Raw genomic sequence first — 57,671 nt, 5'->3', positions numbered from 1 at the left:
TTATGATCTGTACTCATTGTTTCTGCGTATGTTTTAATGAAAAAATTGTTTCATATTTTAAAGTTAGACACTGTTATGCAAGAGTAAATAAGGTGTTTGTACACGTTTAGTTGTAATGGCTTAAACTAAGTTAACAAAAGAAAGTGAACCAGAAGATGATCTGCTTTAATTTATATAAATTGAGATTTAACGTTTTTGTATATTTGTAGCTGTTGTTTAATCTTTAGACCTATAAAGTATGGCTTTCTACAGTAAGTTAAAATGGATACTCGGAATCCTAATGGTTTTTGTTTTAATCATTGCTACAAATTTAATTGATAAAGATAATTTTGTAAGAGTACGCGACTCTGTTGTTACAATTTATGAAGACAGGTTAATAGCTAACGATTTAATTTTTGAGATGCTTAAATCTGTTCAGCAAAAAGAATTAGCGGTTGCTACATTAGATTCTACTTTTTTTAAAACTGAAAATTTAAAGGTTAATGATAATTTACAATCTTTAGTTTCTAGATATGAGCAAACAAAACTAACAGTAGAAGAGTCTAATGTATTTAATGACTTAAAGAATAATGTTCAGGCTTTATTAGATTCTGAAAAGCATTTTTTAAATTCTGATTATAGAGATAATTCTCTGGTAGTAAATAACATTAAAAATCTAAAAATAAATCTTAGTAGTTTATCAAAAATTCAGCTTAACGAAGGAAGTAGGCAAATGTCAATTAGTAAACAAGCTTTAGATACAGTAGAATTATTTACCCAAATTGAGATTTATATATTGGTTTTATTAGCCATTATAATTCAGATTATAGTAATGTATAATCCTAAAGCGAAGTCCTAGGTAAACCTCCTAAGTTTATCCAGATAATAATTAAATTATTGTTCAAAAATAATATTCCTCTCCGTGTTCTTCTTATACATGTTCTTAGGAGTAATTGTTTTGTTTGCAGTAGAACAATAGTTTTTACTATTTGGATTAAGCATATATTCTAGTTGATGCTCAATCATTTTTTCAAAAGGAATAAGAAAATCCTTCGTCTCACATTTTTCTAACTCAGCTTCCTTAAGTAAATTTAAGACTGTATAAACAGACTCAATTGTACTAAGACAAAGAGACTCTGGCTGCTGTTTTATTATAAATTTTGATTTTATTTTATTGTCAAAACTCACTCTTTGTAATTTTTGCAAGTTTTTACTTAGTTTCAGTATTTTACGTGCGCAGGGCCACGTACCATCAATAAGAAAAATGTAGGGAGTATTCCCCATAAAAGAATTTATTTCTTCACTTTTCCGTACCGATAAGTTAAAGTTGTCTTTTCCTGGATAAAGTAAAAAAGAAGAGCTATTTTCTTTAGCTAGTATATTATTTACACGACTATTATTGGTAAAATCTACACCAACTATAATTTCTGAATTTTTAAGTTGAAGGTTAGTTATATGTCCCGTTCCGTTTTTTTCTTTTTTGTACTCCTTTGGGTGCATAAGAATAATAAAACGAGTCTTAGTCTTTAGTGGACTAATGTATTTGCAAATACATGTGCTTATTGGCCGCATACATTTGTAACAATTAATCCTTGTGTTTTTTATTTCTACTTGCAAGTTGAATTTCTTTTGTTTTTAGCAACAGTATTTATTCCGCAATCTTTATGTCTTCTCCTTTTGAGATGAAAACTAAGACATCATAATGATTAAACCAATTTGTTTTTATCTTCTTCTCATCAACGACAAACATTCCTTCATATTCGTTTTGTTGATATTGCTTATTTTCATTAATAACTTGACGTGCGTCAATCAAGTAATTTTTTTCTGTTGAAGGTAAAAAATGCAATAAGTTCTCTTCGTCTTTACTGTATTTTTCAATCCATCTAGATTTTCTAAAGGGCATATTTACAGAAGAAATTGCTATATGATATGAATTATTAAGGTTTTTTTCTGCGAATTGAAATCCCATTGTTTGTCCACTTCGAGTCCCGTAATTATCTTTTATCATATGTGCATTATGTAACCAAACAATGAACTTTTTTTCTGGCATTTTATTAACAATAAAATCTAAGTTTTTGGCCATTTGGTTATCTCTTATAACTGTTGCTTGTTCATTGCTATTAAGAGCTGAATTCATAATAATATTACTTCTGTAGCTTTCTATAAATTTAAACCAAAGTTTATTTTGAATTACATCTTGGTTTTCTAAAAGTTTTTCTAGTTCCTTGTTTAAGATTTCTAAATTTGATTTACCGACAACTTTGCCAGCATTATTTCTGTTTTTGATAAAAGTTTCCGTTAATTCTAAAAAATTCGCGTTAACTTCTATGGAATTGTCATTTAAAAATTCAGTAAATTTTTCGGTAAAGTTTTTTATAGAATAATAAGAAGTCATTTGATTATCTAAACCCCAAATGGTAACGTTATGTTTCTCTATAAATTCGAATAATTCTTTACCTTGAACTGAACGAGACCAAAAGGGATAAAGATTATTTTCGATATTTTTATTATGGTCAAAATAAAGGCCAAAAAAATCGCTCTCAAAGACTATATTTTTATAACCTTGTTCTAAAACTAAATACTTTACAAATTCTGTTTTAGCCAATAAGTCAGCTCCGAAATAATGATTTGATTCTCCAAGAAACACAACTTTTTTATCCACTAAATTGTCATCCATAATTTTCTTAACATCGTCGGTTAAAAGGTTTTCTATAGAATTTAATTCGTATATGTTTTTTTCTACTTGAGCAAATATTGAATTGATTCCAAACAACGCAAAAAGTATGATTGTCGTTTTATTCATTTTTTTTAATATTGTTGCTAACGATTTATTTATGGTTAGTTGCGTGGTTTAAGCAACTAGTTTAACAAAAGGAAACCGAACGTTAGGAAAACCCAAAGGATTTTCCGAGGACACACATCCCCAAGCAATTAATTATACATTTTGTTGTGTGTAGTTTATTATACATCAAGTAATTTCACAATCACATAAAAAACCACTTTACTTTTATCCAACTCTAAATAGTTTTCTCCTTTTAGATTTTCTTTTTCTGCATTTGCGTACATTGAAATTTCTAAAATATAGTTAGGATTAATTTTTAATAATTCTGCATTTTTTATGTAACCGTTAGTAGATTCCCAGCCACAACACGTAAATTTTAGTTTCCCAATACCATACTTTTTTATTAGAAAATTTTCTATTTCTTCAGAATTACTACCTAATACTTTGTATTTAGCTTGAAGAACTGTTTGACCTTTTCCTTTTTCGCAATCTATGAATTCAATTTTTTGGGTTTTTTCGCCGTATCTCCGTAGCAAATCTCCACATTCTATAGACTTATTTGTACAAGAGTAGAGAATAAATAAAGTTAAAAATAAAAAAATATGCTTCATATGTTTTCTTTTTTTCTTGAATAGAGAACATGTTTGTAAAAATTCAACGGTCTCCCAAATATACCTTAACTTTTAATTAAGCACAACCTCTCATATTGCTTATATACATTTTAATTTTTATTCATTAACGGCTTGTTCTTTATATTTCTCCACAAACTCTTTTGCATCTCTCATATTTTCTGGATAAGTCGCATAATTTTCTAAAACTGTTAGTCCTCTGACTTGGTAAATTCGCTTATAGACGTGTTCATATAAAAATCCTTTTTCCATTAAAAATTTAGCCACATTCCATTTCTTAATTTCATTTTGTTTTGGTGGTCTAAATCTATGGGTGACTTGGGTCATTAAAATTCCACATTCAGGACATTTAGATTCACGAATATTGATCAAATCAGTCCCTTGATTAAATGCCTTTCTACAATCGAAACAAACGTTTTTATATCCCATTTTCAATTCGATTTATTAGTTTGTCAATTTTCATCTGCTAAAAGGTTGTAATTTTTATCAGGAAACCTCCATTTCAAACAAAAATCAGTTAAGTCAATTAAATTGTTATTTATATTATCAAATCCAATCACTTTTCCTGAAAATATTCATAAGCATAACCTCCTATATCTCCGTCATTTAATTGATTTCCATTCTCGTCTTTTAAGTTATACCTTTCTTGAATTCCACCAATAGAAGCACTTCCTTCTATACCTAAAAGAATACTATAAAAAATATCCGTAAATGATGAATCTAAGACTTTTTTCATTATTTCCGTCTGTTGTTCAGTCAGATTAAGTGACTTAATTAATTGTCCAACTTCTGTTTCAGTTTTTTCAGCTAGATATTCTTTTAGAAAGTCTTGTTTTTCGGTGTAAAATGCTTTTACAAATTCTTCTGTTGTCATTTTTTAGTGCTTGCAGGTAACTTGTTTATATGCGTAACTTTAGGTTACTTATACCACCAATATGGCAGGATATGCGGAAGTTTTGTTCCGTTTATCATTCTGTATATTTTTTATAATAAAAACTCTTGTCCCTAATTTTCTTACAATTTATGTATGTTTTATAAATTATCAAACGGAAAAATAACTTTTAGTCTTTAAAGAAGTAATGTGTAGTAAGTTATCTTTTTATATAAAAACAATAGTTTTATTATTAAAAACCATCGTTTTTCGTTCTATATGTAGTTTAATACCTCTTGCAAGTACTATTTTCTCTAGATCTCGGCCTTTAGCAATTAAATCGTTAATACTGTGTGTATGAGACACAGTTGCAACATCTTGCTCTATAATAGGGCCTTCGTCTAAATCTGCAGTAACATAATGGCTAGTAGCGCCAATAATTTTAACGCCTCTTTTATAAGCTGCGTGGTATGGTTTAGCACCAGCAAATGCAGGTAAAAAAGAGTGGTGTATGTTTATAATTTTATTTGGGTATTGGTCTATAACTGTTTGGCTAACAATTTGCATATACCTAGCTAAGACAATAAAATCTACCTTATATTCTGCTAGTAAAGCCAGCTGCTTTTCTTCAGCTTCTTTTTTGGTTGTTTTAGTTACAGGTATATGGTAAAACGGAATCTTAAACTGGGTAGCAATACTTTCTGCTTTCTCGTGGTTGCTTATAATTAAAGGTATTTCTACGTCTAGTTCTCCAGAGCTATATCTGCTTAATAAATCATACAAACAATGATCGTATTTACTAACAAAAATGGCCATTTTGGGTACTGTAATTTCTTTGTGTACCTCCCATTGCATTTGGTATAATGCAGCTAAACTTGTTTTAAATTCATCTGTAAACTCAGTAAGTGTAAGTGTATTGCTAAATTCACTCTCTAATCGCATAAAAAAAGTAGCACTTTCTTTATCTACATATTGGTCTATATACACAATATTGCCACCTCTTGTATGTATAAAATTTGTTACACTGCTTATAATACCAGCTTGGTCGGGACAATTAATAAGTATAGTTAGCTTCATAAATAGTAAAATTAAGCTAACTAATTTAGGGTATTATCAATTAAGCCTTCTTAGTTTTTGCTATTTTTATAATATTAGATGTTTTAGGTGATATTTTTTGCAATTTTCGTAAATTGCAAGTCTAAAATTAGCTATTTAACAGGAATGGAACAACAGAAACCATATACACCAAAAAATAAAATAAGAATTGTAACAGCAGCGGCTTTGTTTGATGGCCACGATGCAGCAATAAATATAATGCGCCGTATTATACAATCTACAGGCGTAGAAGTAATTCACTTAGGGCACGACCGTAGTGTTGCAGAAGTTGTAGACTGTGCCATACAAGAAGATGTAAATGCAATTGCAATAACGTCTTACCAAGGTGGGCACAACGAGTATTTTAAATATATGTACGATCTGTTGCAAGAGCGTGGAGCAACACATATTAAAATATTTGGTGGCGGTGGCGGTGTAATACTACCAGAAGAGATTAAAGACTTAATGGATCATGGTATTACTAAAATTTATGCTCCAGATGATGGTCGTAAATTAGGATTGCAAGGTATGATTAATGATTTGGTAGAGCAGAGCGATTTTCCTGTACCTGCATTAAAACTACCTGAGAATACCTCTATTTCTAAGTCGATAAAAAATAAAGACATAAATACAATTGCAAGATTAATTAGTCTTGCAGAAAACAGACATGAGGAGTTTGTAGAGTATTTTTCTAAGGTTGAAAAATCGGATAAAAATGTACCCGTACTTGGTATAACTGGTACTGGTGGTGCTGGTAAATCTAGTTTGGTAGATGAGCTTGTAAGACGATTTTTATTAGATTTTCCTGATAAAAAAATAGGATTAATATCTGTAGATCCGTCTAAAAGAAAAACCGGTGGTGCACTTTTAGGAGATCGTATACGTATGAATGCTATTAATAATGAACGTGTATATATGCGTTCTTTAGCAACAAGACAGTCTAACCTTGCATTATCTAAATATGTAGAAGAAGCAGTAGAAGTATTAAAAGCTGCTGAGTACGATTTAATTGTACTAGAAACTTCTGGTATTGGACAGTCTGATACCGAAATTATAGAACACAGTAATGTATCTCTTTATGTAATGACACCAGAATTTGGTGCTGCTACGCAATTAGAGAAGATAGATATGTTAGACTTTGCAGATTTAGTTGCCATTAATAAGTTTGATAAGCGTGGTGCACTAGATGCAATTAGAGACGTAAAAAAACAATACATGCGTAACCATAATTTATGGGACACGCCACAAGAAGATATGCCAATATTTGGTACTATGGCTAGCCAGTTTAACGACCCAGGGATGAACAGGCTGTACACCAAAATAATGGAAACATTAGCAACTAGAGCAAATGCAGATTTGCAATCTACTTTTAAATTTGCAAACGAGGTAGAAGATAAGGTATTTGTTATACCACCTGCTCGTACACGTTATTTATCAGAAATTGCAGAAAATAATAGGGGTTATGATGCTAATGTAGATACACAAGCAAAGGTAGCACAACGTTTATACGGGGTATATCAAACTATATTATCAGTATCTAGTACAGGTAAAGATGAGGCTGCTTTATTAATTAAAAGCGGATTAGATACAGAAGCAATTTTAGAAACCATAAAAGAAGAAGTAGATAAAGACTTTTTAGATTTACTTTTTAAAGAGTTTGATAGGGTTAAGATGGATTTAGATCCGTACAACTGGGAAGTTATTACTACTTGGGATACTAAGGTTAACAAATACAAAGAACCTATTTACAGCTTTAAAGTAAGAGGTAAAGAAATTAAAATAGAAACACATACAGAGTCATTATCGCATTCGCAAATACCTAAAGTAGCCTTGCCAAAGTACCAAGCTTGGGGAGATATTTTACGTTGGTGTTTACAAGAAAATGTGCCAGGAGAATTTCCGTATGCATCAGGTTTGTACCCGTTTAAAAGAACAGGTGAAGATCCAACCCGTATGTTTGCTGGTGAAGGCGGACCAGAACGTACAAACAGACGTTTTCATTACGTAAGTTTAGGTATGCCAGCCAAAAGACTTTCTACTGCTTTTGATTCGGTTACTTTATATGGTAACGATCCAGATCATAGACCAGATATTTATGGTAAAATTGGTAACGCAGGGGTTTCAATCTGCTGTTTAGACGATGCTAAAAAATTATATTCTGGTTTCGATTTAAGTCACGCAATGACATCGGTTTCTATGACTATTAATGGTCCGGCTCCTATGTTGTTAGGTTTCTTTATGAATGCGGCTATAGATCAAAATTGCGAAAAGTACATTACAGAAAATGGTTTAGAAGTACAAGTTGAAGCTAAATTTAAAGAGGTTTACGATAGCAAAGGTTTAGACAGACCAACGTACCAAGGTGGTTTACCAGAAGGTAATGACGGTTTAGGTCTTATGTTACTAGGTTTAACGGGTGATATGGTTTTACCTGCAGATGTATACGCAGAAATTAAAGCAAGTACATTAGCACAAGTGCGTGGTACAGTACAAGCAGATATTCTAAAAGAAGATCAGGCACAAAATACCTGCATCTTTTCAACAGAATTTGCATTGCGTTTAATGGGCGATGTACAAGAGTATTTTATAGAAAAAGAGATTCGTAATTTTTACTCGGTTTCTATATCGGGTTACCATATAGCAGAAGCTGGTGCCAACCCAATAACACAATTGGCATTTACATTGGCTAATGGTTTTACATATGTAGAGTATTACCTAAGTAGAGGTATGGACATTAATAAGTTTGGACCAAACTTATCGTTCTTTTTCTCTAATGGTATAGATCCAGAATATGCAGTAATTGGTAGAGTTGCACGTAAAATATGGGCAAAAGCTTTAAAATTAAAGTATGGTGCAGACCCAAGAGCACAAATGCTTAAATACCATATACAAACATCTGGGCGTAGTTTACACGCACAGGAGATAGATTTTAACGATATTAGAACAACATTACAAGCGTTATATGCTATTAACGATAACTGTAACTCTTTGCATACAAACGCGTATGATGAGGCTATTACAACGCCAACAGAAGAATCTGTTAGGCGTGCAATGGCAATACAGTTAATTATAAACAAAGAATTAGGACTTACTAAAAACGAAAATCCAATACAGGGTTCTTTTATAATAGAAGAATTAACAGACCTTGTAGAAGAAGCTGTTTTATTAGAGTTTGATAGAATTACCGAACGTGGTGGTGTTTTAGGTGCAATGGAAACAATGTACCAACGATCTAAAATACAAGAAGAAAGTTTGTATTACGAAACATTAAAACACACAGGTGAGTTTCCTATAATTGGTGTTAATACGTTTTTAAGTTCTAAAGGATCTCCAACAGTATTGCCTGCAGAGGTTATACGTGCTACCGAAGAAGAAAAACAAGCACAGATTGAAACTTTAAAAAGTGTACAAAGTAGAGCAGAAAATGCAGAAGAACTATTAGAAGACTTACAGAGAGCAGCAGTAAAGAATGAAAATATTTTTGAAAAGCTAATGGAGGTTTCTAAAGTTTGTACGTTAGGACAAATAACAAAGTCACTGTTCCAAGTAGGGGGGCAGTACCGTAGAAATATGTAGTCTAAAACTACAGTAAATAAAAAAACACCTAATATGTATTAGGTGTTTTTTTGTTTTAATAAGTGTGTGTGTTTAGCGTAAAGACTTGCGCCAATTTTTATATGTTTTTCTAAAGCTTGTAATTTCTGTACGTAAAATATTTAAGTATTCTTTTTCTTTAACACCGTGGTGCTCTAGACCATTGCAGTAAGATAAGATGTTCCTTGTAATAATATTAATAAACCGAATACTATTAAGCTTAGCGTGCTTACAGTCACTACGCTCTGCTTGCTCTATTTGTATAGGCAACAAGATAGCGTCTGTTAGTATAGAGTTAGCCATAATATCTGTTAGGCTACTAGACTTGTATAAATGTAACAAATCTTTATTGTAGCTAAAATAAGATGCTAGTTCTCTACTAGTGTGGCAAAGCGCAAGCGCTTTTTTGTAAACCGGTACTGTACTAAGATTTCTGTATGGCATTACTGTGTCTATTATACTATAAAATTACATCCTTATTTCTATTGTTATGATTATGAATGTAAAGTGATTTTTTATATTTACTTTTGATTCTAAATATTTTAAATACAAAAAGCTTTGAATAATAAGATAGATACAATTGGATGGAAAATCATTACCTATCTACAGAAAAACGCAAGAGAATCTTTTGCGCATATTGGTAGGGAAGTAGGTTTGTCGGCTCCTGCAGTAGCAGAACGTGTAAAAAAGATGGAAGACCTGGGTGTTATTACAGGCTACAAGGCAATGGTGTCTCATACAGAAACTGGTTATCAGCTTAAAGCAATTATTACATTGCGTGCTTTTATGGGGAAACTAAAACCGTTTTTAGAATTGGTAACTACTTTTGATGAGGTTATAAATTGTTATAGAATTACGGGTAACGAAAATATTATAATGGAAGTAGTGCTTAGAAATCAGTTTCATTTAGAACAGTTTATAGATAGATTAATACAATACGGAGAAGCACGTACCCATATTATATTATCTGATGTAGTTTCTAACGGACCTATTAAAAAAATAGAAGCGTTAAACAGAGAATAGACAGTAAATTTGTAATTTGCGGCTTTAAAATAAATACATCTTTTTAGTACAATAGAAATGCAAGCAGAAGAATTAGATATTTTTGGTAAATACCTACAAATAGCAACAGATAAAGCGGTGTTTTTTTTACCTCGTATTATTGGTGCTGGTTTAGTTGTTTGGATCGGCTTTAAAATAATAAAGAAGGTATTAAAAATGGTTGGTGTTGCCTTAGAAAAAACAGGCATATCTAAAACACTACGTCCATTTGTATCTTCATTGGTAGGCGTAGTATTAAAAGGTACTGCCTTATTTATAGCTGCATCTATTGTTGGTGCAGATTTAACAGGTCTAATGGCTATTTTAGCAGCAGTTGGTTTTGCTGTAGGTATGGCTTTGCAAGGCAGTTTAGGTAATTTTGCCTCAGGTATTTTAATACTTACATTAAAACCATACAAGATTGATGATTGGATACAGCTTGAGGATAAATTTGGACGTGTTTCTGAAATAGGAATTTTTAGTACAGATATTATCACACCAGGGAACAAAGTATTAATTATACCAAATTCTAAAATTACAGATTCTGTAGTAACAAATTACTCAGAAAAGGGAATGATTAGACTAGAGTTGTTGGTAACAATGCCGTATTCAGAGAGTTTTCCTAAAGTTGAAACAATTATTATTGATGCTTTATTGGAACTTCCAGGGGTATTAAAAGATCCAATTCCGGATATTGGTATTCAAACTTTTGATACGCATACCATACAATTATTAGTTAGACCTTTTGTAAACCCAGACGATTATTGGCCAGTTACTTTTGAGGCTAATAAAGCAATAAAAAATGCCTTTAGTAAACACGGTATACAAGTAGCATACTCAGAGGGTGTAGAAATGGGATCAATAGGAGATTAATTATTTTTGATCTATATTTTCTTTCTTTTGGCTAGATTTTTGATATTATCTTTTGTGTTAAATACAAAGAATAAATGTTTACTTTTAATTTTTAATAGTAACCAACTAACAAGAAAATACCGTAACCTGTGAAAAAATTAGTATTACTACTGTTTGTTATTATAAGCTTACAGATTTCTGCGCAAGAATTAAGATTAAAAAAAGGAGTAGTTGTAGATGGTATAAAAGTATCGGACTCATTACCACAAAGTTTTTCGCTTTTTCTTCCTTCAAATTTTAACAAGGCTAAAAAATGGCCTGTTATGTTTATTGTAGATTACAATGACAAAGAAAAACAAGTAATACGTTTATTAGCAAATACAGCAGAAAGAGAAGGGTATATCTTAGCTGCTTCTAATAATTTAAAAGATACACTATCAATCTCTAAAAATATATTAGCATTTACCAAAACATACAACGCTATTGTAGGTATGTTGCCAGTAAACGACAGTCAAGTATATATTTCTGGTTTTAACGCTGGCGGAAGATTAGCCACAACAATACCCGCTTTTATTTCTAATATAGATGGTGTGTTGTCTTATAATGCAGCTATTGGTAATATAGAGATTATAAATGTGGATAAGCCATACCAATATGTAGGTATTGTTAGTTCATCTAACTATAACTATATGGCAATGCTAAATAATAAAACAATATTAAATAGATTAAAATTTCCTAATCAATTGTTTATTGTAGATGATGCTAAAGAATGGCCTAATCAAAATAGTATAGACAAAGCTTTTTCTATATTCAAGTTATCTGCAATGGCAAAAGGTAATGTTACTAAGGACACTACTTATGTTACGGAGACTTTAACTGCAGTTACAAATGAGATAAATAACTTAGTTGCTGCTAATAAATTAAAAAAAGCAAAAGATTTAGTAGACCAGTCTATTGTAGTTTATAAGCCTTTTAAAAATATTGAAGCCTTAAAAGATAAAAGCAATGAACTACGTAAAAATAAAATTTACAAGTCTTTAAAGAGAGCAGAAAATAATGTGTTTTTTAAAGAACAATCTTTAAAGGACGATTTTAACTACTATATAGAAGAAGATGCATACACCTATAATTTTAATAATTTAGGTTGGTGGGCACATCAGATAGATGAAATAAATAAGTTTAAAAATAGTACCAATCAAGAACAGCAGAAAATGGGGCATAGGTTGCATAGCTACTTAGTTGCCTTAACCGATGATTTTACAGACGCTAATCTAGCAGAAAAGAATATAGATTACGATGCGCTTAGTTTTTTATATATGCTAAAGACCATAGTAGCTCCAGAAGCATATGAAGCTTATTTAACAATAATATCTCTTAGTGCTAAGAATGATGATTTTGGAACTTCAATTTTTTATTTAGAAGAATTACTTAAAAACGGATACACCAATGCAGATAAACTCTATGATCTAGAGTTTACCACATTATTAAAAATTACGCCAGAGTACAATCAACTAATTGAAAAATACTTAAAAAAAGGGCGTTATATTCTTAAGGAATAATAAGGTGGGGTACGTTATTAACATCCCAGTCTATAACTAAGCCGCCAGCTAAAGATTGTGCTACCTCTTTGCCGTATAAATACTCGCACAGGTAAAGTGCTGCTTCAAAACTTTTAGCGCCACCTGCAGAGGTTATGTACTTTTTATCGTGTACAAATAATGCATTGTCTGCTACTTTTAAGTGCGGAAAAGTCTTTTTGTACAATTCTATATCACTAGGAAATGTAGTTGAGGTTACACTGTCTAAAACACCGGCTTTGGCAAGTACAAAAGCACCGTCGCAATGAGATGTTATAAATAAAGCATCCTTGTTTACTTTTTTTACAAAATTAAGCATAGCAGCATCTTTTAAGTCAGAATCTAATTGGTGTTCTGCACTTGGTACAACTAGTATATCAATTTTTGGTAATACATCTTCAATATAATTGTAATCTGGTAAAATACGTACACCTTCAAAAGTGGTAATTGGCTCTAAGGTGTTTGCCACCGTAAAAACATTCATCGCTTTAATATTTTCTCTAAATTTTGTATGCTGAAAAATATCAAAAGGCGCAGTAAACTCAGTATTAAAAGTGCCATTCATTATTAAGAATGCTACATTATAACGTGTAGAGTCTAATTTAGGAAAGAACCTTTTTGCGTTAACCTCTTCTGGTTTTGTCTCTGTTACTATTGCTTCTTTCTTTTTGTTGGTGCAGGCAATAATTAGAGTTACTAGTAGGCCTAAAATTATATGGTTTAGTTTTTTCATTTGTTTGTAATTGATATTCGTTTTAAAAGTAAAAGTAGTAAAATACCTAAGACCGAGATTATAGTAATAACATTCCAGGTAAAAGTATAACCATTATTGGCAATAGAGTGCATACCATAATTGTGGGCAAAAATATGAGAAATTGAAAAAGCAATACTGTATAAAGCCATATATTCTCCTTGGTTTCCTCTTTTAGAACGTTCCATGGCAATAGCGTTAGAAAACGGAAAAGCAATCATTTCTCCTAGTGTCATTAGCAACATACCAATAACTAATATACCTGCCCAAGAAAACAAGTTAAAGAGTAAAAAGCTTAGTCCAACTAAAGCTAAACCAAAAATTACATAATTGGTTTTAGAGTAGTTTAATTTTTCTAAATATTTAATAAGCGGCATTTCAAAAGCAAATATTAAAAAGCCATTCATTGCCAATAATAATCCAATTTTAAATTCACTTAGTTCATATATATTACTATAGTAAATAGGAACGGTAGAGAAATATTGTACAAAACAGAAACCAAATAAAATCATTGCAGCTACAAATACCCAGTAGTAACCATCTCCGTAAGCCGATTTTGGATTTTCGTTTTTACTGCTGTCCATTACTCTAGCTTTTTTAGGGTTTAAAACCACTAAAAGTAAAATGCTTGCTAGTATACAAGTTAGGCCGTCTACCCAGAAAAGACCAACATAGCCTAAAGATGTTATTATAATTCCGCCTACTGCAGGTCCGGCAGAAAATCCAAGGTTAATAGCTAGTCTAATAAGTGTAACAGATCTTGTTTTGTTTTCTGGTTTACTATATGCAATAAGAGCTACAAAAGCAGCAGGTCTAAAACAATCTGCAACAATCATAAGTATAAAAATACCAGCACAGATAGATTCGTAAGTATGTAAAAATTGCAATGCAACAAATAAAACACCACTACTAAATAAACTAAATAACATTACTTTATAATATCCAAACTTATCTGTTAATGTACCTCCTAGCCAAGAACCAATTAAAGAACCTGCGCCAAAACAAGACATAACTATACCAACATTTTCTAACGTTAGGCCAACATCATTAATTAGATAGAGCGATAAAAAAGGTATTACCATTGTGCCAGCTCTGTTAATTAATGTAATTAAAGCTAGCCACCAGACCTCTTTAGATAGACCCTTAAAAGAGTCTATGTAATTTGCATAAAGATTTTTCATTTTTGGTTGGTATAAAAAAAGCCTGACGATTTTTTTTCGTCAGGCTTAGTAATTGTATTATAAATATGTTTCTCTCAATATTATATACAGCAGCGCTGACACCTTGTTAAGGTACAGTAGACAGATGATTTATAAATTGATAATTTTTGCATTTTGCTATTATTGATAAGCAAAGCTAATTAAAAAAAGTAATAAGTTGTATTTTTACAGTATTAATTTAAATTGATAAGATGAGGTATACTGTATTTTTATTTTTAGTGGTATTGTTAAGTTGTAATGGTCAAAAAAAGTACCACACCAACAAAGTTGAAGAAGAAATAGCATCAACTAAATCTGATAAACTTAAAGGTATTTTAGAGTATCATAAGAAATTGAATGATGATTATAAAGATCCTAAAACATCTCCATTGCCTAATAAATATAGAAAAGACTTTAATGGATTAGAGTTTTTTACGCCAGATACGGCTTACGTTGTAAAAGCTAAATTAGAGTTGGCTCTTGGAGCGCCAACATTTTTAATGCCAACAACAACGAATCAAAATCAGGAATATAAATTATATGGTACGTTGCACTTTACGTTAAATGGTAAGCAGTTGCAGTTAGAGGTGTATCAAAACCAGCAATTAATAAAACAAAAGAAATATATAGATCATCTGTTTTTGCCTTTTTTAGATAATACTAATGGTAAAGAAACGTATGGTGGAGGAAGGTATATAGAGCTTTCTATACCAGATGGAGATTATATAACTATAGACTTTAATAGGGCTTATAATCCTTATTGTGCATATAGTAAAAAGTATTCTTGTCCTGTTGTGCCAGCTGTTAATACTTTGGACACAGAAGTAAGAGCGGGGGTTAAGGCCTTTAAAAAAGAATAAAAAAGAGAAAGTCCAGCGCACATACTGGACTTTCTACAACAACCAAACTATAAACTAAACTTACTTTTTTTAAAAAGAATAAATTGCAGCAATTAAAAAGGTAGATAAACTTTTTGATGGATCTCCGTCATTATCTAAAAACGGTTCGTTATTACTCCAAGCATCTAACCTAACTTCTGGCTTAATTATTAAATCTTCAACAATAAAGCTTCCTGTAAGTGTTGTTGCAAAAACACTAGGATTATCGTCTAAACCATCAATAATTTGTGAAAAGTATTCACCTCTAAGACCAAAAGTAACTGTTTCAGATGTTTTTAATTGTGGGTATAAAGCAACGCCAGCAAAACCATTACCTTCATTATCTGCATATGCACCGTTAATACCTAGGTAAAAGCTATCAGATAAATCAAAGCCACCTGTATAGTCAACTTCAAAACCTAAGTTAGCCTTGTCGTCATAATATAAATTTAAATACTGTCCTGAGTAGCCTAACTGCGCTCCTAAAGAATATTGGCTCGTTAAGTTGTTGTCTACATCTGTAACATTCATTACGGCAAGCATTAAACTAAAATCATCAGATAATGTAAAGTCTGCTTTTAAACCAGTATGAGAAAATGGTCCGCTAGAAAATAGGTGAGACGTACTGTAGTTAAAGTTACCTACAGGAGAAATAACTTCGTATCCTAAAAATGTATTAAAACGTCCCATTGTTAATTTGGTACCTTCACTTACGTTCCAGTAAGCATACAATTGGTTAACATTTAAACCTGTAATTGCTTGTTCACCTCTAGGTCCAAATACAAGATCTGCTACAGCACCAGTTTTTTCACCTTCATAACTAGCAATAATATTAGCCATACCAAGTGCAAAACCAGTTTCATTTGCAAACGAAGTTAAAGGAGCTAGATACTCTCCGCCTATTGCTTTATCATCTGCGCTAATATTTGTTCTGTAATATGCGTCTACAGATCCGCTAATATTTAATTTTTTTTCCTCTTCTTCCTGGGCAAATATTACTGTTGAAGATAAAATCATTATTGAAAATGATATTTTTTTTAAGTACTTTGTGGTCGTATTCAATTTCATATTAAATAAATTATAGATCCTTAATTATTAAGGGTTTGTTAGTGAATCTTATTTTATGTTTTTGAAACTTTTTAGTTACGGAGCGTTCTGTCAAACGCTCCGTTTTTAGTTTCAGTAGTTTTTTATTTTTCTGTAGTTGTAAATTCTGGATAAACTTCTATGTCATGTTCATGAACATCTAAGCCATCTACTTCTTCTTCTTTAGTTACTCTTAGTCCTATAGTTTTCTTTAAAGCAAAAAGAACTATGAATGATGTAATACCTGCCCAGAAAATATATGCTAAAGAGCCATATGTTTGTACAAGTAATAGTTTGCCACCACCACCGTGTAGTAATCCGCCTTCTGATGCAAATACACCTACTAAGACAGTACCAAGAAAGCCACAAACTCCGTGTACAGAAACAGCTCCTACTGGGTCATCTATTTTTAATTTCTTATCAATAAACTCTATAGAAAGTACTACTACAATTCCGCATATAAGACCAATAGCTAAAGCACCCCAAGCGTTTACAGCACCACAGCCAGCAGTAATACCAACTAAACCAGCTAGTGCACCGTTAAGTGTCATAGAAATATCTGGTTTTCCATATTTTATCCAAGTAAAGAAAAGAGCAGATACAGCGCCAATTGCGGCAGCTAAGTTGGTGTTAATAATTACACTTCCTGCTGCAACAGTATCAGATCCTCCCCAAGCTAATTGAGATCCACCATTAAAGCCAAACCATCCTAGCCAAAGAATAAAAACACCTAAAGCACCAAGTACCATGTTGTGTCCAGGAATAACTTTTACTTTTCCATCTTCATATTTACCAATACGTGGGCCAACTAAAATTGCAGCTACTAATGCGGCAGAGCCACCAACAGCGTGTACTACAGAAGATCCTGCAAAATCTACAAAGCCAGCAACATCTAGCCAAGCATTTTTGTCAAAAGTCCAATACCAACTACCAGAGATAGGGTAAATTATTGTGGTTAATATTGCAGAAAATATAAGGTAAGTAGAGAATTTAGTACGTCCTGCTATTGCTCCAGACACAATTGTTGCGGCAGTTGCGCAAAAAACTGTCTGAAAAAATAGATTGTGCCAATCTGATGCAGAGAAAAAGAAATATCCTTGTTCTGTAGGGCTAGATCTAAAAAGACCTCCTAAAACAGTATCGCTACCATACATAATGCCGTAACCTACTGCCCAAAACATAATAGAACCTACGCAAAGGTCCATGATGTTCTTCATTATTATATTACCAGAATTTTTGCTACGTGTAAAGCCAACTTCTACTAGTGTAAAACCTGCCTGCATAAAAAATACCAAAATGGCAGCAATTATTATCCATAAAGCACTCATATCACCTGTGATAGATTCAACGGCTTTGTTTAATGCGTCTTGTTGTACGTCAGTCATAATATTAATTTTAAGTATATCTTGGTTTGGTTAGTTAATTCCGGCATTTCCGTTTTCTTTAGTTCTAATACGGTAAGCGTCGCTAATTTCTGACACAAATATTTTTCCGTCACCTACATTGCCAGTATAAGCCGCGTCTAAAATTGTATTAACAGTTTTTTCTAAAAACTCATCAGAAATAACTATAGATAAATACCTTCTTTGTATATCGCTTGTGCTATAAGATATACCTCTGTAAACGTGCCCTTGTTTCTCGTTGCCTACTCCAGTTACATCCCAGTAACTAAAAAAGTTTACTTCAATTTTATGTAACGCTTTCTTAACGTCGTCAAATTGAGATTTTCTAATAATTGCTTCAATTTTTTTCATATCGTATGGTTAATTACAGGATAAATGTATTTTATAATGTTTATATCCCTAAATTTTAAGGGGTATGTTTTTTTATTTTTACGATATAAATAAAATAACCCCTATTTTAAATAGGGTTGTGATAATAATAAATTAATATTTTGTTAAATTGATATTGTTAAAAAGTAAATTTTGAACAAAAAGGGGTGTTCTAATAGTTTATTTGTAACTATTAGTTAGTTTGTTTAGAAATAAAATAAATTTTTAAGAAATATTATAAGGATTTAGAAATCCAGAAGCCGCCTATAACGGCAAATATGCCAAAAGTAATACTAAGAACAGTGTATAGTGTAAAATGTAAAAAGTCTCCGTTCTTTAATAAAGATTGATTTTCTAATGCAAATGTGGAAAAGGTGGTAAAGCCACCGCAAAAACCTGTAGCTAAAAGTAGTGCTTGATTTTCTGTTAGGTAATTGCCTTTTAAAGTTAGACCAATAATAAGACCTATTAATAGGCTTCCTATTATATTAACTAAAAAAGTACCTAAGAATAAAGGTTGAAATGAGTTATTAAATGTTTTGCTAATAAGAAAGCGCAATACACTCCCAGCTCCTCCACCTAAAAAGACAAGTAACATTTGTTTCATACCTCAAAGGTAAAAAACTAAATTGCTTTTTTGTACTTCGTAGTAATAATATTAAGTGGATAAACTTTTGCTGAAGGTTGTTCTGCTGTTTTCTTCTCTTTAGACGTATTACGGTTAACGCTAAACACAAGTAGTACAGCGTTTATAATAACTAGAATAAATAAAATGTTAAGAAAAATAGTCATTTGACAGGTTTTATTATCAGTACAGCGCAAAAATACGTGTTTTCTTACATTAGAACGAAGAAAGTGTACTTTTTGTTGTGTGTTGCTTGATTTTTGTTGTGAAAGGCAGTAAAACGTTAATTTTTTAGAAAATGTTTAATAAAGAACAACGAGATTATGAAGATTATAAATGTTAATGCCACCCATTTAACACCAGTATAGTTTTTTAAATGTAATTTTTTGTCCTTTTTATATGTAATTACAATAAGTATTGTAAAAGCAATAAAAAAAAGAGCAGCAAATATATATTGTCCGGTGGTAAACATATTTTCTATTTTTGTGCAAAACTAACGTAAAATTATACAAATGAAAAATAAACTTAAGGCAGTAGAGTTATTTCATAAATCTTTTGGAGCAGGAGTTTCTCAGGAGTTAAAAGCAGATCTAGGTGCGCAAAAGAATTTGTTGCGCTTTAATCTTATGGATGAAGAGAATAAAGAATATCTAGAGGCGGCCAATAATAACGATATGGTAGAGGTTGCAGATGCCTTAGGTGATATGTTATATATATTGTGTGGTACTATTTTAGAACACGGTATGCAATATAAGATTGAAGAAGTTTTTAATGAGATACAACGTAGTAATATGAGTAAACTTGGAGCAGATGGCAAACCTGTTTATAGGGAAGATGGTAAAATATTAAAAGGTCCAAATTACTTTAAGCCTAGTATAGCTAATATTCTAGAAAAATAAAAAGAGTGCCTTAGTAAGGCACTCTTTTGTTTTATATAAGTTAGCGTCAAAGTTTACTCAACTTTAAATCGCCATCCAAATTTATCTTCAGCTTTGTTGTATTGTATGCTAGTGATGCGCTCTTTTAATAAAGTTGCATAACTATCCTCTACAGTAGGTAACATATAGTCTGTATCTCTAAAGCCAAAACCGGCAATAGGAGAAATTACTGCTGCCGTACCTGCACCAAACATTTCTTTTAAACTACCATCTTTAGCTGCATCTACTAATTCTTGTACTTTTATTTTACGAACCTCAGTTTTAATACCTTGGTCTTCTGCAATTTTTAAAATACTCTTACGTGTAATACCATCTAATATACGGTCACTAGTAGGGCAAGTTAATAGTGTATCGTTAATACGTACAAAAACATTCATTGCACCAGCTTCTTCAATATACTCGTGTGTGTTATCATCTGTCCATATTACTTGTTGGTATCCTTTGTCTTGCGCTAATTTTGTTGGATAAAATTGTCCAGCGTAATTACCACCAGCTTTGGCAAAACCAACACCGCCATTTGCAGATCTAGAATATTTTTCTTCAATAAGTACTTTTACTTCACCAGAAAAATAAGAACCAGAAGGAGCGCCACAAATAACAAATTTATATTCGTCTGCAGGTGATGCGTGAAAACCTAATCCTGTTGCAAAAATAAATGGTCTAATATATAAAGAGCTTCCTGCGGATTGTGGAATCCAATCGCTATCAGTTTTTAATAATGCTTTTAGACCTTCCATAAAATAGTTTTCAGGAATTTCTGGAATAGCTAATCTTTTTGCAGATAAGTTTAAACGTTTGTGATTGTCTAAAGGACGAAACATCCAAATGGTATCGCTGTCATCCTTATAAGCTTTCATTCCTTCAAAGATAGATTGCCCATAATGAAAAATCTTAGCAGAAGGATCTAAAGAGATAGGTTGGTAAGGAACAACTTTAGGTGCCTCCCAAGCGCCATTCTTGTAATCACAGACCAACATATGGTCCATATAAATACTTCCAAACGAAAGATTATCAAAATCGACATCGTTTATTTTAGTGTTTTTAGTCTTTTCTACACTAATTTGGTTTGTAGTAACATCCATAGTATTCAGAATTTAAGATCATAAAATTAATCAATTATCAGTACTAGTACTTCTTTTTTAGACTAAAAATGTTCAAATTTGCATTCTATCACTAAATTTTATCAGATATGAAAAGTTTTAACATTTTGCTTGTAGTAATTTTATTGTTTATGTCTTGCAAAGAGGCTAAAAAAGAAACGGTAACACCAAAAGAAGATACCAAAACAGAGGAATTAGCATCTTTTGGAGAAAAAATTACTGCAGACAACGCTATGGTTACTAAAGAAATAGCATCTGTCTATCATAATTTAGCAGTAGCAGATACTGTTGCTACAAAGTTCAGAGGTAAAGTGTTAGATGTTTGTCAGTCTAAAGGATGTTGGATGAAGTTAGACTTGGGTGACGGAGAAGAAGCAATGGTTAAGTTTAAAGACTACGGTTTTTTTATGCCTAAAGATATAGCAGGTAAAGAAGTTGTTGTAAATGGTAAGGCGTTTGTAGAACAAATGTCTGTAGATGAGCAACAACATTATGCAGAAGATGGTGGGGCAACTAAAGAAGAAATAGCACAAATTACGGCGCCGAAAAAAACGTATAGGTTTGAAGCAGACGGGGTGCTTTTAAAAGAATAGTTATTTGAAACGTAAAATAATTACAACTGGAGATGGTTCTAAAACCATACAGATAGAAGAATGGGACGAGCAGTACCATTCTAAACACGGAGCAGTACAAGAAGCTTATCATGTATTTATAAAACACGGCCTATCTTTATTTAAAGATAGTGCCGTTTCTATATTAGAAATAGGTTTTGGTACAGGGTTAAATGCTTTAATTACCACTTTAGAAGCTCCAAAAAGCAACTTAAAAATACAGTATACAGGTGTAGAAGCTTACCCTGTGGCTTTAGAAGAAGTAGAGCAGCTTAATTATGTAGAGCAGTTAAATGCTCCGGAATCTAAAGGTGTATTTACTAAAATGCATGCGTCTGCCTGGGAGGAAAAAGAATATATTCTGCCAGAATTTTCACTTGTAAAAAAACAGCAAGATTTTTTAGATATTAAGGATGAGGCTGCTTTTGATCTTGTTTATTTTGATGCTTTTGGAGCAAGGGTTCAGCCAGAATTGTGGACAGAAACTATTTTTACCATAATGTATAAAGCATTAAGAACTAAAGGTGTGCTTGTAACATATGCAGCTAAAGGTAGTGTAAGAAGAGCTATGTTGGCAGTAGGTTTTACAGTAGAACGTTTGCCTGGCCCTCCAGGAAAAAGAGAAATGCTTAGAGCAACTAAGTCATAATAGCATTTAAGTAGAAACTTTAATGACATTTTGACAATTTTGAAGAATTGGCAGTACTTTTGCCATCTTATAAAATCAAGATTATAAACGTTAGCATATAATGAGTAAAAAAGATAAAGCTGAAGAATTAGCACAAGAAGAAATAGTAAATAATGCTGCTGAAGAGGTTACGGAGAATACAGAGGCTCCTGCTGAAGAAGTAGTAGAGTTGTCTGTTGAAGAGCAATTACAACAAGATTTAGCAAAAGAAAAAGATAAGTTTTTACGTCTGTTTGCTGAGTTTGAAAACTATAAAAAGAGAACGTCTAAAGAACGTATGGATTTGTTTAAAACGGCAGGCCAGGAAATAATTGTTTCAATGCTTCCAGTTTTAGATGATTTTGATCGCGCTATGAAAGAAATTTCTAAATCTGAGGATAAGGAATTGGTAACTGGTGTAGAGTTAATACAAAATAAATTTACAGGAGCCTTAAAAACAAAAGGTTTACAAGAAATAGAAGTTGTACAAGGAGATGCATTTAATGCAGATGTACATGAAGCTATTACACAAATACCAGCTCCAGAAGAGAAGCTGAAAGGTAAAATTATAGACGTAATAGAGAAAGGATTTACATTAGGAGATAAAATTATTCGTCACCCTAAAGTAGTTGTTGGGAACTAAAAACAAGAAATGAAAGAGGATTTTTACAGCATATTAGGCATTACCAAAAATGCAACTGCGGCAGAAATAAAAAAAGCATATCGTAAAAAAGCTATAGAATATCACCCTGATAAAAACCCAGGAGATGCTAAAGCAGAGGAGATGTTTAAAACAGCAGCAGAAGCATATGAGGTTTTAAGTGATCCAGATAAAAAAGCAAGATACGATCAATACGGTCACGCAGCCTTTGAAGGTGGCGCTGGTGGTAGAGGCGGAGCTGGTGGCTTTGGCGGCATGAACATGGACGATATCTTTAGTCAGTTTGGAGATATTTTTGGTGGCGGCGGCTTTGGCGGTGGTTTCGGTGGTTTTGGTGGCGGAGGTCAACGTAGAGTTAAGGGGTCTAATCTTAGAATTAGAGTAAAACTTACGTTAGATGAAATTGCTAATGGCGTAGAGAAAAAAGTTAAAGTTAAACGTAAAGTACAGGCAGAAGGTGTTACATATAATACATGTAGTACGTGTCACGGTTCTGGACAGGTGACAAAAATTGCAAATACTATTTTAGGAAGAATGCAGACATCTGCAGCTTGTAGTACTTGTGGTGGTAGTGGCCAAATTATAGATAAAAAACCTGCGGGCGCAGATGCACAAGGTTTAATTGCTAAGGAAGAAACTGTATCTATTAAAATACCAGGTGGTGTAGAAGATGGTATGCAGTTAAAGGTTTCTGGGAAAGGAAACGGAGCTCCTGGTAACGGAATTAACGGTGATCTTATAGTACTAATAGAGACTGAAGAGCATAGTACACTTAAAAGAGAAGGTGATAACCTACATTACGATTTATACATTAGTATTTCTGAAGCTGTTTTAGGTACTTCTAAAGAGATTGATGCTGTTGGTGGTAAAGTAAGAATTAAGTTAGAAGAGGGTATACAATCTGGAAAAATACTACGCTTAAGAGGTAAAGGTATTACTAGTTTAAATGGTTATGGCGCTGGAGATCTTTTAGTACACGTAAATGTTTGGACACCTAAAGAGTTAAATAAAGAACAAAGAGACTTTTTTGAACGTATGAGGGAGAATGAAAATTTTGTTCCTCATCCAGAAAAATCTGATAAATCTTTCTTTGAAAAGGTAAAAGATATGTTTTCTTAAAGAATATAATATATTGAGCAGGGTTTATCTCTGCTCATTTTTTTTCCCATCCTTATGCAAATAAGGGTGGGTTTTATTTTTATATGGTACCATTTATCTATCTTTGAAAAAATTGATAGAATGAGTACTATTTTGGCGGCGAAAGGCGTTTCTAAAAAATTTGGAGACCATATAGCCCTAAACAATGTTTCCTTAGAGATACCTAAGAATTGTATATATGGTCTACTTGGACCTAATGGCGCAGGAAAAACTACGCTAATACGTATTATAAATCAGATTACTTATCCAGATACAGGAGCTGTTTTTTTTGATGGCGAACCTTTAAAACCAGAGCATATAGCTACTATAGGGTATTTGCCAGAAGAAAGAGGGTTGTATAAGAGTATGAAGGTTGGTGAGCAAGCTTTGTATTTAGCGCAGCTTAAAGGTTTGTCTAAAGCAGAAGCTACTAAGCGTTTAAAGTATTGGTTTGATAGGTTGGATATTGGTGACTGGTGGAATAAGAAAGTGCAAGAACTATCTAAAGGTATGGCGCAAAAAATACAGTTTGTTGTAACTGTACTTCATCAACCTAAGTTATTAATTTTTGATGAACCTTTTAGTGGTTTTGACCCTATAAACGCAAATATTATAAAAGATGAAATTCTTCATTTAAAAGATGAAGGAGCTTCTATTATTTTTTCGACTCATAGAATGGAATCTGTAGAGGAGTTGTGTGAGTATATTGCGCTTATTCATCAATCAGAAAAAATTCTAGACGGTAAATTATCAGACATAAAAAAAGAGTATAAAAACAATATTTTTAATGTTGGTTTACAAGTGTCTGAGCAAAATGATATTGTTAAAAAACTAGGTGATACACATCAGATATGGGCGCCTACTTATAACAAACAAGATGAGCAACTAGATTTTAAAATTCAGCTTCCGTCTAATGATACTGGTGCATTATTAGGGTATTTATCAGAAAAAGGAAAAGTAAACCACTTTGTAGAAACAATACCGTCTGCAAACGATATTTTTATACAAACCGTAAAAAGCAAAACAAAGTAGTGGGGAAATTAAGCTTAATTATAAAGAGAGAGTATTTAGCTAAAGTAAAAAATAAGTCGTTTATAATAATGACTTTTTTAAGTCCGGTTTTAATGGTAGGTATGGTTGCTTTGGTGCTGTACTTAGCAATGCTAAATGGTAGTGATAAAAGGGTAATTACTGTATTAAACGAGAGTAGTTTTTATACAGATGACTTTGGTAAAATGGAAGATGTGTCTGTTGTAAAGTTAAAGAACTTAACCTTAGAACAAGCAAAAGACTCTACAGAACAATTAGGGTATTATGGTTTGGTGTACGTGCCAAATGCTAGTACATTAGAGGAAGCGACAAAGGAATCGTATTTTTATTCTAAAGAATCACCAACAGATGGTTTTTTAAATGAATTGGAAGATATTTTTCAATACAGGTTAAAGCAAAAGAGATTAGAGAGTTTAGGTGTGTCAGAAGATCAGTATGCTGCCATAAGCAAAAACTTTTCTATACATACGGCAACATTCCAAGGGAAAGAAAACTTAAAAGGATTAAATGAGCTTAACGCTATAATTGGTGGCGGTTTTGGTTATTTAATTATGATGTTTATAATTATCTATGGTAGTTTTGTAATGCGTAGTGTTATAGAGGAAAAAACAAGTAGAGTTATAGAGGTAATTATATCTTCTGTAAAACCTTTTCAGTTAATGATGGGTAAGATAATAGGAACATCTTTGGCGGGTGTAACTCAGTTTGTTATTTGGGTAGTGTCTGGTTCTATTTTATTTTTAGTTGTGTTTTTGATTTTCGATTTAGATATGGAAGCATTGGAAAACGCAGGCTCTGGTTTGCCACAAGCAAAAGCAATGAATGTGGCAAGTAGCGGTATGGAAGAAAATATACAGCAATATGCAGAAATGTTTTTACAAATACCCTGGGTGTCTTTATTTAGTTTTTTCTTAGTTTATTTTATTTTAGGATATTTAATTTATAGTTCTATTTATGCGGCTATTGGCGCAGCAGTAGATAATGAAACAGATACGCAACAATTTATGCTACCCGTAATATCGCCATTAATGTTGGCTATTTATGTAGGTTTTATATCTGTTTTTAGTAATCCGCATGGACCTGTTGCAGTAGGCTTTTCTTTATTTCCGTTAACATCGCCAATTGTAATGTTAATGCGTTTGTCTTCTGGAGTAGGAGAAGGTGGTGTGCCTGTTTGGCAATTGGTGGTTTCTATTGCTTTGTTAATAGTAACGTTTTTATCTATTGTTTGGTTGGCTGCAAAAATATATAGAATTGGTATATTAATGTATGGTAAAAAACCAAGTTACAAGGATCTTTACAAGTGGTTAAAGTATTAATATGGAAGAGTTAAAAGAAGTATTAAAATACTTAAAAGACATAATGTCTTATAAGTTGGTAGATGGTGATAAAGTAGATATTTCTATAGGGACTTTGTTTACTATTGTTATTGTACTTTTTGCTGTTACGTATATTTTAAAATTAGTACATAAAATTATTGTTGCTAAGTTGCCACAAGACGATAAAAATAAGTTTTTAAGCATCTTCGGGTTTTTAAAATACTTTTTATACATCTTGGCTGTAATTACAGTCTTGCATTCTTCTGGTGTAGATTTAACCGTTTTGTTAACGGCTTCGGCAGCTTTATTTGTTGGTTTAGGTTTTGCGTTGCAATATCTGTTTCAGGATATTATTTCTGGTATTCTAATTATTTTAGATCAGTCTTTACATATAGGAGATATTATAGAGGTAGAAGGTAAAGTTGGTAGGGTTTTTGAAACTAGGCTTAGAACAACAAGAGCATTAACTAGAGATGATAAGGTAATTGTAATACCTAATCATAAATTTTTAACGGATAGTATTTATAATTATACGCAAAACCATAAAACAACAAGAGAGTGTGTAAAGGTTGGTGTTGCTTATGGTAGTGATATTGAACTAGTGTCAAAGTTATTATTAGAGATTATAGATAATAAAAAAGGAATTTTAAAGACTCCAAAGCCTTTTGTCTTGTTTGAGGATTTTGGAGATTCGTCTCTTAAGTTTTCTGTTAACTATTATACTAATGACAGTTACGGAGATCCAAGAATAAAGAGCGATTTAAGGTTTTTAATAGATGCTGCGTTTAGGAAAAACAATATATCTATTCCTTTTCCGCAAAGAGATATACATATTATTAATAAATAATTTACGCATATACCCGTTTTACGTATGAAAAAACTGCTTGGGTTTTGTTTTGTTCTTGTAGCACAGTTTGTCTTTTCTCAAAGTTCGGATCTTGTTAGAGTAGAATATACAACCTTGCCAAAAGAAAAGTCTTCTAGGAGTATTTCTAGATTTCGATTTTTGGCTAATTTGCCTATCAAATTAAATGATAGAAATTATTTAATTACGGGTGCAGAGTATGGTATTATTGACTTTGCAAACGATAGTATACATCCTTTTAGTAGTGAAGAATTAGAAAAATTAAGAATTATAGACCTTAATATAGGATACGCTCATAAGTTAAATGAGAAATGGACCTTTGTAGGTTTGGTTACGCCAAGGTTGGCATCTAATTTTGTAAATGGAGTGCAAAGAGAAGATTTTAAACTTAATTTCTCTGCGGTAAGTATAAAAACAAATATGGAGGCAGATAAGCCTACGCGTTTAATTTTAGGGTTATCTTACAATAGCGCTACAGGTTTTCCGTTACCATTACCTATAATTAGTTATTACAAAAAGTTTCATCCTAACTGGTCTTATATGGTTGGTGTACCAAGAATGGAGTTTAAATACCATTTAAAAGATAGTCACAGTTTTAAAGCGGCATTATTATTGGATGGTTACTTTGTAAATGTGCAGAATAATATTTCTTTACCAGATAACGATTTAGGTTCTGGTTTATCATTGTCTGTAATTGTAGGTGCATTTGGTTATCAATACAATATAAATAAGAATGTTTCTTTCTATTGTTTGGCAGGGCACACTTTGTCACAAAGAGGCTTGTTAAGAGATGATAAGAGAAAACAAGTATATTCGTTGTATGATGATGGTAATGTATATTTTAAAACAGGATTTAAGATATCAATTTTTTAAAACACGTATATGTCAAAAATATTAGTAATAGAAGATGAAGCTGCAATACGCAGAGTTTTGGTAAAAATATTATCAGAAGAAAGTGAAACTTATAATGTTGAAGAGGCAGAAGACGGTTTAAAAGGTATTGAAGCAATAAAGAAGAACGATTACGATCTAGTTTTGTGTGATATTAAAATGCCAAAAATGGACGGTGTAGAGGTGTTAGAAGCTGCACGTAAAATAAAACCAGAAGTTGCTTTTATTATGATATCTGGACACGGAGATCTAGATACGGCAGTAAATACAATGCGTTTAGGTGCTTTTGATTATATTTCTAAGCCGCCAGATTTAAATAGATTATTAACCACGGTTCGTAATGCCTTAGATCGTAAAGAGCTTGTTGTAGAAAATACTATCTTAAAAAAGAAGGTAAGTAAAAACTACCAGATGATAGGGGAGAGTGATGGTATATCTTTAATTAAAGATATGATAGAAAAAGTGGCTCCTACAGATGCACGTGTTTTAATTACAGGGTCTAATGGTACAGGTAAAGAATTAGTTGCTCATTGGTTGCACGAGAAAAGCCCGCGTAGCAAAGCGCCATTTATAGAGGTTAACTGTGCAGCCATACCTTCAGAATTAATAGAGAGTGAACTTTTTGGTCACGTTAAAGGTGCATTTACATCAGCTGTAAAAGACAGGGCGGGTAAGTTTGAAGCGGCTAATAAAGGAACTATTTTTTTAGATGAAATAGGAGATATGAGCTTGTCTGCACAAGCAAAGGTATTACGTGCCTTACAAGAAAGTAAAATCTCTAGAGTTGGTACAGATAAAGATATTAAAGTAGATGTTAGAGTTGTAGCAGCAACTAACAAAGATTTGAAAAAGGAAATTGCGGATGGTAATTTTAGAGAAGATTTGTATCATAGATTAGCGGTTATACTAATTAAAGTGCCTTCTTTAAATGATAGAAGGGATGATATACCGTTATTGATTACTTATTTTGCGGATAAGATTGGTAAAGAGCAAGGAACTACTAAAAAAGTATTTTCTGAGAAAGCAATTTCGTTGCTTAAGAGTTATGATTGGACAGGGAATATTAGAGAGCTACGCAATGTTGTAGAACGTCTTATTATTTTAGGCGGACAAGAAGTTACAGAAGAAGATGTAAAGCTATTTGCTAGTAAGTAACAGGTAGTTTAAAAGATTAAAAGCCCTAGATGTTTACATCTAGGGCTTTTTTATTATGTGTGTTAAGTTTTGTATGTAATTACATTACTTTACTTCCAAGGTATTTTTGAACCTCGTAAACATCAATACTTTTATTAAATTTTTTGCTTACAGATGGTAGGTTTTCGCTAGAAATCCAAATTTTTAATTCGGCATCTAAGTCAAATGTACCTGCAGTCTCTAAAGAGAATCTAGAAATGCTTTTATAGGGCATAGATTTGTATTCTGCTTTGTTACCTGTAATACCTTGAACATCAATTAGTATTAGACGTTTGTTGGTAAACATAAAAGTATCTCTTACTAGTTTAAAACCTAGCTCTACTTGTTCGCCATCTATTAATAGTCTTCCGTATTTTTCGTTAAGTTTATCTACAGAAACTTCACTAGCATTGCCAAGCAATTTGTTAAATATTCCCATTGTATTTTTCTTAATTAGTTAGACTCTTCAGTGGTGTTTTTTTCTTCTTCTCCTTCTTCTTCTTTCCCTTTATTTAATAATTTGCTAGATACTTTGTATTCTGCTGAGTAAAGCATACCCGGAGTTGCTTTTTTAAAATCGTAAAAAGCTCTTTTATACCATTTAGAGTCTGTTGCTTTTTTTCTGTAATCTTCGTTTGTCTTAACGTTTGCAAATTCTTCGTTTAAATAAGGCTTAATAGTATGAATTCCGATACCAAAATATTCAATACGTTCTAAGATCATTGCAAAATCTAGTTCAGAAAAGTAATAGTTTTCTTCTGCGTCAAATCCTGTGTTTAAATTCTTAAGATCTGTAAATATATTTTTTTGTAAAAATTCTAATTTTTCCATAGTTAGGATAATGTGTGTATTTTGTAAACAGTGTATACTGTCTTTTTTTGTGTGATTATTTTTTTCGGTTTAAAACCTTATACTCTTCATAGCAGCCGCTAATGGCATCTAAAATTTGTAAGTCGTTTGCGGTAAGTATAAATGTTTTAGAATAGTTGCAGTTGCTTAAAATGTCTTCAATGTCAACTTTTTCTAGTTGTAGTAACTCAGCAAGTGTTTCTCTGTCAAATTTAGCAGCTAATAAATCTCTAATACGATCGTCTTCTTTTATTTGACGCAATTTACGCATTTGTGCAGGTTTTTTCCCAAATAGATTACGGAGTAAATCGGCCGGATTTAATATTGCGCCAAGTACTTTTGTAACAGCGCTTGGGTTTTTATTACCAGCTTCGTAACCTGTATTTAGACCAGAAATTGCATATTGGTAAGAGTCGTTAAGTGTTATGTTTTTAGCGTCAATCTCTAAATAACCAGTTAGCTGAAACGGCTTAACAACAACTTCTTCTAAGGCGAAAGCAAGCTCTGTTAGTGTTATTTTGGTATCCTTAAATTTAAGCATATCATTGGTAACTCTAATTTTTTGCGATTTAAAACCAAGATATGTTAAGTATAGTGTGTCATTAGCTACAGCAGGTATTGTAAAATTACCATCTTGATCTGTAATGGTACCTTTAACTTGGTTTAGGTTTATAATATGTACGCTAGACATTGGTTCGTCTGTTTGTGCATTTATAATTGTGGCTGCGAACTCGTTTTCTTCTTTAGGATTCTTTTTTTTATCCTGAGAAAAACCAGAAAAGCAGATAAGGCTAAAGAGAAGTAGTATGTATTTATTCATAAAAGTTTGTCATTTATCTAAAGCTAAAAAGCCTAAGATATTAAAGATTGTCTCTTCCTTTAAGAGTTGTTGGGTATTTAAATTATTTTAAAGGTAGTAAATAAACAAAAAAAATACGCCGAAGCGTATTTTTTAATATTCTATTAACTTAAAAGATTAGTATCTTCTTTTTGTTTTTTTGCTTCCGTAACCTCCACCGCTATCGCGACTTCCTCTACTATCGTTGCTACGAGAACGGCTTCTATCTCCACCGCCTCTGCTATCTCTACCTCCACGAGATGAAGAAGAACGATCTCTGCCTCCGCCACTGCGTCCGCCACGATCTCTTCCTCCACCACTACGTCCGCGGCCTCCGCCACCTCCAGGGTTGTTAGATACTTCTACATTTACAAATCTACCGTCTACTTTAAATTCAGTAAATGTAGCTAATACTTTTTCAGAGTGTTCTGCGTCTGTATTAAAGAAAGAGAAACTTTCTTTAACATCAACTTTAAATACATCTTCCTTACCAAGACCAACTGTGTCTTTTAAGAAATCTTTTAAAGTCATCCAATCGTAATCATCACGTTCACCAACATTAATAAAGTAACGCACAGAGCCACTTGTAGGTATTTCTGCTTTACCTCTACCACGTTCGTTGCGATCTCCGCGTTCACCACGATCAGAACCAGAACTATTAAGGTCTTTAGCTTTGTTGTAGTAATCATGGAAACGACCAAATTCTGCTGATATAATCTTTTTAATAAGATCTTCTCTGTCTACACCTTCAAGTACTTCGTTAATTGCAGGTAAGTAGTTGTTTATTTCCTCATTAATTTCAGTAGCTTTTATTTTGTTAGCTAGGTGATGTAATTGAGTTTCGCAAATTTCCATTCCGGTTGGAATTTTCTTTGCTAAGAATTCTGTTTGTAATTTATTCTCTATAGCTTTTATCTTGCGTAACTCGCTACGAGTAATAATTACCATAGATACACCAGACTTACCAGCTCTACCAGTACGACCACTACGGTGTGTATATGTTTCTATTTCATCTGGTAATTGGTAGTTTATTACGTGTGTAATATCATCTACGTCAATACCTCGTGCAGCAACATCTGTTGCAACAAGAATTTGTATTTGTTTTTTACGGAAAGAATTCATTACCAAATCTCTTTGGTTTTGACTTAAATCTCCGTGTAATGCACCTGCATTGTAACCGTCTTCAATTAAGTTTTCGGCAACTTTTTGAGTGTCTCTTTTTGTTCTACAGAAAATTACAGAGAAAATATCTGGGTTTGTATCTGCTAATCTTTTTAAAGCAGGGTATCTATCTCTACCACCAACAACATAGTACTCATGTTGTACAGTAGAAGCACCTGAATTTTTAGAACCCACAGTAATTTCTTGTGGATTGTGCATGAATTTTTTAGCAATTGTAGATACTTCTCTTGGCATAGTTGCAGAGAATAACCATGTAAATTTTTCATCTGGAGTGTTAGATAAAATATCTTTTATGTCTTCATAGAAGCCCATATTTAACATTTCATCAGCCTCATCTAATACACAGTAGTCTAATTTAGAAATGTTAACCATACCACGGCTAATCATATCTTTTATTCTACCTGGAGTAGCAACAACAATTTGTGCTCCTCTTCTAATTTGGTTTGCTTGATCTGAAATACTAGCTCCACCGTAAATTGCAACTACATTAAGTCCTTTTTCGTATTTAGAATACGCTTTAAGCTCGTTAGTAATTTGTAAACAAAGTTCACGTGTTGGAGATAGAATTAACCCTTGTGTTGTTCTGCTGCTTTTATCAATTTTCTGAATTAACGGAAAACCAAAAGCGGCTGTTTTTCCAGTACCTGTTTGAGCTAATGCTACAAGGTCTGTATCTTGTTCTAAAAGAATTGGAATTGCCTTTTCTTGTACCTCTGAAGGAGATTCAAACCCAAGGTCTGTAATAGCATCTAGTAAGGACTTATCTAGTCCTAGTGCTTCAAATTTTGTCATAATATGTTATACTTAATCGCAAATATGTATGTTACATAGAGCGTTTATCACATTATAACTCAGAGTAACACATGCTATACCAGCGGCGTTTTAATTAAGGTGCAAAGGTACGCTTTATATTCTAAATAACGAAAGAACCTTAGTTTATCTTAAATTATGGGGCTAGGCTGTAACCGTAAATAGACATTACAACACCAATAAAACCAACTACTACCATAGTTATTACAAGTGCTTTTTGAAGCTTGGGGTTATCGTAAATAATGATGCATACAGCGCCTAAAACAATACTAATTTGAAAGAAAAGAACACCAAAATCGAACTTGCGCGTCGCGATATCGTATTTTTTTGCTAATGATTTCCACTCATTAATACCTACTATAACACCTTTTTTTCCATCTAAATCTTGTATCCATTCTTTTTTAGGTAGATTTTTAGAGCCAATTAAAATCTCTTTTTTTTCAGCCTTGTATTTTGCAACCTTAAGTTTTGTATTTTCAATTTTATCGTAAACAAAGCTTTTTTTATCTTCAGCAATGGCGTTTGTATACATTAAAGCTTCAAGATTGTCTAACTCACTTTCTTTTAGACTTTCTTTAATACTTTTAGATTGATACCAGTTAGAGTAGTTAACCACCTTGTTGTGGGCAATCATCATTTCTTCCTCTAATTCTCCGTTTACTAACTGAGAAATAGCCATAAGTGCAGCAAAAAAGGCAATAAGGACACCTCCGTAAGCTTCTGCACGTTCAGATGCTACAGAAACTTCTACCGTATTTTTAGACATTTTTATAATCCTTTAAGTATGCTATTAATTGTTTTGTAGCTTTTGCTCTATGGCTAATTTGGTTTTTGGTATCTAATGGTAATTCAGCAAATGTTTGGCTGTACCCGTTAGGTTTAAAAATAGGGTCATATCCAAAACCTTCTTTTCCCTGCTTATCTGTTGTTATAGTGCCCTCTACAATACCATTAAAAACCAATTGTTCTCCGTTTAAGTTTAGGGCAATAGCAGTTTTAAAATGTGCAGCTCTATTGGTGTTATTCTCTAACTTGTATAATAGTTTAGCCATATTATCTTCAGAGTTTTTTTGCTCACCAGCATAACGTGCAGAATAAATACCAGGTTCACCATTTAGTGCATCTACAAGTAGCCCTGTATCATCAGAAAAACAAGGTAAATTGTATTTCTCTGTAATGTAATTTGCTTTTTGTATTGCATTACCTTCTATTGTATTTGCTGTTTCTGGTATATCGTCAAGACAATTTATATCTGTTAAAGAAATAAGGGTAATGGTGTTAGGTAATAATGCTTTAACCTCTTTAAGCTTGTTGTTGTTATGTGTAGCAAATACAATTTTCATATCTAAATAATTTTCGGTTTAACTAATCTTTTTATTAAAGCTCGGTAAAACGTCGGTCAAAAGTAGTAATTTTATTCTCTTAAATTTAAAAAGTATGTCGTTAAAGCTTCCGCCAGTAGTAGTGGTTTTTGTGTTTGGATTGGTAATGTATGTTTTAGCTAGGTTTTTACCTTTTGGAATTTTTGATTTTTTTGGAAGAACAATGCTATTAAAAGGTTTGTTGGTGGTTATGCTTTTAGTTTTAGCAACATCAACCTATAAATTTTTTAAAGCAAAGACAACAGTTAATCCTAAAGATTTAGATAAAACTAGCGCTTTGGTAACTACAGGTATTTATAAGTTTACAAGAAACCCAATGTATTTAGCTATGTTATTGTTACTTATTGGTTGGGGTTTATTTTTAAGCAATGCTTTTAATATGTTAATAGCAGCTGGTTTTGTGTCTTATATGAATGCTTACCAAATAAAACCAGAAGAAGAAATGTTAACCCAAAAGTTTGGTAAAGAATATACGAGTTATACTAAAAAAGTGCGTCGTTGGTTTTAATTTTATTATCATATTCTTAATTTAAGGGGGCTTAAAAAACAATTTTTATAGCATATGTGATGATACGCCTTTTTTGCTTTAATTTTATTTTGATTTAACAGCATACACACTAATATTTTTTACTTTTACTACTTAAATTTTTTTAAAATGGTAGACCAAGGGAGAAAATATGTTTTTGATTTTGATAGCACTTTAACCAGAGTTGAAGCTTTAGATGTTTTAGCAGAGATTTCGTTACAAGGCAATGCTAACAAAGATGAAATTATTAAGGAAATTCAAGAAATTACCAACCTAGGAATAGATGGTGATATTTCCTTTACAGAATCCTTAGAAAGGCGTATTAAATTGTTACACGCTCACAAAAGCCATTTAACACAGTTGGTAGAACAGCTTAGAGATAAAATTTCTAAGTCTATTGAAACTAATAAAGACTTTTTCCATAATTATAGGGATGATATTTATGTAATCTCTTGCGGATTTAAAGAATTTATAGATCCTATTGTAAAAGAGTATGATATATCATCTGATAAAGTATATGCAAACACGTTTAAGTTTGATGAAGAGGATAATATTATTGGGTTTGATGAAGCAAATGTATTGGCATCTCACAACGGAAAAATAGAGTGCCTAAAAAACTTACATTTAGAAGGTGAAGTACAGGTAATAGGCGATGGGTATAGCGATTATGTTATGCGTGAAGCTGGTATAGCAGATAAGTTTTTTGCGTACACAGAAAATGTAAGTAGAGATAAAGCTACTACAAATGCAGACCACGTTACTCCTAATATGGACGAGTTTTTGTTTGTAAACGATTTGCCAAGAAAAATATCGTATCCAAAAAACAGAATTAAAATATTGTTGCTAGAAAATGTGCATCCGGCAGCTTTTGATAATTTATCTGAAGAAGGTTTTTCTGTAGAATTGGTAAAGCACAGTTTACCTGAAGATGAATTAATAGAGAAATTAAAAGGTGTACACGTTTTAGGAATTCGTTCTAAAACACAGGTTACTAAAAAAGTATTAGAAGCAGCAGATAAACTATTAGTAGTTGGTGCATTCTGTATTGGTACTACGCAAATAGATTTAGAAAGTGCAAAGAAAAAAGGTGTTGTTGTTTTTAACGCTCCTTATAGTAATACACGTTCTGTAGTAGAATTAGCTATTGGAGAAATTATTGCGTTAATGCGTAACGTATTTCCTAGAAGTCAGGAAATACACAATGGTCAGTGGAATAAAACAGCTGCAAACTCTAGAGAAGTACGTGGTAAAAATTTAGGTATTGTTGGTTATGGTAACATTGGTAAGCAATTATCTGTTTTAGCAGAAGCTATTGGTATGCGAGTGTATTATTATGATGTTAACGATCAGTTAGCCTTAGGTAATGCTATTAAATGTAATACCTTAGAAGATTTATTAAATGTGTCTGATGTTGTTACACTACATATAGATGATAACCAAGCGAACAAAAACTTTATTGGTGAGCGAGAAATTAACCAAATGAAAAATGGTGCAATGCTTATTAATTTATCTCGTGGTTTTGTGGTAGATATACAGGCTTTAGTTGCGGCATTAAAAAGCGGTAAAATTGGAGGTGCAGCTGTAGATGTTTATCCAGAAGAGCCACGTTCTAATGGCGATTTTTTTACAGAGTTGCAAGGTTTAGAAAATGTAATACTTACACCGCATGTAGGTGGTAGTACAGAAGAAGCACAAAGAGATATTGCCGATTTTGTACCTAATAAGATTATGGATTATATAAACTCTGGTAATACTGTAGATGCAGTGAACTTCCCTTGTATACGTTTACCAAGACAAACAAATGCGCACCGTTTTTTACATATTCATAAAAACGTGCCAGGGATAATGGCTAAAATAAATAAGGTTTTAGCAGAGTATGAAATGAATATTACGGGTCAGTACTTATCTACAGATAGTGAAGTTGGTTATGTAATTACAGACCTAGATAAAAAGTATAATAAAGAAGTTATTAAAGCTTTAAAAAAGGTAGAAAATACTATTAAATTTAGAGTGCTTTATTAGTGGTTTATATGTTATAAATAAATATAAAAAGGCTGTACTTAAAAGTGCGGTCTTTTTTATTATATCTTATTCTAGAAAATTTTTAACAGTTGTTTTTATAAAAAAGACGTTCTTTTTTCTTTTAAGTTTATAACTAATAATATTTCCTAGTTTTGTTTTTAGTTGCTCTATTTCTGTTTTACTCAAATCTTTAACAGGAGTGTTATTAATTTCTAATATTTGATCGTTTAAAGAAACTTCTGAGGTATTAGTTTTATTGGTGAAAGTGGTGCTAACAAATGCTTTTTTGCCTCTTTTTATAATTTTAAAGCCATCAGTGATTAATTCAGAAGCTATCTTTACTTTATCTCTAGATTGTTCTAGTATTAGCTTATTCTGGCTACTATAAATGGTAAAATGCTTTAGCATTCCGCCTCCAATAAAACCAATAAACTTATTTTTGGGGAAATTGTTTAGTGTTGTATTTGCAATATCTACTAATACACCATTATACGTTTTATTACCAATTAGTACTTTAGTTTTATTGGTTATAAGTGTATTGTTTAAGCCAGAAGAGTGTGCTATTCGCATAGCTACGTCAACATAACTAAAGTTGTTTTCAATGCTTTTTTTTAATTCGTTTAAATTATTGTTTGGGTAGTTTAACAGCGTAACATATCTGCCATTTCCTGTATCTACCATAAAATAGCCAGAAATAACTGTGTCACCAATTGAAACTGTACTGTAAATTTCATAAAAACCGTACAGGTATAAATTGTCTTTATTTTTTGATAATAGGATACTATTGCTTTGTTTTAAATTTTGCTCTTCATTATTACTTAGTGTTATTAGTTTTTTATGGTAATCAATTTTTACATTAAATTGTTTAAAAAAGTCTAGGTTAATGGTTGCTTTATGAAAAGCATTAAAATCGAACTCGTTAACTAATACACTTCTTATATTATCTTCTTTTGTTAAAGAGCGATTAAATGTATCTCCTAGAGAGATTGAAATATCTTTTTTAATTAAATCTATATTGTTTTTTTGGGCAAAGAGATGATCAATATTAAAACCACTAGAGCCGGTGTCGTACATAAAATAACAAGGGTTGTTATTTATTTTACCTTTTATAAATATTCTGTTTTTACTTAGTTTAAATGGTAGCTTATGTGCTGCATTTTGAGAAAATAAAGAGGTAGAAAAACTAAATAATAGTATGTAAAGAAGTTTTGTTTTCAAAGATTAGTTAAAGTATTTGTACTATTTAGTAGAAACTATTTTATTAATAATTCGTTTAAAATTTATACTGTCTGATGGTCTTGGAGCGTTCTCTAAAATAACTTCATTGTTTTTGTTTAAAATAGAATATCTAGGAATTGTTTCTATTCTTAAATATTTTATAAGTTTAGAGCTTTTACTGTTTAATAATAAATACTGTTGTTTGCTCTCTAATTTAGACTCTAATGCTTTGGATTTTTGTAACCACTGTTTCTTATTTTTATCAATAGAAATGTAAATCCAGCTAACATTTTGCTCTTTAGATAAATTATTTTTAAAACTAAAGCTTTTTTTAATTTCAGTAATGCAAGGTCCACACCAACTAGCCCAAAAATCTATAATCTTTGCTTTACCTTCACTTTGCTTTAAAATATCTTTTAACTGTATAGTGTCGCCTTTAATAGTTAATAATTTTTCATCTAAAACAATACTAGGGAGTTCTAAATTTAAAAGCTTTGTTTTTTCTTGAATAGCAGTTAATTCATTTACGTAAGATGCATTTTTTAGTAAAGGCTTATATTCGTTAATAACCTTATTAAGTATATCTACATTGGTTTTGCTGTTTCCAAATCCTTTTTTATAATAATCATAAATAAGTCTGCTTATGGCAAAATGCTTTAATTCTCCGTCTAGGTTTTTCTCAATAAAATCTTTTTCTTTAACAAAGGTTTTTTCTGAATAGTCTAAATAATCATAAGTAACAAAATAGTGCCTAATAAAATCTGTAAGGCTTCTTTTAAAATAGTCATTATTAATTAATTCTGGTTTTTTAAAATCAGCTATGGTAACATTGTTAAAGTACTCTTTTGGATTAAAAATTTCTTCAGATTTTAAATTTTCAGGTTTATTTAATGTAGAAAAAACACTTTCTGTATTGTTAGCATAACTTACAGAGCACTCCGACTTTATATTTCTAGGAGCCATTAAGTTGTATAAATATTCATATTCTATTTCTTGGCCAACAAGACTTTTAAAGTCGTTAGAAACTACATTGTTTTTAATATAAGCTTCATAGAATAGTTTTTTTGCGTTATAAACATAAGAGCAACTGTCTTTGTATTGTTTAATGTTATTTTTAAATGTAGGCCACTTTAACTGTAAAGAATCTAAAGCAGTATAGAAGTTATAATGAGAAGCGTTTTTACCTGAAAATTGTAACTGCCCTTTCTCAGTAGAAAACTTTATGCTATCACCAGGAGAAACTAAAACACGAGTATTGTAAAAATCATCTCCAAAACTCATTAATTCAATAATTTGTGGCTTTTCTATACTATCTAATGTATTATTATAAACACTGTCATATACCTTTTTATTTTGTCCCTTGTGGTTTGTTCCGTATAGGTAAGAGTAATTTAGGATGTTAAAAAAATCTAGAGCTTTTTTGTCATTAGATGTTCCTATAATAACAATAGGTTTGTAGGTTTTAGTAGTGCTTGTCTGTTTAGTGCTAACAGAGGTGGTTGTTTTGTCTTTTTTACAGGCAAACAATAAACTAAATAATAGTAAAAGTGTTGTAATATGTTTTTTCATTTAATCACTTTTAAACTCATTTTTTAAAAATTCCTTCAATTCTGTTGTTGTTATATTATTTTTAATAACAATACCTTCTTTATTAATTAAATAGTTGACAGGGATAGATGTTGTAGCATCATAAGCATTTAGTATATTACTATCTACTCCGTAAGTGTCTATAACATTTTGCCAAGTTAGTTGGTCTTTTTCTATAGCTTTAAGCCATTGTTCTTTGTTTTGATCTATAGATACACCAAGTATTTCAAACCCTTTAGTTTTATAGATTTTATAAGTTTTTAAAAGTTCAGGACTTTGTTTTCTACAAGGTGCACACCAACTTGCCCAAAAATCTATGAACAAATAAGAATTTCTGTAGTTCTTGGTTTGTACTAATATGTTGTCTTTATTTGGAAGTATAAAATCAATCATTTTATCACCAATTTGAACGTGAGTTTTAGGAAATAACTTTTTAGTAATTGTTTCTAAACTTGTTTTACTTTGTTTGCTTGTGTCTAATATAGAATATAAAGAAAGTAATTTTTTTCTGTTAAAAAACTCTTCATTGGCAATATCTGATAGTAAATCACCGCTAAATACATTTTTTGGATTATTTTTTATTATCGTTCTTATTTTTGAAAATAATTTTGAATTATCCTCTTCGCTAGAATTGTAGTTAGTGTAAAATTTGATGTAGTTTTTTTGTATTTCTGCTGTTTTTGAACCAGTAACATTTTCAAGCTTAATAAAATTTACATCTATACCATTGTATGGTTTTTTATCTACCTTTATTTTAACAGTCATACTGTTGCTTTCAATATACAATGGATAATCTTGTGTGTTGGCTGGTGGTATGGAAAACTGAGCTCTTGTAGGTGTAGCTACGCAGCCTTTAAATTTAAAAGATTTGTTAACAACCTTGCAGCTATCTTTCTTATTACTGTACGTTAAATAAATTATCTCAGGAGCATCTCCATCTATGGTGCCACTTAATACAAAGTTGTTTGTAGCTGGTCTATTGCAACTATAGCTTATTATAAAAAGTATAATTATTAATGTCTTTATTTTCATAAAATCAGCTTAGTTTTAATTTTTCATTAGATCATCTAATTTTTTATAAAATGCTTCAGATTCACCTTCAAAGACACCTACAATTTTTTTTTCTTTATTAATAATGATTTTTGTTGGATACATAGTTATTGGGTACAAAAATGAAATGTCGGAGTTTTTATCTTTAGGATTGTTAAATAGTTGAGTCCAATTTACATCGTGTTTTTTTACAGATTGCTTCCATCTATCTTCTCTATCCTTACAGGCAATTCCTATAAATTCTAAACGAGTGCCATATTTTTTATAATACTCTTTCATTTTAGGAAATTCTTTTATACATGGTAAACACCAACTTCCCCAGAAATCCAATATCATATACTCATATTTTGCTGAGTGAAGAGTGAAGTCATTATTTTCAATATCTTTTAATGTGAAGTTTGGGGCTTTTACACCTACTTTTATAACACCTTCTTTGTTTCTTTTCTTTAGTTCAGCATTTAATTTTTTTCTTTCTATTTCAAAATCTATAATGGGTTTATTAACCCCGTTTCTCACTCTATTGCTAAGTTTTTTTATGTTCTTTATATAGTTGTCCATTGTACCATAATAAATAAGGGGTTAGATGGCTGTCCCAGTTACTGTCTATAAATTCAGAATTCATTTTCAGACTTAAATCCCAGTTTTCTTTTATTTTTTTGGATACTTTTTCAATTTCTAGTTTGTCCACTTTCTTGAACCTCATAGTATCCCTTATTAGATACAGTTCAGTTGATTCAATCAATAATGGTAATTTGCTTTTTCGCAAACGGTTAAAGTCTTCACTAATTTCTGAGCCTTCAACAGTGTAGTCTATAAATGTTTTTTCTTTATGACCTTTAATTTTTATTTTTTCGTTGGGTTGTAAATAAAGAAATAGTTCCAAAGATTTTCGTGTAGTAATACCACCGTCTAATTTCTTTACTTTAGATTGTATTTCTAAAATTATAGGCTCATTATCAATATTGGTGTAGGTGAATTTGCCATTTTTCACATATATGGTATCTGTCTTGGAACGAATCATTTTTCTATATTTAAAGCTCTCGTTAGGTTTTAAATATTTAACTAGTAAAGTGTCATTGTTAAGGCCTTTTATATTACCCTTAATCATACTTTCCTGTCCTAAGGTATAGTTAGACCAGAAAATTAGAAGGATAAACAGAGTTTTGATTGTATTCATAAGTAAAACTAATTTCTTAGTTCTAAAGTATGACTTTATATCATTAAAATAAGAATAAGATTGTTAAAAATTAGTTAAAGCTAATTTACCTATGATGATAAGGCTCGTTACGTAGAATAGTAAACCCTCTGTAAATTTGCTCAACCACAAACAAACGTACCATTTGGTGAGAAAATGTCATTTTAGAAAGACTAATTTTTCCTTTAGCAGTAGCGTAAATTATATCACTAAAACCGTAAGGACCTCCAATAACAAAAACCAATTGTTTAATGCCAGCATTCATTTTCTTTTGTAAGTAATCAGAAAAATCTACAGAGGTAAATTGTTTTCCGTTTTCATCTAAAAGTATAAGCACGTCAGTAGGACTCAATTTTTTTAAAATAAGCTCGCCTTCCTTTTCTTTCTGTTGTGCTTCAGACAGGTTTTTTACATTTTTTATATCTGGTATAATGTCTAAATTAAACTTAATATAATGTCCTAATCGCTTTTCATACTCAGCAATTAGTGCTTGTAAGTTTTTATTATCGGTTTTGCCAATGGCTAGTAGCTTAATAGTCATACGGCAAATATAAGCGTCAATTTTTAAAATTAGTAACTTAATATATGCATTATATAGATTATCAAATAAACAGCTAAAGTTTCAGAAAACAATTTAGTAAATTAGCACAAAACAAAATAGATTAATGATTTCAGAAGAGCAGTTTCAGAAAGAAATAGACCAAATTATTAGTAATGCAATACGTGAAGATGTTGGAGATGGTGACCATAGTTCTTTAGCGTGTATACCTGCTACAGCAAAAGGCAAGGCAAAACTCTTGGTAAAAGATCAAGGTATTATTGCAGGTGTAGAATTTGCAAAGCAAGTATTTACTTATGTAGATAAGGACTTAGAAGTAGAAACACTTATCAATGATGGTGAAACTGTAAAGCAAGGAGATATTGTGTTTTATGTTACTGGTAGCTCACAAAGTATTTTAAAAGCAGAGCGTTTAGTATTAAATGCTATGCAACGTATGAGTGCTATTGCTACTAAAACTAACTTTTTTGTAAAACTATTAGAAGGTACAAATACTAAAATTTTAGATACACGTAAAACTACACCAGGTTTACGTGCTGCAGAAAAATGGGCTGTAAAAATAGGAGGTGGAGAAAACCATAGGTTTGCTTTGTATGATATGATTATGCTAAAAGACAACCACATAGATTTTGCAGGTGGCGTAACCAAGGCAATAGAGAAAACAAAAGAATACTTAAAAGAATCTGGTAGAGATTTAAAAATTATAGTTGAAGCTAGAAACCTTGATGAAATTAAAGAAATTTTAAAGACAGACGGTGTTTACCGTATTCTTATAGACAACTTTAATTATGAAGATACAAGAACTGCTGTTGCGTTAATTGGAGACAAATGTTTAACAGAATCTAGTGGTGGTATAAATGAAGATACTATTAGAGAATATGCAGAATGTGGTGTAAACTATATTTCTTCTGGTGCACTTACGCACTCTGTTTATAATATGGATTTAAGTCTTAAAGCAGTTTAATGTCGGCAGATATAGAAGCTAAATTAGCAAAAATACCAGTGGTAAATTGGATTGTAATGCTTTTAAAAAAGATTACATTACCAGCCTTTGTTGGCTTGTCCTTGTACGATTTAATAGAACTTTACCTTAATGGTATAATAAAAGGAACCCTGTCTACAAGAGCAAGTGCAATTGCCTTTAGTTTATTTATGGCATTGTTTCCGTTATTAATTTTCTTGGTAACATTAATCCCATTTTTAATTCCGTATGTAGATTCTGGTAACCCAGATACCAATTTAAATACAGAGTTTATAGCGTACTTAGAGTATGTGTTACCTAATGCTATTAATGACTATTTTTTTGATCAGATTTACGATGAAATAATGAGTCAAAGGCGCGGAGGTTTACTTTCGTCTACATTCTTATTATCTACATTTTTAATAGCAAACGGAGTAAATGCTATTTTTAGTGGGTTCGAAAACTCTTATCACGTAGGCCTAAGTCGTCACTTTTTAAGACAATACGCCTATGCTTTTATGGTGGGCTTATTACTATCTATACTTATAATCGTAAGTGCAATTATATATATGTATTTTGAGATTTATGTAATAGAAAATATATCAGATACCACACAGGTTTACTTTGGGACTGGTTTAGAAGAAACAGATCTTTGGGCTACAGAAATTACTAAGATTATTTACTTTACATTTTTATCTTATTTAGCTATTTCTATATTGTACTACTTTGGTACAGCAGAAGGTAAAAAGACTAAGTTTTTCTCTGCGGGTTCTCTAATGACAACAATTTTATTTATCTTAACTTCTTACCTCTTTGGGGTTTACGTAGACAAGTTTGCAAGGTATAATGAATTGTACGGGGCATTAGGAGGATTATTAATTCTGATGGTTTATATTTGGTTAAACGCCAATATACTTTTACTAGGGTTTGAGCTTAATGCAACATTAAATTCATTAAAGAAAAAAATTATAAAAAATGAAGAAGAATAAAACACTATTTACCATTGCAATCCTTTTTTTTGTAGCTCACATTAGTGTAGCACAATCTGTTTTTGGAAAATGGAAAACCATTGATGATAGAAACGGAAAAGAAAAAGCAGTAATTAACGTTTATGAGAAAAACGGAAAAATGTATGGAAAAATAATTAAAATTGTGGATCCAAAGCGTAGAGATGCTGTTTGTGAAAAATGTGAGGGCGATTTAAAAAATGCTCCGGTTTTAGGTTTGCATATAATTAAAAATGCAGAAAAAACAGATAAGAACGAGTACAAAGGAAAATATCTTTTTGATCCAGAACAAGCAATGACTTTTAGATGTAAAATATGGTTAGATCCAGAAGATAGCGATAAGCTAAAAGTTCGTGGTTATTTAGCTTTTATCTACAGAACACAAACTTGGATTCGTGTTAAGGAGTAATACTTTTTATGCAGCATTTTATAAATGTAATTTTACCAATTCCTTTAGAGAAACTATTTACTTATAGTATTACTAAAGCAGAGGCCAATTTTCTAAAGATAGGAATGCGGGTAGCTGTGCCATTTGGCAAGTCTAAAATACATACTGCATTAGTTGCAGAAATACATACTACTGCGCCAACAGTATACGAAGCTAAAGAAATACATCAAATATTAGATGATGACCCTATAGTAACAGAGCTACAAATTAAGCATTGGTCTTGGGTAGCGTCTTATTATATGTGTTCTATTGGAGAAGTTTTTAGAAGTGCAGTTCCTGGAGCGTTTTTATTAGAGAGCGAAACTTTAATTTTAAAAAATCCAGAGAGCATTGTACAAGAAGATGCTTTAACAGATGAAGAGTTTTTGGTGTTTGAAGCATTAGAACGCCAATCTATGTTAAAGGTGCAAGAGATTGCAGCCATAATAGATAAAAAAAATGTACTTCCTATTCTTAAACGCTTATTAGAAAAAAATGTAATTCTAACCAAAGAAGAGGTTTACCAGCAGTATAAACCTAAATTGGTACGTTATGTTAAGTTAGGAGAAAAGTATCAGTCAGAGGATGCTCTAGGCGCTCTATTAGACTCTTTGTCAAGAGCTCCTAAACAAAGCAAAGTAATTTTATCTCTTTTTCAATTACAAGGTAGAAATCAGAAAAAAACAACAGTTAAAGAGTTAGAAGAAAAAAGTGAGTCTTCTGCATCAATAATAAAAACCCTAATAGATAAAGAAATTTTAGAAGATTTTTTTGTTAGAACAGATAGGGTGGTTTTTGATGCCGCAAAAAAGCCTTCACTTTTAAAAGAACTAAACGAGTATCAAGAAAAAGCTTTACAAGATATAGAAGCAAGTTTTGCAGAAAAGAAAGTTACACTATTACACGGTGTAACCTCTTCTGGTAAAACGGAAGTATATGTAAAACTTATTGCAGATTGTTTAGAAAAAGGGCAACAGGCTTTGTATTTGTTGCCAGAAATTGCCTTAACCACACAGTTAATTGCTAGACTTCAGAATTATTTTGGACAACAGGTAGCTGTTTTTCATTCTAAATATACCGTACACGAAAGAGTTGAGGTATGGAACAATGTTTTAACTAACAAATCTAAAGCTCAGATTGTAATAGGAGCAAGGTCTTCTTTGTTTTTGCCATTTTCTAATCTAGGATTAATTATTGTTGATGAAGAACACGAGTCTTCTTTTAAACAATACGATCCTGCACCAAGATACCACGCAAGAGATAGTGCTATTGTTTTGGCAAACTTTAGTAATTGCAATATTCTTTTAGGTTCTGCAACACCAAGTATAGAAAGTTTTTATAATGTAAAACAGCAAAAGTATGGTTATGCACAAATAAACAGAAGGTTTGGTGACGTTTTAATGCCAGAAATAGAGCTTGTAGATATTAAAGAACTTACGCGTAAAAAACGAATGAAAGGTCATTTCTCCGAGCGTTTGTTACAAGGTATAACTGCCGCTGTAGAAGAAGGCGAGCAAGTAATATTGTTTCAGAATAGAAGAGGTTTTGCACCAATTGTAGAATGTACAACTTGTGGTCACTCACCACAATGTCCAAATTGTGATGTTAGTTTAACCTATCACCAATACAAAAAGCAAATGCGTTGTCACTACTGTAGTTACCATATGGCATTGCAACAAAGTTGTTTGGCTTGTGGTATGGCAACTCTAAATACCAAAGGTTTTGGTACAGAGCAGGTAGAACAAGAGTTACAGCAGATAATGCCTAAACTTAGAATTGGACGTATGGATTTGGATACCACAAGAGGTAAACATGCGTATGAGAAAATTATAACTTCTTTTGAGAAACATGAACTAGATGTTTTGGTAGGAACACAAATGCTAACCAAAGGTTTAGATTTTGGTAATGTTAGTTTGGTGGGGATAATGAATGCAGATAATCTTCTAAATTTTCCAGATTTTAGAGCACACGAACGTAGTTATCAATTATTAGCACAAGTGTCTGGTAGGGCAGGTAGGGCAAAAAAAAGAGGTAAGGTATTAATACAAACATACAATCCATATCATCAAATATTACAGCAGATATCTGCTAATGATTATGAGGGTATGTACACGGACCAAATTAATGAGCGTAGAGAATTTAAGTATCCGCCATTGCATAGAATAATAAAAATTACATTTAAACACAGAGATTACGGTAAGGTAGAAGATGCTTCTGCTTGGTTTGCTAAGTCTTTACGGGTTTCTTTTGCTGATAATGTTTTAGGGCCAGAATTTCCTGCTGTTTCAAGAATAAGAAATCAATATTTAAAAAATATAGTCTTAAAAATGAAAAAAGATCAACCTTTAGGTAAAACTAAGGCATATGTTAGAAAAATTGAAAGATCTTTTGATACTATAGGCCAGTTTAAAGGTGTTCGCGTTATTTATAATGTAGATTATATTTAAAAATAAGCCATAAAAAAAGCCGACATAAGTCGGCTTTTTTATAAGAGTATATAATTGTTTAGACGTTGCTTAACGCTTCTGCAAGCTCGGTCTTTTTATTTCTACTTAAAGGTATTTGTCTCCCATCAACTTCAACATTTTTACTATTAAATTTTTCAACTTTTTCTAAGTTCACAATGTAAGATTTGTGAATTCTAAGAAACTTATCTTCTGGTAATTGTTTTTCAAAAGATTTCATTGTTGATAAAATTACAATGTTAGCTTCATCAGTTACCAGTTTAATATAATCGCCTAGGGCTTCTATCCACTTAATATCATTTAAAATAACCTAGCGTTTTTTAAGGTTACTCTTAACAAATATGTGTTCTTCGTCCTCTAGTACTCTATGTAATTGCTCGTATTTGGCAACGGCTCTTTTTACAGAGGCATCAAACCTACTCATTGTAATAGGTTTATGTAAATAATCTGTTACATCGTAGTCAAAAGCCTTTAAAGCATAATCAGGTTTTCCTGTAATTAATATTACTTGCGGAGGATTTTCTAGAGATTCTAGTAAATCAAAACCATTAATTATTGGCATTTCAACATCTAGAAAAATAAGATCAACTTCGTTGTTCTTAAGTCCGTTTTTAGCTTCTATGGCGTTGCTATACTCGGCTATCATAGCTAAGTTGGGATGATTGTTTACCAGCTTTGCAACAGCCATACGCTGCATAGAGGAATCATCTACAATTATACATCTTAGTTTCATAAATAAGTTGATTTGTGGGGTTAAATCTCGGCTAAAGTACTAAAAATGTCAGATGAATTGCAAGAAAAGATGTGAACATGCACTATTCTGTTGTGTAATTAGCATTAAACGAGTTATGGTTTATATTTTGGGTTTGGTTTATTCATAGGTATTTAAAGTATAACGAAGTTTTTTCTATTTTCTTGCGAGAACAGAAAAAAATAATTACTTTTGCGGACTGTAAAAAAAATATATATAATATGAATCATTACGAAACTGTTTTCATTTTGAATCCCGTTCTATCTGATGTACAGATAGAGGAAACAGTTAAGAAATTTGAAGATTTCTTAATTAAAAAAGGTTCCAAAATGGTTGCCAAAGAAAATTGGGGCCTAAAAAAATTGGCATATCCTATTCAACACAAAAAAAGTGGTTTTTACCATTTGTTTGAGTTTTCTGCACCTGGCGATGTAATTAATGGCTATGAGCTAGAATTTAGAAGAGATGAACGTGTTATGCGTTTCTTAACTGTAAAGCTAGACAAGCACGCAATTTCTTGGGCAGAAAGAAGAAGAACAAAATTAAAAACTAAAGCTTAAGGATTATGTCAGCTATAGAACAACAAGCAAAAGGAAAAAAAGACGGAGAAATCAGGTATTTAACTCCGTTGAACATTGAAACTAACAAGCAGAAGAAATACTGTAGATTTAAAAAATCTGGTATCAAGTATGTAGATTACAAAGATCCAGACTTTTTAATTAAGTTAGTAAACGAACAAGGTAAGTTACTTCCTAGAAGACTTACTGGAACTTCATTGAAGTATCAAAGAAAAGTGGCAGTTGCTGTTAAAAGAGCACGTCATTTAGCATTAATGCCATATGTTGGCGATTTATTAAAATAAAAAAAGCTAAACATGGAACTTATATTAAAACAAGACGTACAAAATTTAGGTTTTAAAGACGATCTAGTTGAAGTTAAAAACGGATACGGAAGAAACTTTCTTATACCTAAAGGTTTAGGTGCTCTTGCAACACCATCTGCAAAGAAGGTTTTAGCAGAAAACTTAAAGCAAAGAGCTCATAAAGAAAAGAAAATTGTTGATGAAGCTACTAAAGTTGCAGAGGTTTTAAAGCAATTAGAAATTAAAATACCTGCGAAAGTTGGTGTTGGTTCTAAATTGTTTGGATCTATATCTAATATAGATTTAGCTGCTGTTTTAGAAAAAGCAGGTCAGTCAATAGACAAGAAATTCATTACTATTAAAGGTGGTGCTGTAAAAAGAGTTGGGCCTTACAACGCTCAAATTAGATTACATAGAGAGGTAGTTGTAGACTTTCCTTTTGAAGTAGTAGCAGAAGCTAAATAAATAGTTAATATATTGTTAATAGAAAAAAGAGTTATGCGCGCATAACTCTTTTTTTTTGTTCTAATTTTAGTGAATCTAAAAAACTAACTTAGAACAATATGAAAAAGTATTTATTTTATTGCTTATCGTTTTTACTTGTAAGCTATGCCGCCAGTGCACAGGTTACAACTTCTAACATCAAAGGTTTAATAGTAGACGACCAAGCAGTTCCTTTAATGGGAGCAAATGTTATCGCAGTTCATACTCCTACAGGAACAAAGTACGGTGGTATTTCTAATGAAGAAGGTAGGTATAGCCTTTTTAATATGAGGGTAGGTGGTCCTTATACAATAACTGTAACTTACGTTGGTTTTGAAAACCAAGTAAAGAATAATGTTTACCTAACTCTTGGTAAAACATTTAATTTTAATGCTACTTTAACAGAGTCTAGTCAAATGTTAGACGAGATTATTTTGGTCCAAGACCAGAGTAGTACATTTGGTAGTGGCCGTACAGGTGCAGAAACAAGTGTTGGTCGTAGAGAACTAACTAGATTACCAACTATTTCTAGATCTGCAGCAGATTTTACAAGATTAGAGCCAACGGCAAGTGGTAATTCTTTTGGTGGTCGTAACGATCAATTTAATAACTTTTCTTTAGATGGTGCAATTTTTAATAATCCTTTCGGATTAGATTCTCCAACTCCAGGTGGCCAAACAGGGGCGCAACCAATTTCTTTAGATGCAATAGAGCAAATACAGGTAAGTACTGCTCCTTACGATGTTACTTTATCTGGTTTTACAGGAGCTTCTGTAAATGCAGTAACAAAAAGCGGTACTAATGAATTTCACGGTACTGTTTATGGTTTTTATAGAAACGAAGACTTAACTGGAGGTAAAATAAAAGGTGAAGATGTAATAAAGCCTAAATTATCTCAAAACCAATATGGTGTTAGTATTGGAGGACCAATTATTAAAAATAAATTATTTTTCTTTGCTAATTTTGAAAAAGATGAAAGAGAAGATTTAGGTACAAACGGATGGATTCCTAATACAGGATCTGGAGCAATAAATGAATCTAGAGTTTTAGAGAGTGATTTATTAAGTGTGCAATCTGCATTGGCGGGATTAGGTTATGATACTGGTCGTTATGAGGGTTTTACTTATGGATCTGAATCTACTAAAGGTATTTTTAAATTAGATTGGAATATAAATGACAATAACAGATTGGCTGTTATTTATAACTTTTTAAATGCGTCTCAAGAAAAACCAGCGCATCCAACAGCAATAAACCAAAGAGGACCTAATTTTACAACGCTACAGTTCGAGAATTCTGGATATGAAATTAACAACAACTTAAAGTCTTTTCAGATAGAGCTAAATTCTACATTGTCTGAAACTATGACAAATAAATTGCAAGTGGGTTACTCTCATTTTGATGATTTTAGAAATTCACTTTCTTCTCCAATACCAGCAATTACTATTCAAGATGGTAATGGCTCTAATTATATTATTACAGGTCACGAACCTTTTTCTATCAATAATACATTAGATCAAAAAGTATTTCAATTTACAAATAATATAAATATTTTTAAAGGTGACCATACATATACTATTGGATTTTCTTTTGAAAAATTCGAATTTAAAAACTCTTTCAACCTAGGGTCTTATGGTTTTGCTGATAATAGAGGTTATGTAGGTGCATTTGGTTCTTTTTCAAGTTTGGCTAGTTTTCAAACAGCAGTTGATAATGGTTTAATTGGAGATGCTATTACAAACGCGGAAGCTACTCAAACAACAAATAATGCTAATGATACTTGGAGCTTGGCAGAAACATCAGTTGGTCAAATGGCATTTTATGTTCAGGATGAATGGAATGCAACAGAAGATTTTAAATTAACATATGGTGTTCGTTTTGATAAACCTTTGTTTTTTGATACGGCAGATAAAATACGTGAGAATATAGCAAGAAAAGGAACTTATGTTCCTAGTATTCCTTATTTTAATCCAGAAACAGGTGAAGAGGTTTTTATAGATTCAGAAAAATTACCAAGTAACCAATGGTTGGTTTCGCCAAGAGTTGGTTTTAACTGGGATGCTAAAGGAGATAATTCTCTACAAGTACGTGGTGGTACGGGTTTATTTACTGGTAGATTGCCATTTGTTTGGTTGGGTAACCAAGTGCAAGGTGTAGACGATTTCTTTTATCAAACAGTAGATCCTGACTTTAAATTTCCGCAAGTCTGGAGAACTAACTTAGGTTTAGATAAAAGATTTGATAACGGAATTGTAGGTACTTTAGATGTTTCTTATACAAAAGACTTAAATGCTGCACATGTTCAAAATTGGGGATTAAGAGAGCCCACAGGTACTTTAGTTGGCCCTGGTGGAGATAGACCTGTTTATTTATCTGGTGATACGGGTAATAATGCATATGTATTTACAAATTCTGATAAAGGAAGAGTGTTTAATGTTTCGTTAAAGGGGCAAAAAACTTTTGATAACGGTTTGTATGCAATGGCAGCTTATAGTTATTTAAATGCTAAAGATGTAAATTCTATTGAAGCTGAAATTACTGGTGATGCTTTTGATTTTAATCCTAATTTAGGTAATGCAAATGCAGATGTTTTAAGTTACTCTAAGTATGGAGATACGCACCGTTTTATTGGGGTGCTTTCTAAAAACTTTGAATATGGAAAAGGAAAATGGAATACAACTATTTCAACTTTCTTTGAGTATGCTAAAGGTGGTAGATATAATTATACATATGCAGGTGATATAAATGGAGATGGTTCTGGTCAGAATAATGATTTACTATACATACCAACTTCATCAGAACTTAGTCAAATGCAATTTTCAGGAGCGGGTCAAGCTGAAGCTTTTGAGGCATACATTCAACAAGACGATTATTTAAAAGATAATAGAGGTGAGTTTATGGAGCGTTACGGAGCAGTTGCACCTTGGAGAGGTCGTTGGGATCTTAAATTATTACAAGATTATAAGTTTGCAAATAATAACAAAATTCAATTTAGTGTAGATGTTCTTAATGTAGGTAATTTAATTAGTTCAGATTGGGGTGTCGTTCGTCAACCTAACAATATTAGCCCTGTTAGTGTTAGTTTTCCAGATGCTAATCCTGCTCCAGATGTATACGAGGCAGATCGTACTCAGGAGCCAACGTATACTTTTGATCCTAATCAGACTAAAACAAATGGTTTCGATTCTAGTTTATTGTCTAGGTGGCAAGCACAATTTGGTTTGCGTTATATTTTCTAGAAAAATAAAATAATTTTAATTATTAAAAGGCTATGCTTATGCATAGCCTTTTTTTATTTTTGCAAAATGAAATATGCAAGACTAACAAAACAACAACTAGAAGAGCTGCAACCAGAGTTTGTAAACTTTTTAGCATCGCAGACTATAACGGCAGAGGAGTGGAGTACTTTAAAAAAAGAGAAACCACAAGTAGCAGAAGATGAGTTAGATGTTTTTAGTGATTTAATTTGGGAAGGTGTATTGGGTAAAGTAGAGTATCTAGAGAATATATCTGCGCAACAAATGCACTTGTTTCATTTAGAGGAGAAAGAAATGAAACTACTTTCTGTAAAAGTGATGAATCCAGATGTAGACTTAACAACGAGTATTGGTTTTTCTTGGTTTAAGAAAAACTGGCAATCAGATTTTGTGGAGTACTTAACGGCATCTAAAGTATATACAGAAGATAGAAACTTAGATAAGTTTAATCTTATAAAACAAGGAGCCTCTATAACAAAAGGAGATTTGTATAAGTGGTTTGATAATATCATTAGTTAAAACGATATTTACCATTAATAATAGCAGATTAATTTAATAGCCTTTGTTAAGGGCATCAGGGATGATTATCATTCTACATATTTAGAAAATTTATGGCACAAAAACCATCAATACCAAAAGGAACAAGAGATTTTTCTCCGTCAGAAGTTGTAAAAAGAAACTATATTTTTGATGTAGTAAAAAAGCATTTTCAAACATTTGGCTTTCAACCTATAGAAACACCTTCTTTTGAAAACTCACAAACCTTAATGGGTAAGTATGGTGACGAGGGAGATCGACTTATTTTTAAAATCCTAAATTCAGGAGATTACTTAAGTAAAGTAAGTGATGAAACATATACCCAAAAAAACTCAACTTCTTTAACTTCTAAAATTTCAGAGAAAGCATTGCGTTACGATCTTACTGTCCCGTTTGCTCGTTACGTGGTAATGCATCAAAACGAAATTGATTTTCCTTTTAAAAGATATCAAATTCAACCTGTTTGGAGAGCAGATAGACCACAAAAAGGTAGGTTTAGAGAATTTTTTCAGTGCGATGCGGATGTGGTTGGTTCAGATTCTTTATTACAAGAAATAGAATTGGTGCAATTGTACGATGCTGTTTTTACAGACCTTAAACTTACAGTAACAACAATAAAATTAAACAACCGTAAAATACTTGCTGGTATAGCAGAAGTTATAGGAGCAAAAGAACGTTTAATAGATTTTACAGTAGCTTTAGATAAGTTAGATAAAATAGGAGTAGACGGTATTACTAAAGAAATGCTAGAAAAAGGTATTTCTGAAGAAGCTATAGAAAAAGCAACTCCTTTGTTTTCTTTGTCAGGTACAAATACAGAGCAGTTGCAAGTTTTAGCAGAATTACTAAAAGATTCTGATGAAGGTAAAAAAGGAGTAGAAGAACTTACTTTTATTATAGAAGCTGTTGAAAAATTGGGATTACAATCTGCAAACTTAACTATAGATGTTACATTGGCACGTGGTTTAAATTATTACACGGGTGCTATTTTTGAAGTTGGTGCGCCAGCAGGAGTAAAAATGGGATCTATAGGTGGTGGTGGCCGTTATGATGACTTAACCGGAATCTTTGGGTTAAAAGATGTTAGTGGTGTTGGTATCTCTTTTGGTTTAGATCGTATATACTTGGTGTTAGAAGAATTAAATCTTTTTCCGGAAGAAATAGACAAGTCTTTAGAGGTGCTTTGTGTAAATTTTGGAGACAAAGAGGCTTTTGCGGCGTTGCAATTGGTAACCAATTTGCGTAAAAACGGAATTAAGGCAGATGTTTATCCTTCATCAGTAAAAATGCAAAAACAAATGAAATATGCTAATAAGCGTAATGTTCCTTATGTTGTAATAATAGGCGAACAAGAATTAACTGATGGTAACTTTGTTGTAAAGAATATGGAAAAAGGAGATCAAGAAACATATAAGTTGTCTAATGTGTCAGAATTTATAGCTGCGCTATAAAGATTACAATAGGCTCTAATTTTAAAAACTGCTATTCAATTTATTTGGGTGGCAGTTTTTTTATGATAAAAATTTAGTTGAAAGCGTATAGTTTTATAATGAGTTCGTGAGTATAGATTTTTTTGGTTCGTTTTTCTATTAATGAAAAAAATAAATAGAGATTTAGTATGCAGTAGGTTTTTTTAATGCGGTGTTTTAGTGGTATGTAATGCTTAAAGTTTGATTGTCTTCTCAATGGCTTTAAAAACTAAGTTGTAGTACTCTTTACTATGTGGAACATATAATTTTTGCATTTCAGAATCATTTAAATCTCTTTTGAATTCAGAAATAGATTTTAGTTGTAAATCTTCAACCTCGATGTCTTGTTTCTTTAGCAATGTAAAATTTACTTTTAGTTTGCTTATAAAGGTATGGTGGTATTCGGAATCAATTAAATTAGGACTGTGCTTTTGTATAGATGTAAAGCAGCCGATTTTCTGTAAATCACTTTTTTGGACTATAATACCAATTTCTTCTTCAATTTCTCTTAATGCAGAAGCTTCTATTTTTTCTCCAGAACCAATATGTCCGGCTACAGATACATCCCAAAGGAGCGGAAATATAACTTTGCTTTTCGCTCTTTTTTGTAATAACACTTTATTATCATTGGTGTAAAACCAGATATGTACAGTTTGATGAAACCATCCATTTCTATGTGCTTCAGATTTTAAAGCCGTTTTGCCAGTCTTATTTCCGTCAGAATCTAAAATATCTATAAGCTCATCCATATACTTAAAGTAAAAAAAGCCTCTTTTAATTAAAAAAGAGGCTTGGTAGTATTAATCAAAGTAACTAAAAGTTTCTCCTTCTTTAATGTTTAAAAGTGTTTCGTAAATTAAACGTATTACATTTTCAACATCATCTCTATGTACTGTTTCTACAGTTGTATGCATATATCGTAATGGTAAAGAAATTAATGCAGAAGCAACCCCGCCATTACTATAAGCAAAAGCATCGGTATCCGTACCAGTAGATCTTGAAGCTGCCATACGCTGAAAAGGTATTTTGTTAGCTTCAGCAGTTTCTATAATACGTTCTCTAAGTTTGTTTTGTACAGCTGGAGCATAAGAAATAACAGGTCCAGATCCAATTTCTGTAAAACCTTGTACTTTTTGCTCAATCATTGGGGTAGTGGTATCGTGACAAACATCGGTAACAATAGCAACATTTGGTTTTATTGTTTGTGTAATCATTTCTGCTCCACGTAAACCAATCTCTTCTTGTACAGAATTGGTAATGTATAAGCCAAAAGGTAATTTTACTTTGTTCTCGTGTAATAAACGAGCAACTTCAGCAATCATAAATCCACCAGCTCTATTGTCTATTGCTCTACAAACAAATTTGTCTTTATTTAAAATTTTAAAAGTATCAGGATAGGTAATAACACAGCCAACGTGTACACCCATTTTTTCAACTTCAGCTTTATCTTTTGCGCCTATATCAATACAAATGTTGTCTAATTTAGGAGCTTCTTCTTTTCCTTTATTTCTAGTATGTATTGCAGGCCATCCAAAAACACCCTCAACAATACCGTTTTTAGTGTGTATGTTTACCCATTTAGATGGTGCAATTTGGTGGTCACTACCGCCATTTCTAATAACATATAGTAAGCCGTTATCAGAGATGTAGTTAACATACCAAGAAATTTCATCAGAATGTCCTTCTATTACAACTTTATATTTTGCATCCGGATTAATAACACCAACAGCAGTTCCGTATGTGTCCGTAATAAAAGTATCTACATAAGGCTTTAGGTAATCCATCCAAATTTTTTGCCCTTCCCACTCATAACCTGTAGGAGCAGCATTATTTAAATATCGTTCAAAAAAATCTAGAGATTTTTCTGTAATAATCTTCTTTGCGCTCATAAACGTATATATTTAAATACAAATTTAATAATATTCACATCCAATTAATAATATCATCACGTGTTTATCGTTAATTTTACGAACTCTATATATTGTATGAAAAGCATAACGAACATATTATTTTTAATACTACTCCTAATTAGTGTTATAGGTAATGCACAAATTGAGGCAGAAAAAGACTCGGTAGACATCGAGTTATTTAAGATACAAGGAGATTCTGTGTATGATACCTCTATATCTTTAAATGAGGTTTATGTTTTTGGACCATTAAAATTCGCTTCTAAAGAAGAAAAACTACGCTATTATATATTAAGGAGAAAAACATTAAAAGTGTATCCCTACGCAAAAATGGCTGCAGAAAAGTTAGTTGTATTAAATGATAGTCTTCAAAAGATTAAGAAAAAATCTAAAAAACGAAAGTATACCAGGCAAGTTCATAAAGAAATTGAAGAGCAATTCTCTGAAAGATTAAAGAAATTGACACGAACAGAAGGTCAAATTCTTATAAAACTAATAAATAGACAAACAGGAGATACCGCTTTTGGTTTGGTAAAAGACTTAAGAAATGGTTGGAGAGCCTTTTGGTATAACACAACAGCTAAGTTTTTTAAAATAAGCATCAAGGCAGAATATCACCCAGAAAGTGTACATGAAGACTATCTAATAGAGGATATTTTGCAACGAGCGTTTGCTAAAGGAAGGCTAAAAGAGCAGCCTACAGTCTTAAATTATGATTATACTACGCTGACAAACAAGTGGGTAGCTAAGAAAAAAGAATAGGTACACCTTGTTTCGTTAAGTATTTTGCATTATATTTAATCCCCTTATTAAAAATACCCCTTATATAGTTAGGTAATCGCCTTGTTAAAGACAAAGAACGGGCTATAAATAGTGAGCTAATAGTTATGTTCTGTTATTTGCTTAAAAGAAGCAGAAAAAGAGGTCTACTTAAGAGGTTGATAAATAGGGTTGTAAAGGATGTTTTTAAAATAACTTCAAAAAAGATTTAAAAAAGAGTTGTTATATCAGATAAGCTCTGTATATTTGCACCCGCTAAGGGAAAAACATAGAGTTAATAAGTTAGCAAAGTTCATTGAAAAGGTTGTAAAATTGGTTTAAAATAAAGGTTAAGAAATAAGTTAAAAAAAGCTTGTTTTGCTTTAGTTAAAAGAGCTAAGTTTGCAGTCCTAAATTGCCGAGGGTGT

The 57,671-nt window shown here is 31.8% G+C and carries 58 protein-coding genes and 1 pseudogene (1 of these 59 running past the window's edge); 29 read left to right on the top strand and 30 right to left on the bottom strand.

Annotated elements, in window-relative coordinates; translation table 11 throughout:
• On the bottom strand, positions 1 to 17 hold the beginning of the coding sequence (locus BT107_RS15655; protein WP_072304780.1) for a class I SAM-dependent methyltransferase. Its footprint begins 787 nt before the window's first position; only the first 17 of its 804 coding nucleotides appear in the window; it begins with the start codon at positions 15 to 17; its stop codon lies beyond the left edge, outside the window.
• 221 nt (positions 18 to 238) lie between these two features.
• Here BT107_RS15655 and BT107_RS15650 point away from each other — a divergent pair, with 221 nt between their 5' ends.
• On the top strand, positions 239 to 838 hold the full coding sequence (locus BT107_RS15650; RefSeq protein WP_072304779.1) for an MCP four helix bundle domain-containing protein: 600 nt from the start codon (positions 239 to 241) through the stop codon (positions 836 to 838).
• Between the two features lie 35 nt (positions 839 to 873).
• Here BT107_RS15650 and BT107_RS15645 read toward each other — a convergent pair whose 3' ends face one another.
• The 6 genes from BT107_RS15645 to purU form a co-directional block, all read right to left on the bottom strand.
• Positions 874 to 1,596, bottom strand: a complete 723-nt coding sequence (locus tag BT107_RS15645; protein WP_280173631.1) for a tRNA-uridine aminocarboxypropyltransferase — start codon at positions 1,594 to 1,596, stop codon at positions 874 to 876.
• Positions 1,597 to 1,627: 31 nt separating this feature from the next.
• Positions 1,628 to 2,782 (bottom strand): erythromycin esterase family protein, encoded by a 1,155-nt coding sequence (locus tag BT107_RS15640; RefSeq protein ID WP_072304777.1) that lies wholly within the window; start codon positions 2,780 to 2,782, stop codon positions 1,628 to 1,630.
• Positions 2,783 to 2,940: 158 nt separating this feature from the next.
• Positions 2,941 to 3,372: a DUF4952 domain-containing protein gene (locus tag BT107_RS15635; RefSeq protein WP_072304776.1), complete on the bottom strand. Its 432-nt coding sequence runs from the start codon at positions 3,370 to 3,372 to the stop codon at positions 2,941 to 2,943.
• Positions 3,373 to 3,489: 117 nt separating this feature from the next.
• The gene (locus BT107_RS15630) at positions 3,490 to 3,819 is read right to left on the bottom strand and encodes a hypothetical protein (RefSeq protein ID WP_139254334.1); all 330 of its coding nucleotides are present in this window, start codon (positions 3,817 to 3,819) and stop codon (positions 3,490 to 3,492) included.
• A 127-nt stretch (positions 3,820 to 3,946) separates the two neighbouring features.
• On the bottom strand, positions 3,947 to 4,264 hold the full coding sequence (locus BT107_RS15625; protein WP_072304774.1) for a hypothetical protein: 318 nt from the start codon (positions 4,262 to 4,264) through the stop codon (positions 3,947 to 3,949).
• A 225-nt stretch (positions 4,265 to 4,489) separates the two neighbouring features.
• Positions 4,490 to 5,338, bottom strand: a complete 849-nt coding sequence (purU, locus tag BT107_RS15620) for a formyltetrahydrofolate deformylase (RefSeq protein ID WP_072304773.1) — start codon at positions 5,336 to 5,338, stop codon at positions 4,490 to 4,492.
• A gap of 144 nt (positions 5,339 to 5,482) precedes the next feature.
• Here purU and BT107_RS15615 point away from each other — a divergent pair, with 144 nt between their 5' ends.
• Positions 5,483 to 8,932 (top strand): methylmalonyl-CoA mutase family protein, encoded by a 3,450-nt coding sequence (locus BT107_RS15615; RefSeq protein ID WP_072304851.1) that lies wholly within the window; start codon positions 5,483 to 5,485, stop codon positions 8,930 to 8,932.
• Between the two features lie 72 nt (positions 8,933 to 9,004).
• Here BT107_RS15615 and BT107_RS15610 read toward each other — a convergent pair whose 3' ends face one another.
• The gene (locus BT107_RS15610; protein ID WP_072304772.1) at positions 9,005 to 9,394 is read right to left on the bottom strand and encodes a hypothetical protein; all 390 of its coding nucleotides are present in this window, start codon (positions 9,392 to 9,394) and stop codon (positions 9,005 to 9,007) included.
• Between the two features lie 114 nt (positions 9,395 to 9,508).
• Here BT107_RS15610 and BT107_RS15605 point away from each other — a divergent pair, with 114 nt between their 5' ends.
• From BT107_RS15605 to BT107_RS15595, 3 genes are all read left to right on the top strand, one after another.
• Positions 9,509 to 9,973, top strand: coding sequence for an Lrp/AsnC family transcriptional regulator (locus tag BT107_RS15605; protein WP_072304771.1), 465 nt, complete (start codon positions 9,509 to 9,511; stop codon positions 9,971 to 9,973).
• A gap of 57 nt (positions 9,974 to 10,030) precedes the next feature.
• A complete protein-coding gene (locus BT107_RS15600; RefSeq protein ID WP_072304770.1) occupies positions 10,031 to 10,864 on the top strand; it encodes a mechanosensitive ion channel family protein in 834 nt (277 codons plus the stop codon).
• 128 nt (positions 10,865 to 10,992) lie between these two features.
• Complete coding sequence (locus BT107_RS15595) at positions 10,993 to 12,402, top strand: hypothetical protein (protein ID WP_072304769.1); 1,410 nt, start codon at positions 10,993 to 10,995, stop codon at positions 12,400 to 12,402.
• Here BT107_RS15595 and BT107_RS15590 read toward each other — a convergent pair.
• Together BT107_RS15590 and BT107_RS15585 are read right to left on the bottom strand one after the other, a co-directional pair.
• On the bottom strand, positions 12,392 to 13,153 hold the full coding sequence (locus BT107_RS15590; RefSeq protein ID WP_072304768.1) for a DJ-1/PfpI family protein: 762 nt from the start codon (positions 13,151 to 13,153) through the stop codon (positions 12,392 to 12,394). The genes BT107_RS15595 and BT107_RS15590 overlap by 11 nt on opposite strands.
• On the bottom strand, positions 13,150 to 14,352 hold the full coding sequence (locus BT107_RS15585) for an MFS transporter (protein ID WP_072304767.1): 1,203 nt from the start codon (positions 14,350 to 14,352) through the stop codon (positions 13,150 to 13,152). The genes BT107_RS15590 and BT107_RS15585 overlap by 4 nt, the downstream gene beginning before the upstream one ends.
• A gap of 230 nt (positions 14,353 to 14,582) precedes the next feature.
• On the opposite strand from BT107_RS15585, the gene BT107_RS15580 reads away from it, so the two are divergent.
• A complete protein-coding gene (locus BT107_RS15580; protein WP_072304766.1) occupies positions 14,583 to 15,230 on the top strand; it encodes a DUF1684 domain-containing protein in 648 nt (215 codons plus the stop codon).
• Between the two features lie 69 nt (positions 15,231 to 15,299).
• Here BT107_RS15580 and BT107_RS15575 read toward each other — a convergent pair whose 3' ends face one another.
• The 4 genes from BT107_RS15575 to crcB all read right to left on the bottom strand — a co-directional run bounded on the left by BT107_RS15575 (position 15,300) and on the right by crcB (position 18,713).
• Positions 15,300 to 16,316, bottom strand: coding sequence for an outer membrane beta-barrel protein (locus BT107_RS15575; RefSeq protein WP_072304765.1), 1,017 nt, complete (start codon positions 16,314 to 16,316; stop codon positions 15,300 to 15,302).
• Between the two features lie 122 nt (positions 16,317 to 16,438).
• Positions 16,439 to 17,719, bottom strand: a complete 1,281-nt coding sequence (locus BT107_RS15570; protein ID WP_072304764.1) for an ammonium transporter — start codon at positions 17,717 to 17,719, stop codon at positions 16,439 to 16,441.
• Positions 17,720 to 17,749: 30 nt separating this feature from the next.
• Positions 17,750 to 18,088, bottom strand: coding sequence for a P-II family nitrogen regulator (locus BT107_RS15565; protein WP_072304763.1), 339 nt, complete (start codon positions 18,086 to 18,088; stop codon positions 17,750 to 17,752).
• Positions 18,089 to 18,341: 253 nt separating this feature from the next.
• On the bottom strand, positions 18,342 to 18,713 hold the full coding sequence (gene crcB / locus BT107_RS15560; RefSeq protein WP_072304762.1) for a fluoride efflux transporter CrcB: 372 nt from the start codon (positions 18,711 to 18,713) through the stop codon (positions 18,342 to 18,344).
• 530 nt (positions 18,714 to 19,243) lie between these two features.
• Here crcB and BT107_RS15550 point away from each other — a divergent pair.
• Complete coding sequence (locus BT107_RS15550) at positions 19,244 to 19,630, top strand: pyrophosphohydrolase domain-containing protein (protein ID WP_072304760.1); 387 nt, start codon at positions 19,244 to 19,246, stop codon at positions 19,628 to 19,630.
• A 53-nt stretch (positions 19,631 to 19,683) separates the two neighbouring features.
• On the opposite strand, the gene BT107_RS15545 is transcribed toward BT107_RS15550, so the two are convergent.
• Positions 19,684 to 20,751: a branched-chain amino acid aminotransferase gene (locus BT107_RS15545; protein WP_072304759.1), complete on the bottom strand. Its 1,068-nt coding sequence runs from the start codon at positions 20,749 to 20,751 to the stop codon at positions 19,684 to 19,686.
• A 107-nt stretch (positions 20,752 to 20,858) separates the two neighbouring features.
• Between BT107_RS15545 and BT107_RS15540 the strand changes: the two genes are divergently transcribed.
• The 9 genes from BT107_RS15540 to BT107_RS15500 all read left to right on the top strand — a co-directional run bounded on the left by BT107_RS15540 (position 20,859) and on the right by BT107_RS15500 (position 29,125).
• Positions 20,859 to 21,362: a DUF4920 domain-containing protein gene (locus BT107_RS15540; RefSeq protein ID WP_072304758.1), complete on the top strand. Its 504-nt coding sequence runs from the start codon at positions 20,859 to 20,861 to the stop codon at positions 21,360 to 21,362.
• A gap of 4 nt (positions 21,363 to 21,366) precedes the next feature.
• Positions 21,367 to 22,029, top strand: coding sequence for a tRNA (5-methylaminomethyl-2-thiouridine)(34)-methyltransferase MnmC2 (gene mnmC2 / locus BT107_RS15535; RefSeq protein WP_072304757.1), 663 nt, complete (start codon positions 21,367 to 21,369; stop codon positions 22,027 to 22,029).
• Positions 22,030 to 22,129: 100 nt separating this feature from the next.
• The gene (locus BT107_RS15530) at positions 22,130 to 22,690 is read left to right on the top strand and encodes a nucleotide exchange factor GrpE (RefSeq protein ID WP_084639252.1); all 561 of its coding nucleotides are present in this window, start codon (positions 22,130 to 22,132) and stop codon (positions 22,688 to 22,690) included.
• Positions 22,691 to 22,699: 9 nt separating this feature from the next.
• Positions 22,700 to 23,827, top strand: a complete 1,128-nt coding sequence (dnaJ, locus tag BT107_RS15525; protein WP_072304756.1) for a molecular chaperone DnaJ — start codon at positions 22,700 to 22,702, stop codon at positions 23,825 to 23,827.
• 120 nt (positions 23,828 to 23,947) lie between these two features.
• On the top strand, positions 23,948 to 24,877 hold the full coding sequence (locus tag BT107_RS15520; protein WP_072304849.1) for an ABC transporter ATP-binding protein: 930 nt from the start codon (positions 23,948 to 23,950) through the stop codon (positions 24,875 to 24,877).
• Positions 24,877 to 26,214 (top strand): ABC transporter permease, encoded by a 1,338-nt coding sequence (locus BT107_RS15515; RefSeq protein WP_072304755.1) that lies wholly within the window; start codon positions 24,877 to 24,879, stop codon positions 26,212 to 26,214. Before BT107_RS15520 ends, BT107_RS15515 begins: the two co-directional genes overlap by 1 nt.
• 1 nt (position 26,215) lies before the next feature.
• The gene (locus BT107_RS15510; RefSeq protein ID WP_072304754.1) at positions 26,216 to 27,061 is read left to right on the top strand and encodes a mechanosensitive ion channel family protein; all 846 of its coding nucleotides are present in this window, start codon (positions 26,216 to 26,218) and stop codon (positions 27,059 to 27,061) included.
• Positions 27,062 to 27,085: 24 nt separating this feature from the next.
• Positions 27,086 to 27,952, top strand: a complete 867-nt coding sequence (locus tag BT107_RS15505) for a DUF6268 family outer membrane beta-barrel protein (RefSeq protein ID WP_072304753.1) — start codon at positions 27,086 to 27,088, stop codon at positions 27,950 to 27,952.
• Between the two features lie 9 nt (positions 27,953 to 27,961).
• Positions 27,962 to 29,125 (top strand): sigma-54-dependent transcriptional regulator, encoded by a 1,164-nt coding sequence (locus BT107_RS15500; protein ID WP_072304752.1) that lies wholly within the window; start codon positions 27,962 to 27,964, stop codon positions 29,123 to 29,125.
• A 79-nt stretch (positions 29,126 to 29,204) separates the two neighbouring features.
• On the opposite strand, the gene BT107_RS15495 is transcribed toward BT107_RS15500, so the two are convergent.
• The 6 genes from BT107_RS15495 to BT107_RS15470 all read right to left on the bottom strand — a co-directional run bounded on the left by BT107_RS15495 (position 29,205) and on the right by BT107_RS15470 (position 34,165).
• Entirely contained in the window at positions 29,205 to 29,582 is a 378-nt protein-coding gene (locus BT107_RS15495; protein ID WP_072304751.1) for a PH domain-containing protein, read from the bottom strand.
• Positions 29,583 to 29,596: 14 nt separating this feature from the next.
• Positions 29,597 to 29,974, bottom strand: coding sequence for a hypothetical protein (locus BT107_RS15490; RefSeq protein ID WP_072304750.1), 378 nt, complete (start codon positions 29,972 to 29,974; stop codon positions 29,597 to 29,599).
• A 55-nt stretch (positions 29,975 to 30,029) separates the two neighbouring features.
• On the bottom strand, positions 30,030 to 30,812 hold the full coding sequence (locus BT107_RS15485; protein WP_072304749.1) for a carboxypeptidase-like regulatory domain-containing protein: 783 nt from the start codon (positions 30,810 to 30,812) through the stop codon (positions 30,030 to 30,032).
• 156 nt (positions 30,813 to 30,968) lie between these two features.
• On the bottom strand, positions 30,969 to 32,804 hold the full coding sequence (locus BT107_RS15480; protein WP_072304748.1) for a DEAD/DEAH box helicase: 1,836 nt from the start codon (positions 32,802 to 32,804) through the stop codon (positions 30,969 to 30,971).
• 154 nt (positions 32,805 to 32,958) lie between these two features.
• Positions 32,959 to 33,588 carry a DUF4337 domain-containing protein gene (locus BT107_RS15475; protein ID WP_072304747.1) on the bottom strand — a complete coding sequence of 210 codons (630 nt, stop codon included), beginning with the start codon at positions 33,586 to 33,588 and terminating at the stop codon, positions 32,959 to 32,961.
• Complete coding sequence (locus BT107_RS15470) at positions 33,581 to 34,165, bottom strand: non-canonical purine NTP diphosphatase (protein WP_072304746.1); 585 nt, start codon at positions 34,163 to 34,165, stop codon at positions 33,581 to 33,583. The genes BT107_RS15475 and BT107_RS15470 overlap by 8 nt, the downstream gene beginning before the upstream one ends.
• Positions 34,166 to 34,259: 94 nt before the next feature.
• On the opposite strand from BT107_RS15470, the gene BT107_RS15465 reads away from it, so the two are divergent.
• Together BT107_RS15465 and serA are read left to right on the top strand one after the other, a co-directional pair.
• Positions 34,260 to 34,712 (top strand): methyltransferase family protein, encoded by a 453-nt coding sequence (locus BT107_RS15465; RefSeq protein WP_072304745.1) that lies wholly within the window; start codon positions 34,260 to 34,262, stop codon positions 34,710 to 34,712.
• Positions 34,713 to 34,859: 147 nt separating this feature from the next.
• The gene (gene serA / locus BT107_RS15460; RefSeq protein WP_072304744.1) at positions 34,860 to 36,752 is read left to right on the top strand and encodes a phosphoglycerate dehydrogenase; all 1,893 of its coding nucleotides are present in this window, start codon (positions 34,860 to 34,862) and stop codon (positions 36,750 to 36,752) included.
• A gap of 66 nt (positions 36,753 to 36,818) precedes the next feature.
• On the opposite strand, the gene BT107_RS15455 is transcribed toward serA, so the two are convergent.
• From BT107_RS15455 to rlmH, 6 genes are all read right to left on the bottom strand, one after another.
• Complete coding sequence (locus BT107_RS15455) at positions 36,819 to 37,970, bottom strand: pepsin/retropepsin-like aspartic protease family protein (RefSeq protein ID WP_072304743.1); 1,152 nt, start codon at positions 37,968 to 37,970, stop codon at positions 36,819 to 36,821.
• Between the two features lie 21 nt (positions 37,971 to 37,991).
• Complete coding sequence (locus BT107_RS15450; protein WP_072304742.1) at positions 37,992 to 39,539, bottom strand: TlpA family protein disulfide reductase; 1,548 nt, start codon at positions 39,537 to 39,539, stop codon at positions 37,992 to 37,994.
• Positions 39,540 to 40,589 carry a TlpA disulfide reductase family protein gene (locus tag BT107_RS15445; protein WP_072304741.1) on the bottom strand — a complete coding sequence of 350 codons (1,050 nt, stop codon included), beginning with the start codon at positions 40,587 to 40,589 and terminating at the stop codon, positions 39,540 to 39,542. It abuts the gene before it with no gap.
• A gap of 15 nt (positions 40,590 to 40,604) precedes the next feature.
• Positions 40,605 to 41,123: a TlpA family protein disulfide reductase gene (locus tag BT107_RS15440; protein WP_170854749.1), complete on the bottom strand. Its 519-nt coding sequence runs from the start codon at positions 41,121 to 41,123 to the stop codon at positions 40,605 to 40,607.
• A gap of 7 nt (positions 41,124 to 41,130) precedes the next feature.
• On the bottom strand, positions 41,131 to 41,784 hold the full coding sequence (locus BT107_RS15435; protein ID WP_072304739.1) for a DUF4369 domain-containing protein: 654 nt from the start codon (positions 41,782 to 41,784) through the stop codon (positions 41,131 to 41,133).
• Positions 41,785 to 41,869: 85 nt separating this feature from the next.
• Positions 41,870 to 42,343, bottom strand: coding sequence for a 23S rRNA (pseudouridine(1915)-N(3))-methyltransferase RlmH (rlmH, locus tag BT107_RS15430; RefSeq protein ID WP_072304738.1), 474 nt, complete (start codon positions 42,341 to 42,343; stop codon positions 41,870 to 41,872).
• 124 nt (positions 42,344 to 42,467) lie between these two features.
• Here rlmH and nadC point away from each other — a divergent pair, with 124 nt between their 5' ends.
• The 4 genes from nadC to priA are packed head-to-tail and all read left to right on the top strand — an operon-like array spanning position 42,468 to position 47,203.
• Positions 42,468 to 43,325: a carboxylating nicotinate-nucleotide diphosphorylase gene (gene nadC / locus BT107_RS15425; RefSeq protein ID WP_072304737.1), complete on the top strand. Its 858-nt coding sequence runs from the start codon at positions 42,468 to 42,470 to the stop codon at positions 43,323 to 43,325.
• Positions 43,325 to 44,311, top strand: a complete 987-nt coding sequence (locus BT107_RS15420; RefSeq protein WP_072304736.1) for a YihY/virulence factor BrkB family protein — start codon at positions 43,325 to 43,327, stop codon at positions 44,309 to 44,311. Before nadC ends, BT107_RS15420 begins: the two co-directional genes overlap by 1 nt.
• Positions 44,298 to 44,738: a DUF2147 domain-containing protein gene (locus tag BT107_RS15415; RefSeq protein ID WP_072304735.1), complete on the top strand. Its 441-nt coding sequence runs from the start codon at positions 44,298 to 44,300 to the stop codon at positions 44,736 to 44,738. Before BT107_RS15420 ends, BT107_RS15415 begins: the two co-directional genes overlap by 14 nt.
• An 8-nt stretch (positions 44,739 to 44,746) precedes the next feature.
• The gene (priA, locus tag BT107_RS15410; RefSeq protein ID WP_072304734.1) at positions 44,747 to 47,203 is read left to right on the top strand and encodes a replication restart helicase PriA; all 2,457 of its coding nucleotides are present in this window, start codon (positions 44,747 to 44,749) and stop codon (positions 47,201 to 47,203) included.
• Between the two features lie 58 nt (positions 47,204 to 47,261).
• Here the strand turns inward: priA and BT107_RS15405 are convergent.
• Positions 47,262 to 47,954 (bottom strand): annotated as a pseudogene (locus tag BT107_RS15405) (LytR/AlgR family response regulator transcription factor).
• Positions 47,955 to 48,193: 239 nt separating this feature from the next.
• Here BT107_RS15405 and rpsF point away from each other — a divergent pair.
• The 6 genes from rpsF (at position 48,194) to hisS (ending at position 54,559) form a co-directional block, all read left to right on the top strand.
• Entirely contained in the window at positions 48,194 to 48,532 is a 339-nt protein-coding gene (rpsF, locus tag BT107_RS15400) for a 30S ribosomal protein S6 (RefSeq protein ID WP_072304733.1), read from the top strand.
• Between the two features lie 2 nt (positions 48,533 to 48,534).
• Entirely contained in the window at positions 48,535 to 48,834 is a 300-nt protein-coding gene (gene rpsR / locus BT107_RS15395) for a 30S ribosomal protein S18 (protein WP_170854752.1), read from the top strand.
• A 12-nt stretch (positions 48,835 to 48,846) separates the two neighbouring features.
• On the top strand, positions 48,847 to 49,299 hold the full coding sequence (gene rplI, locus BT107_RS15390) for a 50S ribosomal protein L9 (RefSeq protein ID WP_072304732.1): 453 nt from the start codon (positions 48,847 to 48,849) through the stop codon (positions 49,297 to 49,299).
• 98 nt (positions 49,300 to 49,397) lie between these two features.
• On the top strand, positions 49,398 to 52,553 hold the full coding sequence (locus tag BT107_RS15385) for a TonB-dependent receptor (RefSeq protein WP_072304731.1): 3,156 nt from the start codon (positions 49,398 to 49,400) through the stop codon (positions 52,551 to 52,553).
• 66 nt (positions 52,554 to 52,619) lie between these two features.
• Complete coding sequence (locus BT107_RS15380) at positions 52,620 to 53,090, top strand: DUF6495 family protein (protein ID WP_072304730.1); 471 nt, start codon at positions 52,620 to 52,622, stop codon at positions 53,088 to 53,090.
• A gap of 92 nt (positions 53,091 to 53,182) precedes the next feature.
• On the top strand, positions 53,183 to 54,559 hold the full coding sequence (gene hisS, locus BT107_RS15375; RefSeq protein ID WP_072304729.1) for a histidine--tRNA ligase: 1,377 nt from the start codon (positions 53,183 to 53,185) through the stop codon (positions 54,557 to 54,559).
• Positions 54,560 to 54,771: 212 nt separating this feature from the next.
• Here the strand turns inward: hisS and BT107_RS15370 are convergent, their stop codons facing one another.
• Positions 54,772 to 55,326 (bottom strand): NUDIX hydrolase, encoded by a 555-nt coding sequence (locus tag BT107_RS15370; RefSeq protein WP_072304728.1) that lies wholly within the window; start codon positions 55,324 to 55,326, stop codon positions 54,772 to 54,774.
• 51 nt (positions 55,327 to 55,377) lie between these two features.
• Entirely contained in the window at positions 55,378 to 56,466 is a 1,089-nt protein-coding gene (locus tag BT107_RS15365) for a M42 family metallopeptidase (RefSeq protein ID WP_072304727.1), read from the bottom strand.
• A gap of 96 nt (positions 56,467 to 56,562) precedes the next feature.
• Here BT107_RS15365 and BT107_RS15360 point away from each other — a divergent pair, with 96 nt between their 5' ends.
• A complete protein-coding gene (locus BT107_RS15360; protein ID WP_072304726.1) occupies positions 56,563 to 57,246 on the top strand; it encodes a DUF4294 domain-containing protein in 684 nt (227 codons plus the stop codon).
• The last annotated feature ends 425 nt before the right edge of the window (positions 57,247 to 57,671 follow it).

The sequence above is a fragment of the Cellulophaga fucicola genome (assembly GCF_900119145.1).
Taxonomy (GTDB): Bacteria; Bacteroidota; Bacteroidia; order Flavobacteriales; family Flavobacteriaceae; genus Cellulophaga; species Cellulophaga fucicola.
This window is presented reverse-complemented; position numbering and strand designations above follow the sequence as displayed.

Excerpts from the sequence above, each read along its gene's own strand:
- BT107_RS15650 (WP_072304779.1), top strand. The coding sequence starts at position 239 with ATGGCTTTCTACAGTAAGTTAAAATGGATACTCGGAATCCTAATGGTT.
- BT107_RS15640 (WP_072304777.1), bottom strand. The coding sequence starts at position 2,782 with ATGAATAAAACGACAATCATACTTTTTGCGTTGTTTGGAATCAATTCA.
- BT107_RS15635 (WP_072304776.1), bottom strand. The coding sequence starts at position 3,372 with ATGAAGCATATTTTTTTATTTTTAACTTTATTTATTCTCTACTCTTGT.
- BT107_RS15630 (WP_139254334.1), bottom strand. The coding sequence starts at position 3,819 with ATGGGATATAAAAACGTTTGTTTCGATTGTAGAAAGGCATTTAATCAA.
- BT107_RS15625 (WP_072304774.1), bottom strand. The coding sequence starts at position 4,264 with ATGACAACAGAAGAATTTGTAAAAGCATTTTACACCGAAAAACAAGAC.
- purU (WP_072304773.1), bottom strand. The coding sequence starts at position 5,338 with ATGAAGCTAACTATACTTATTAATTGTCCCGACCAAGCTGGTATTATA.
- BT107_RS15615 (WP_072304851.1), top strand. The coding sequence starts at position 5,483 with ATGGAACAACAGAAACCATATACACCAAAAAATAAAATAAGAATTGTA.
- BT107_RS15610 (WP_072304772.1), bottom strand. The coding sequence starts at position 9,394 with ATGCCATACAGAAATCTTAGTACAGTACCGGTTTACAAAAAAGCGCTT.
- BT107_RS15600 (WP_072304770.1), top strand. The coding sequence starts at position 10,031 with ATGCAAGCAGAAGAATTAGATATTTTTGGTAAATACCTACAAATAGCA.
- BT107_RS15590 (WP_072304768.1), bottom strand. The coding sequence starts at position 13,153 with ATGAAAAAACTAAACCATATAATTTTAGGCCTACTAGTAACTCTAATT.
- BT107_RS15585 (WP_072304767.1), bottom strand. The coding sequence starts at position 14,352 with ATGAAAAATCTTTATGCAAATTACATAGACTCTTTTAAGGGTCTATCT.
- BT107_RS15580 (WP_072304766.1), top strand. The coding sequence starts at position 14,583 with ATGAGGTATACTGTATTTTTATTTTTAGTGGTATTGTTAAGTTGTAAT.
- BT107_RS15575 (WP_072304765.1), bottom strand. The coding sequence starts at position 16,316 with ATGAAATTGAATACGACCACAAAGTACTTAAAAAAAATATCATTTTCA.
- BT107_RS15570 (WP_072304764.1), bottom strand. The coding sequence starts at position 17,719 with ATGACTGACGTACAACAAGACGCATTAAACAAAGCCGTTGAATCTATC.
- BT107_RS15565 (WP_072304763.1), bottom strand. The coding sequence starts at position 18,088 with ATGAAAAAAATTGAAGCAATTATTAGAAAATCTCAATTTGACGACGTT.
- crcB (WP_072304762.1), bottom strand. The coding sequence starts at position 18,713 with ATGAAACAAATGTTACTTGTCTTTTTAGGTGGAGGAGCTGGGAGTGTA.
- BT107_RS15550 (WP_072304760.1), top strand. The coding sequence starts at position 19,244 with ATGAAAAATAAACTTAAGGCAGTAGAGTTATTTCATAAATCTTTTGGA.
- BT107_RS15545 (WP_072304759.1), bottom strand. The coding sequence starts at position 20,751 with ATGGATGTTACTACAAACCAAATTAGTGTAGAAAAGACTAAAAACACT.
- BT107_RS15540 (WP_072304758.1), top strand. The coding sequence starts at position 20,859 with ATGAAAAGTTTTAACATTTTGCTTGTAGTAATTTTATTGTTTATGTCT.
- BT107_RS15530 (WP_084639252.1), top strand. The coding sequence starts at position 22,130 with ATGAGTAAAAAAGATAAAGCTGAAGAATTAGCACAAGAAGAAATAGTA.
- dnaJ (WP_072304756.1), top strand. The coding sequence starts at position 22,700 with ATGAAAGAGGATTTTTACAGCATATTAGGCATTACCAAAAATGCAACT.
- BT107_RS15520 (WP_072304849.1), top strand. The coding sequence starts at position 23,948 with ATGAGTACTATTTTGGCGGCGAAAGGCGTTTCTAAAAAATTTGGAGAC.
- BT107_RS15510 (WP_072304754.1), top strand. The coding sequence starts at position 26,216 with ATGGAAGAGTTAAAAGAAGTATTAAAATACTTAAAAGACATAATGTCT.
- BT107_RS15505 (WP_072304753.1), top strand. The coding sequence starts at position 27,086 with ATGAAAAAACTGCTTGGGTTTTGTTTTGTTCTTGTAGCACAGTTTGTC.
- BT107_RS15500 (WP_072304752.1), top strand. The coding sequence starts at position 27,962 with ATGTCAAAAATATTAGTAATAGAAGATGAAGCTGCAATACGCAGAGTT.
- BT107_RS15495 (WP_072304751.1), bottom strand. The coding sequence starts at position 29,582 with ATGGGAATATTTAACAAATTGCTTGGCAATGCTAGTGAAGTTTCTGTA.
- BT107_RS15490 (WP_072304750.1), bottom strand. The coding sequence starts at position 29,974 with ATGGAAAAATTAGAATTTTTACAAAAAAATATATTTACAGATCTTAAG.
- BT107_RS15485 (WP_072304749.1), bottom strand. The coding sequence starts at position 30,812 with ATGAATAAATACATACTACTTCTCTTTAGCCTTATCTGCTTTTCTGGT.
- BT107_RS15480 (WP_072304748.1), bottom strand. The coding sequence starts at position 32,804 with ATGACAAAATTTGAAGCACTAGGACTAGATAAGTCCTTACTAGATGCT.
- BT107_RS15475 (WP_072304747.1), bottom strand. The coding sequence starts at position 33,588 with ATGTCTAAAAATACGGTAGAAGTTTCTGTAGCATCTGAACGTGCAGAA.
- BT107_RS15470 (WP_072304746.1), bottom strand. The coding sequence starts at position 34,165 with ATGAAAATTGTATTTGCTACACATAACAACAACAAGCTTAAAGAGGTT.
- BT107_RS15465 (WP_072304745.1), top strand. The coding sequence starts at position 34,260 with ATGTCGTTAAAGCTTCCGCCAGTAGTAGTGGTTTTTGTGTTTGGATTG.
- serA (WP_072304744.1), top strand. The coding sequence starts at position 34,860 with ATGGTAGACCAAGGGAGAAAATATGTTTTTGATTTTGATAGCACTTTA.
- BT107_RS15450 (WP_072304742.1), bottom strand. The coding sequence starts at position 39,539 with ATGAAAAAACATATTACAACACTTTTACTATTATTTAGTTTATTGTTT.
- BT107_RS15445 (WP_072304741.1), bottom strand. The coding sequence starts at position 40,589 with ATGAAAATAAAGACATTAATAATTATACTTTTTATAATAAGCTATAGT.
- BT107_RS15435 (WP_072304739.1), bottom strand. The coding sequence starts at position 41,784 with ATGAATACAATCAAAACTCTGTTTATCCTTCTAATTTTCTGGTCTAAC.
- rlmH (WP_072304738.1), bottom strand. The coding sequence starts at position 42,343 with ATGACTATTAAGCTACTAGCCATTGGCAAAACCGATAATAAAAACTTA.
- nadC (WP_072304737.1), top strand. The coding sequence starts at position 42,468 with ATGATTTCAGAAGAGCAGTTTCAGAAAGAAATAGACCAAATTATTAGT.
- BT107_RS15420 (WP_072304736.1), top strand. The coding sequence starts at position 43,325 with ATGTCGGCAGATATAGAAGCTAAATTAGCAAAAATACCAGTGGTAAAT.
- BT107_RS15415 (WP_072304735.1), top strand. The coding sequence starts at position 44,298 with ATGAAGAAGAATAAAACACTATTTACCATTGCAATCCTTTTTTTTGTA.
- priA (WP_072304734.1), top strand. The coding sequence starts at position 44,747 with ATGCAGCATTTTATAAATGTAATTTTACCAATTCCTTTAGAGAAACTA.
- rpsF (WP_072304733.1), top strand. The coding sequence starts at position 48,194 with ATGAATCATTACGAAACTGTTTTCATTTTGAATCCCGTTCTATCTGAT.
- rplI (WP_072304732.1), top strand. The coding sequence starts at position 48,847 with ATGGAACTTATATTAAAACAAGACGTACAAAATTTAGGTTTTAAAGAC.
- BT107_RS15385 (WP_072304731.1), top strand. The coding sequence starts at position 49,398 with ATGAAAAAGTATTTATTTTATTGCTTATCGTTTTTACTTGTAAGCTAT.
- BT107_RS15380 (WP_072304730.1), top strand. The coding sequence starts at position 52,620 with ATGAAATATGCAAGACTAACAAAACAACAACTAGAAGAGCTGCAACCA.
- hisS (WP_072304729.1), top strand. The coding sequence starts at position 53,183 with ATGGCACAAAAACCATCAATACCAAAAGGAACAAGAGATTTTTCTCCG.
- BT107_RS15370 (WP_072304728.1), bottom strand. The coding sequence starts at position 55,326 with ATGGATGAGCTTATAGATATTTTAGATTCTGACGGAAATAAGACTGGC.
- BT107_RS15365 (WP_072304727.1), bottom strand. The coding sequence starts at position 56,466 with ATGAGCGCAAAGAAGATTATTACAGAAAAATCTCTAGATTTTTTTGAA.
- BT107_RS15360 (WP_072304726.1), top strand. The coding sequence starts at position 56,563 with ATGAAAAGCATAACGAACATATTATTTTTAATACTACTCCTAATTAGT.